This is a genomic window from Streptomyces galbus, assembly GCF_005280195.1.
GTDB classification, from domain to species: domain Bacteria; phylum Actinomycetota; class Actinomycetes; order Streptomycetales; family Streptomycetaceae; genus Streptomyces; species Streptomyces galbus.
This window is the reverse complement of record NZ_SZPR01000012.1, coordinates 330,532-386,328: the sequence shown is the minus strand read 5'-3', so window position 1 is coordinate 386,328 and position 55,797 is coordinate 330,532. Positions and strand designations below refer to the sequence as shown.

Sequence of the window (55,797 nt, the reverse complement as noted above, 5' to 3'; positions counted from 1 at the left end):
CGGCGGCGAGGCCGAGCGCGCCGGCCAGGTCGAAGCGCTGCCCCTTGGCACCGGCCGGCACCTCCGGGACCAGGAACCAGATCAGCACGCCGATGGCGGCCGCGAGTGCGGCCGAGCCCCAGAAGAGCACCCGCCAGTCGGCGTACTGCGCGATCGCGGCGGCGAGCGGCAGGCCGAGGCCGCCGCCGATGCCCATGGAGGCGCTGACCAGGGCGATGGAGGAGCTCAGCTTCTCCGCCGGCACGACGTCGCGCAGCAGGGCGATGCCGAGGGGCACCATGCCCATGCCCATGCCCTGCAGTCCGCGCCCCACGATCATCGGGACCACTCCGGAGGCGAGGGCGCACACCACCGAGCCGGCGACGAGGGGCACGGCGCAGGCGAGCAGCATCCGCCGCTTGCCGACGAGGTCGCCGAGCCGGCCGGAGATCGGCACGCAGACCGCGGCCACCAGCAGGGTGACGGTGATGACCCAGGCCGCGTTCGAGGACGAGGTGTCGAGGATCTGCGGCAGTTCGGCTATCAGCGGGGTGACCAGGGTCTGCATGACCGCGGCCGTGGTGCCGGCCAGCGCGAGCGTGGCGACCACGCCGCCGGTGCGCGCGGTGGGCTGGGGGGCGTCCATGGAGGACTCCTCGACTCTCTGTGGGTGGGACTCGGGGAAGAAGGGATGTGCATCTTACATGTTCCGTGCATCACGCACATGATGTGGCTGATGCACGACCGTGTGCAAGGATGGGAGGCGCACCGCGAAGAGGAGGCCCGCGCATGGAGAGGCCGACGCACGACGTCGAGTACGAGCAGATGCTGCTCAGCCGCCACACCTTCCTCAGCCGGCGCGGGGGACGGCGCCAGGACGGCGTGCTGGAGCGCAGCGCCTACATCCTGCTCAGCCGGATCCGCGTGCAGGGCCCGATGTCGATCGGCGAACTGAGCGACGCCTTCGGCCTGGACGCCTCCACCCTCAACCGGCAGACGGCGGCGGCGACCCGCGCCGGACTGCTGGAGCGCATCGCGGACCCGGAGGGCGGCATGGCCCGCAAGTTCCGCATCACCGCGGAGGGCTCACGCCTGCTGGACGAGGAGCGCGAGGGCATCGTCGAGGTCCTGGACCAGGTGATGGCCGACTGGTCGGACGACGACATCGCCGCGTTCGCCGGCTATCTGCGCCGCTTCAACCACGGCATCGAACGCATCGGCGGCCGCCCCTGGCCGCGCCCCTGACCCCGCGGGACTGTGCGAACTCCTGACCAGGAGCCGCGCCTGGGTTAGCCTCGTGACCCTTCTGCGAGCGAACTGGCGTACGGCGAACATCACTTCGGGAGTTCCGTGTCCGACCGGACCACACCACCGGCCCCCACCGCGCACGAATCGGCGGCACTCCGGCAGACCGGCGCCGCTCCCCTGCGGCCCGGCGACCCGGTGCGGGTCGGCCCCCACGTCCCGCTCGCCCTGCTGGGCAGCGGGGGCATGGGGCGCGTGTACCTGGCGCGCTCCGCCGACGACGGGCCCGGGCTGTTCGCGGTCAAGGTGATCCGCCCCGAGTACGCCGAGGACACCCGCTTCCAGCGGCGCTTCGCCCACGAGGCGGCGGTGCACTCCCGGGTCGGCCCGCCGTACGCGCCGCGGCTGTGCGGCACGGGCCTCGACGACGACCTGCTGTGGATGGCCACCGAGTACCTGCCCGGCGTGGACCTGGCGGCCGTGGTGCGCGAGGACGGCTCGCTGGCGGCCCCCGCCGTCTGGCGGCTGGTGGCGGACCTGGGGCGGGCGCTGCTCGCCCTGTCCGCGGCCGGCGTGGTGCACCGGGACCTCAAGCCGTCCAACGTCCTGCTGTGCCCCGACGGCGCCCACGTCATCGACTTCGGGATCTCCAAGGCCGTCGACGCGAGCGCCGTCACCGGCACCGGCAACCGGGTGGGCACCCCCGCCTACATGTCCCCGGAGTACCTGCGCACGGGGCACTGCGACACCGCCTCCGACGTGTTCTCGCTGGCCGGGTCGCTGGTCTACGCGGCGGCGGGGCGCGGCCCGTTCGGCGACGGGACCGGCGTCGACGTCATGCACCGGGTGGCCTTCGAGGAGCCCGACCCGGACGTGCTCGGCGCGGTCGCCGAGGGCGACCCGGAGCTGGGCGCCCTCCTGACCCGCTGTCTGGCGAAGGATCCCGCCGCCCGGCCCACCCCGCGGGACCTCGTCGGCACCGCCGAGCGGCACGTCCCGGTCGACGGCTGGCCCGAGCCGGTGCACAGCAGGGTGCTGGTGCGGCAGCGGGCCCACGACACCCTGCACCGGCTCCCGGTGGCCCGGGCGGCCCTGCTGTGGCCGCCGGGGGTGCGGGCACGGGCCGGGCTGCACCCGTCGGACGGGAGCGTGCGGGACGGGCGGGCGCCGGACGCGCAGGCGTCGGAGGCGCACGGGCGCGCGCAGGACCGCCGGCCCGCTGGGGCGTACGGACACGCCCAGGGCCGGGCGGGTGCGCACTCCCCCGGCGCACGGCAGCCCGCTCCCGCCCCCGGGCCGGGTGACGACGTCGCTCCCGCGGCGTTACGGGCCCGGCGCCTGCGCCGCAGACAGGCGCTGGCCGTCGGCGCGGGCGTCGCCCTGTCCGCCGTCGCCGCCGGGGTCCTCGTCCTTTCCCGCGAGGACGGTCCGGCGACGGCCCACTCCCCGGGCGCGGTCGCCACGGCGTCCGGGGCCCTGCCGGGCGGGGCCCGCGGCGGTGGCGCGTCCCCGTCGGCGTCCCGGGTCTCCGACGGCGCGTCCGTCGCCGGTGAGCCCGGCGGGCGGGCCGTCTCCGGGTCCGAGCGTCCCGGACGCCCTACCGCGCCGGCCGCTGCGGGCCACGCCACGGACGCCCCGCCGGGTGCGGGCCCGGTGGGGTCCGTCGCGGCGACCCCCGGGGACCCCGGCGGGCCGGCACCCGTCACGAGCGCCCCCGCGCCGGAGCCGGCGGCCCAGCCCTGGAACACCGACTGCACCTACTACCCGGGCAGCGGACGCACCGGACCGGGCGACACCGGCAAGCGGGTGCGGCAGGTGCAGTGCATGCTCACCGCGCGCGGCTACAGCCTCGGCGGCACCGATCCGGACGGCGCGTTCGGCACCGGCACCGAGCAGGCGGTCCGCGCCTTCCAGAGCGACCGGGGCCTTGCGGCGGACGGTGTCGTGGCCCATGGGACGTGGGCGGCGCTGCGCGCCGCCGAATGACCCCCGATCAGGGGCGATAGGCGCACGGGCGCGGGGTACCCGGGGACGCCGAACACGCTCCTGGAGGTGCCATGACGACGGATCCCGTCCACGAGGACGGCCACGACGGCCACGACGGCCACGAGAACCACGAGGGGTACGGCGCCGCCGACGCGGTGCCCCTGGCCGGGTACGCCGTGCTCGCCGGGATCTTCACGGCGGGGATCGGCACGTTCACCGCGGTGGCCCGGCGGCGCGGCGTACGCCTGCCCGACCGGGTGCCGCCGTGGGACGTCGCCCTGCTGGGCACGGCGACGTACAAGATGTCCCGGGTGCTGACCAGGGCCAAGATCACCAGTTTCGTGCGGGCGCCGTTCACCCGCCGGGCGGATCAGGGCGAGGCCGCCGAGGTCATGGACGAGCCGCGCGGCACCGGGGTGCGGCGCGCGGTGGGCGACCTCGTGGCGTGCCCCTTCTGCACCGCCACCTGGGTGATGGGGGCGCTGGTGTGCGGGTACGCCGCCGCGCCGCGCGCCACCCGGCTGGCGAGCGCGGGCCTCGGCGCCCTGACGGTGTCGGACTTCCTGCACTACGCGTGGACCTGGACGCAGCAGTCCACCGAGAGCTGACCGACTGCACCGTGTGACCGTCCGGGAGCGGGGCACTCGACACGCCGCGGCGCGCCCGCCAGGGGCCGCCGCGATCAGCAGGGAGGTGAAAGGGCATGGGACACGGCGGGAACGTCATCGACGAGCTGATGACCGATCATCGCGAGGTCGAGGACCTCTTCGGCAAGATCGAGGCGCTGCCCTCCGGCCACAAGGACCGGAAGGTGTACGCCGACCAGGCCGTCATGGAGCTCGTGCGGCACTCGGTCGCCGAGGAGATGTACCTCTACCCGGCGGTGCGCGAGCACGTGGCGGGCGGCGACGCGCTGGCCGACAAGGAGCTCGAGGACCACGCCGAGGCCGAGCAGCTCATGAAGGACCTGGAGGGCTGCGAGGCGGACGACCCCGACTTCGACCGTCTCATGACCAAGCTCATGGCCGAGATCCGCTCGCACGTGGCCGACGAGGAGGGCAACCTCTTCGTGCGGCTGCGGGCCTCCTGTCCCCCGGAGGCGCTGGACAAGCTGGGCGACAAGGTGCGCCAGGCCAAGAAGGTCGCGCCGACCCGCCCGCACCCGGCCGCGCCGGACCACCCGCCGGCCAACAAGATGCTGGCGCCGGGTGCCGGGCTGGTGGACCGGCTGCGCGACGCCCTCTCGGGCCGCGGGAAGACGGACTGACGCGTCCGCCGCAGTCCGCCGCCGTCAGCCACCGTCCGCCGCCAGGATTCCTACGCCCGGGGGGCGTGGAAGCGGCACCCAGCAGGGCGAGGGCCCCTCACAGGCGGTGAGGGGCCCTCGCGCGTGCCCGGGATGCTCCCTTTCAAACCTGCTTGTGAGCAAGGCCACTCGCTGCTGCAACGGCCGTCTCCACGGCGGACGTTGACGCGTCGCACCGCGCGCGTGCGGCGTGCGTCACGCCGGGGCCGGCCGCCCCGTCTGCCACGATGGTCCGCGCCCTGAACGACTGGGCCGGAACGGCCGTGCAGCGCAGCCGGTGACTCTTCGGTTCCGCCAGTCACCTCCCCGCCTGGCTGTCGAGAACCGGACCGTGTCTGCTGCCCCTCCCCTGACCTCCCCTGCCCCGGACACCGCCGCCCGGCCGGTGCCTCCCGCGTCCCGCTCGCCGTGGCGCTCCCTGCGCCACCGCAGCATGCGCTGGTGGTCCGTCGCGAACTTCGTGTCGAACGCCGGCACCTGGATGCAGCTCACGGTGCAGAACCTGCTGGTCCTGCAGATCACCGGCTCCGCCGCCGCGACCGGCCTGTCGATGTCCGTGCAGGCGGCCCCGGCGCTGTTCGTGAGCCTGCTGGGCGGCACCGCCGTCGACCGCTGGCCCCGCAAGCCGACCGCAGCCGTGAGCCAGGCCCTGCTGGGCGGGGTCGCCCTGCTGACGGCCGTACTGGTGGCCGTGGACCGGCTCGACATGACCTCGCTGCTGGCCCTGGCCGCCGTGACCGGCCTGATCGCCACCGTCGACGGACCTGCCTGTGCCCTGCTCGGCAACGACCTCGTGCCGGTCGAGGACGTCCCCTCCGCCATCGGCGTCGGCGCGCTCGTCCACAGCGCGGGCCGGCTCGTGGGCGCCGCGCTGGCCGGGGTCACGGTCGGCTTCCTCGGCACGGCCGCCGCGTACGGGGCCAACGCCCTGTCGTTCCTGTTCGTGGCCTCCGTCATCCCCTTCCTGCGCCCGGTGCGGGGCGCGGCCGCGTCCCGGCCGACCCCGGTGGCCGGCCGCACCCCGCCGCCGCACCGGGGCGTCCGTGAGGGCCTGGTGTTCTTCGCGCGCCGGCGCCGGCTGGTCGCGCTGGCCGGGATCACCGGGGTCAGCGCCGTCTTCGGGCGCAACTACGGGCTGACGCTCGCCGTGCTGGTCAGCGGGCCGCTGGCGGGCGGCGCCGGGTCGTTCGGCACGGTGTCCACGGTGCTGGCCGCCGGCGGCATCGTCGGGGCGGTGCTCGGCGCGCGGCTGCGCATGCCCTCCGTCCGGCTGGTGGGGTGCCTGGCGGCCGTGGGCGGTCTGCTCCAGGTGGCCGCCGGGCTGTCGCCGTCGCTGACGGTGCTGCTGGTCCTGGTGCTGCCGATGGCCGTCGTGGAGTCCGTCTCGGACACCGCGGGCACGGCCGTCCTGCAGACCGACCCGCCCGCCCGGCTGCGCGGCCGGGTGCTCGGGGTGTGGAGCAGCGTCGGCACGGTCTGGAGCCTGGGCGGACCGCCCGCCCTGGGCCTGCTGATGGAGCTGGCCGGGGCGCGCGGCGCCCTGGTACTGGGCGGCCTGGTCGTCGCCGCCACGATCGGCGCCGGCCACCTGGCCCGCACCCGCCGCACCACCGACGCACCGGTCCTCCTGCCGGCCCTGGACGGCGACGTCACGGGACGCGGGGCGCTGAGCACGGCGGCGTGAGTGCGGCCGGGCGTGGGGGCGTAGGACCCCGCCGCTGACACCCGCCGCACACCCGCCGCTCAGGCGATCAGGGCCTGGCCAGGTGTCAGGCGGTCCAGGAGTTGCCCGTGGTGCAGGTCGGCGACCGGGGCCAGGAGGTCGGGGTGGCGCAGCAGGGCCGCCGCCGCGCGGTCGCCCGCGTCCGGGGCGAGCAGGCGCCGGAACTCCAGCGGCAGGCCGCCCGCGTGGCCGCCGCCGTGCAGGGCGCCGACGGCCTCCTCGGCGAGCTCCGGGTCGGCGAGCAGGCACGCGGCCCAGCTCGCCACGACCTCGTCGACCCAGGTGCGCCAGGCGACGGCGTCCTCGTCGGCGTCGTCGTGCTCTCCGGCACCGGTGATCCAGTCCAGGCGGGCGCAGCCGCCGGGGCCGGCCATGCCGACGAGGGCGGCGTCCATCGCGGTCGGGTAGCGCAGCCAGGCGGCGACGGTCACGGCCTGACGGGCCTGGACCTCGCACAGCGCGGCGGCCAGGGCGCCGCCGGACGCCGGGTAGGCACGGGTGAGCCACTGGGTGGTCGCCGCGATGAGCGGGGAGAGGTCTGCGAGCACGGCCGGCCGTCCGGGGTCGAGCGGGAGAACAGGGAGGTCCGCACACGGTAGCCGCCGCTGCCGGGCCCGGGAACCCGGCTGTGACCGGTGTCCCTCGGTGTCCTCGGCCACACCGCTCCCCCACTGCGCCTCAGGACGAGGCGTGCAGCAGCTCGCACACGACGTTCTCCTGGACGGTCCGCAGCCGTTTCAGCAGGTCCGGCTTCTGGGCCTCGTTGATCTGCGTGGTCGTGCCGAAGGTCAGGGAGCGGCGGCCGTCGGGGGTGGCCGCCATGAGCTGGGTGTAGCCGGGCATGTTGCCGGTGTGGCCGAGCACGACCCCGCAGCGGGTGGTGTAGCGGAAGATGCCGAGGCCGGCGTCGTTGCGCCCCGGCCCGGCGGGCTCGGACGCGCCGGTGACCCAGCGGCGCTGCTCCTCGGCCACCCGGGGGGCGAACAGCCTGCCGCCCGTGTAGCCGCGCACGAAGCGGGTGACGTCGGCGGGTGTGGAGATGATGCCGCCCGAGGCCCAGATGCCGGAGGCGCTCAGCAGTTCGCTGACGTCCTGCGGGGCGGCGGGCGGGTCGACGTCGTACCCGTGCAGGTAGGGCGCGGGGATGCGGTAGTCCTGCGGCAGGCTGGTGTCGTGCAGGCCGAGCGGGCCGTACACCCGCTGGCCCAGCAGCTTCTCGTACGGGGTCCCGGTGGCGGCCTCGGCCATCAGGGCCACGGCGATGTTGTCGGAGTTGGAGTACTGGTACCGCGTGCCGGGCCGGAAGCGCAGGGGCTGGTCGGCGACGTAGTCGAGGAGGCGGCGCGAGTCGAACCGGTGGTGCGGGTCGGCGGTGACGGTCTTCTGGAAGGCGGGGGCGCGGATGTAGTCGGGCAGGCCGCTGGTGTGGTTCAGGAGCTGCCGCACGGTCACGGCCCCCCACGCCTGGGGCAGCTTCGGCAGCCGCTGGCGGAGGGTGTCGTCCAGCCCCAGGTCGCCGCGGGAGACGAGGGACAGCGCGACGGCCCCGCTGAACGCCTTGGCCGCGCTGGCGATGCGCATGTGGTCGTCGGTGCCGGGCGCGCGGTGCGTCCCCGTCTGCGCGACGCCGGACCGCAGCACCCGGGTGCGCCGGTCGTCGCGCAGGACGGCGATCACCCCGGGCGGCCCGCCGGGCGCCCCCACCAGGTCGTCGAGCTGCTGCTGGAGGGTGCGGGCGCGCGCGGAGGACGACGGCGACGGCGGCGCGACGGCCACCGCGGCCGCCGTGGACAGCACGGCCAGGCCGGCCACGACCAGCGCGACGCCGGCCGGCCGGCGGAGAAGAGGGGGACGTGCGGGCATGGGGGCTCTCCCGGGGACGGGGCGGTGACGTCGGGCAGGGCGGCGACCTCGGGGCAGGGCGTGAACGACCAGGTGGCGCGGTGTGCCGCCGTACCGGCGTCCAGCTTCGCCCGGTGCGCCGCGCGCCCGCCGCGCACGCTGCTGCATACGGCCCAACGCGCCCCTCCCCGGGGTCCCGGCAGTCCGTGGCGGGCGGCGGGCGGGGAGTTTGTCACCGGGGCGACGGGCGCCCGGCGACCCCGCCCGGGATGCTGGTAGGGGGAACGCCGGTCTGTTCGGCGGGCCGGCGGTCGTGCACCCGGTGCACCGGATCGGCCCTGTGGAGGAGCACCTCGTGAAACGGCACGTGCGACGGCTCGGGCACGGGTGGCACCGGCTCGGCGTGGGCTCGCTGCTGCGGCAGGGGCGCCGGCTGGAGCTGATGCACCGTGCCATGGGCTTCGCCACGCTCGCGCTGGTCACCCTGGCGCCGCTGCTGATCGTGGTGGCCGCCGCCGACCCGCTGCGCCGTGGCGGTTTCGCACCGTGGCTGGCGGACGGCATGGGGCTGTCCGGCCGCTCCGCGCGGGTCCTGACGGAGATCGTCAGCCCGTCGCGCGAGGTGGTCAGCAGCACCAGCGTCTGGAGCGGTCTGGCGCTCGCCGTGTTCGGCGTGTCCTTCGCGGCGAGCGTGCAGAACGGCTACGAGCGCATCTGGTGCCTCGGTCCGGGCCCGTGGCACCGCATCTGGCGGCAGGCCACCTGGATGTGCGTGCTGACCGCCTACCTCTACCAGGAGGTGCAGACCCGCACCGCCCTGCACGGCACGGCGCGCGTCGCGCTGACCACGGTCACGGGGGTGCTGTTCTTCTGGTGGGGCCAGCGCTTCCTGCTGGGCGGGCAGGTGACCTGGCTGAAGCTGCTGCCGGGCGCGCTCGCCACCATGATCGGCCTCGGCGGCCTGCGGGCCTTCTCGCACTTCGTGTTCGCGCCGTTGATCGTCACCAACGCGATCAGCTACGGCGCGGTGGGCACGGTCCTCATCGTCGAGTCGTGGCTCATCGGGGTGGGTTTCGTGGTGTACGGCGGCGCCCTGGTCGGCAAGTGGTTCGACGACCACCACCGGGACCCGCGGCGCGCGGAGGAGCCGAGCGGCGCGGCCCGCGAGGGGGCTTCCTGAGCGCCGGCCCGATCAGACCGCCGCCGACTCCGCGAGCGCCGTGACCGGGGCGAGCGGGTCCTCGCGGAACAGGGCGCGGCCGCGTTCGCGCCGCAGGTCCCGCTCGGGGCCCGCCGCCAGCACCCGCTCCAGCGCGGACAGCAGCCCGGCCTCGTCGGGGGCGAACTCGGACACCCCGATCCCCGCCATGCGCCGTACGCCCTCCTCGCCGTGGCCGGGCAGCGGGCGGTAGCCGATCACGGGGAGCCCCGCGGCGAGCGCCTGGACGGCGGTCTGGCCGGCCGCGTTGTCGATCAGCGCGTGCACGGCGCCCATCAGGCCGGGCAGGTCGCTCACCCAGCCCAGCGCGAGGGCGCCCGGGACGGCGGTGACGGCGCTGCGCAACGGGTCGTTGTGCCCGCACAGCACGACCGGCAGGTAGCCCGTGCGGGCCAGCAGCCGGGCGGTGGCGGAGGGCCGGGACGCGGCTCCCCAGGCGCCGGCCGACAGCAGGACGGGCGGCCGGCCGGGGAGGTGCCGGGCGAGGGTGCGCCGCCAGTGGGCCGCGCCGGGAGCCGGCGCGAGGAAGCCGGCCGGCACCACCGGGCCGGTCACCCGCACGGGTGCCGTCACGCCCCGGCGCAGCTCCTCGGCCGCCTCCTCGGTGAGGCACAGGTACTGGTCGTTCCCCGGGTGGATCCAGTGCCGGTGGACGGCGAAGTCCAGCACGAACACGGCGCTCGGCACGCGCAGCGCGCCGCGCTCCCGCAGGTGCCCGGTGAGCTGGGCCGCGAGGTGGAACACCGACACCACGACGTCGGCCTCGAACCGGTCCGCCAGCTCCGTCAGGCGGTGGCCGGCCAGCCGGGCGAGCGGCACCCCGCTGGGGCGGCGCCCGGGGCCGCTGCGCAGGAACGTGTCGTAGACCGCGCCGTAGGCCCACGGGAAGTGCCGCACCGAGGCCTGGTAGGAGCCGCGCAGGGCGGAGCCGAGGCCGCAGGGCAGCAGGCGGAGGACGTCGGCCACGAGCGCTTCGTCGCCGTCGGCGCGGGCGCGGCGGGCGAGCTCCTCGGCCACGGCGTCGTGGCCCGCCCCCATGCTCGCGCTGAGCACCAGGATCCGTCGGGGCGCGCCCGGTGCGCAGGGATGCCGGTGGGGCGCGGAGGGAGACGTTCGCACGGGTTCCGGTTCTCCTGCCGTCCGCCACCCAAACGCTACGTTTGCCGGGCGTTTGGCGCATCAGGTCCGGGATACTCCATGCATCCGGGCCGCCCCGTCGGCCCCTCCCGGCATCGTGCCCCGGCCCCCTCGGATGACGCCATGTCTCATGCCATGTCCGGCCCCCGCTCCGAGCCCCTCACCGCGTCCGGCCCCGCGCCCGCCGTGGGGGCCGGCGCGTCCGGGTACCGCGGTACGGCCCTGATCACCGGTGCCTCGTCGGGCATCGGCGCGGCCGTGGTGCGGCGTCTGGCCGCCGACGGCGGCTGGCGGCTCGTGCTCAGCGGGCGGGACGAGACCCGGCTGGCGCGGATCGCCGACCAGGCGTCGGGCACGGCGTTCGCCGCCGACCTGACCCGGCCGGGTGCCGGGGCCCGGCTGACGCGGTGCGCGCTGGAGCGCACGGGCCGGGTGGACCTGCTGGTGGCCGGCGCCGGGATCGGCTGGGCCGGCGGCTTCGGCACGATGCCGGCCGCCGCCCTCGACGAGGTGATCGACGTCGACGTACGGGCCACGCTGCGCCTGGTGCGGGAGGTCGTGCCGCACATGGTCGCGGCGGGCCGGGGACGCGTGGTCCTCATCGGGTCGCTGGCGGGGGTGGTCGCCGTGCGCGACGAGGCCGTGTACTCCGCGGCCAAGGCCGCCCTCGCGGCGTTCGCCGACGCCCTGCGCTACGAACTGGCACCCACCGGCGTGCGCGTCACCCACGTGGTGCCCGGCGTGGTGGACACCCCGTTCTTCGACCGGCGGGGCACCCCCTACCGGCGTGCGCGTCCCCGTCCGGTGCCGCCGGAACGGGTCGCGGACGCCGTGTGGCGGGCGGTCACCCGGGACCGCGACGAGGTCTTCGTGCCCGGCTGGCTGTCCCTGCCGGCCCGGGTGCGCGGCGTGGCACCGGGCCTGTACCGGCGGCTCGCGACCCGCTTCGGATAGGCGAGCGGTGAGCGGCCGTCCCGAGCGGACACGACGGGCTCCCGGGGAGGTGAGCCGGGGGTGAGCGCGGTGACCGTCGTCCTCGCCCTGCTGGCGGCCCTCGCCAACGCCTCGGCGTCCGTGCTGCAGCGGCGGGCCGCGGCCGGTGAACCGGACGGCGGGCGGGGTGCCCGGCAGGCCCTGCGGCTGCTCGCGCACCTGCTGCGGCGGCCGTACTGGCTGGCCGGGGCCGCCCTGCTCGCGGTGTCGACCGCGCTCCAGGCGGCGGCCCTCGCGGTCGGCTCCCTCGCCCTGGTCCAGCCGCTGCTGGCGAGCGAGCTGCTGTTCACCCTGCTGGTCGGCAGCGTGGTCTTCGGCCACGCGCCGGACCGCCGCACCTGGTGCGCGTTCGCGGCGCTCGCCCTGGGCCTGGCACTGTTCCTGGCCGCCGCCGCGCCCTCGGCGGGGCGGGAGACGGCGCTGTCCGGGCGCTGGCTCGTCACCGGGGTGGTGCTGCTCGCCGTCGTGGCCGCGCTGACGGCGGCGGGACCGGCCGTGCGCGGCGCGCCCCGCGCCGGACTGCTGGGGCTGGCCTCGGCGGTGTGCTTCGCGGGGACGGCGGCGCTGATGAAGGAGGTCATGGGCCGCCTGCAGGAGGGCCCCGGCCGACTGCCGGCGCAGTGGCCGCTCTACGCGACGATCGCGCTCGGGGTGGTGGGCTTCCTGCTGCTGCAGGGCGCGTTGCGGTCCGGGACCCTCGCGGTCTCCCAGCCCGCACTGACCCTGGGGGACGCCCTGACCAGCGTCGCGCTGGGGCGGGTGCTGTTCGAGGAGCGCATCGGGCTCGGCGGCCGGGTGCTCCCGGAGGTGATCGGCGTGCTGCTGATCGGCGCGGGCAGCCTGGGTCTGGCGCGGGCGCCGTCGATCAGCGGGGCGTGGGACCGGGCACGGCCGGACGACGGGCCGGGTCACCGGTCGGCCGCGGGGGACTCCGGGACGCAGCGAGGAGCCGTCCGCCCATGAGCCACCGTCCGGGGCACCGCCCGCCGGCGTGGGCGCTCGTGCCGCCGGCGGTGCTCGCCGCGGCCCACATCGTGCCGGCCGCCACCTGGCTGCCGGGACTGCGGCTGCGGTGCTTCCCGTCCCTGGCGGGCACGGGGCGCCCCGGCCACGTGGCGCTGACCTTCGACGACGGGCCCGACCCCGCGTCCACACCGCGCTTCCTCGACGCCCTGGACCGGCTGGACGTCCGGGCGACCTTCTTCGTGCTCGGCGAGCAGGTCGTGCGCCATCCCGAGGTGGTGCGCGAGGCGGTCCGGCGGGGCCACGAGGTGGCCGTGCACGGCTGGTCCCACGACCGGCCCTGGCTGCCGTCCCCGGTCCGCGACCGCCGGGAGGTGGCCCGCGCGGCGGCCGCCGTACGGGAGACCACGGGCCGGTCCCCGCGCTGGTACCGGCCGCCCTACGGCATCCTGACCTCCGGCCGCTGGGCCGCCGCCCGGAGTGCGGGGCTGCGCCCGGTGCTGTGGACGGCCTGGGCCCGGGACTGGACCGCCGAGGCGACCCCCGCGTCGGTCCGCTCGACGGCCACGGCGGGGCTGCGCGGCGGCGGCACCCTGCTGCTGCACGACACCGACCTGGTCTCCGCGCCCGGCTGCTGGCACGCCACCCTCGCGGCCCTGCCGGGGATCGTGGCCGCCTGCCGGGAGGCGGGCCTGGGCGTGGGGCCGCTGGCCGAGCACGCAACGAGCTGACGAGGAGCGACCGGAACGCACCCCCCAGTGGCGTAACCCCCGGTAACGTCTGTCATGCCCCTGCTTTTCCCGCATCCGAGCGCGCCTTCACCCCGGGAGACACGTCCCCATGCGCAGACTCCTCGCCTGTCTGGCGGCGGCCGCGGCCGCCCTCGGCGGGCTCACCCTCGCCGCGCCGTCCGCGGCGGCCGCCGACTCCGGCACCTTCAGCGTCCTCACCTACAACGTGGCCGGCCTGCCCGAGGGCCTCTCCAGCGCGCCCACGCCGCGCGGGCCCAGCACCACGGCCATCGGGCAGCGCGTCGCGCCGTACGACATCGTCCACGTGCAGGAGGACTTCACCTACCACGCCGCCCTGTACGCCGGGGACACCGCGCACCCGTACCGCACCCCGACCAGCGGCGGCGCCGGGATCGGCAGCGGGCTCAACACGCTGGCGAAGATCCCGTACGACGAGGACGACTTCGAGCGGGTCCGCTGGAACTCCTGCCAGTTGGACTCGGGCGACTGCCTGACGCCCAAGGGGTTCACCTTCGCGCGCCACCGCCTCGCGGAGGGCGTGTACGTCGACTTCTACGACGTGCACACCAACGCGGGCACCACTGCCGGGGACCTGGCCTCCCGCGCGGACAACCTCAGCCAGCTCACCGCGTTCATCACGGCCCACTCGGCGGGCAACGCGGTCGTCGTCATGGGCGACACCAACACCCGCTACACCCGCACCGGCGACACCATCGCCGAGTTCGCCGCCGCCAACCGCCTCACCGACGCGTGGGTGGAGCTGGTGCGGGGCGGCACCCCGCCCGCCAAGGGCAGCGACGCCCTGGTGTGCGACCAGAGCGGGCCGACGGTGCCGGACACCTGCGAGGTCGTCGACAAGGTGCTGTACCGCGGCAGCAGGCTGGTCACGCTCACCGCCACGTCCTACGGCAACGAGCACGCCGGGTTCCTGACGGGCGACGGGCTGATGCTCTCCGACCACGACCCGGTCGCCGTCGGCTTCTCCTGGTCGCGCGACCCGGCGTACCGGTCGAGCGACCCGTTCGGCGGGCCGCACGGCGACCACTTCACCGACGTCGACCGCGTGCCGCCGGGCGCCCGCGCGACCACCGTCGCCCTGCGGGCCGGCTCCCGCGTGGACCAGGTGGGCATCACCCTGGACGACGGCACGGTGCTCACCCACGGCGGCAGCGGCGGCACGGCCGCGTCGCTGGCCCTCGGCGGCGACGAGTACCTGACGGGCGCCACCCTGTGCCGGGGCCGGAAGGACGGGCGGACGCGCGTCTTCTCCGTCCGGTTCACGACCAGCCTCGGCCGGACCCTGGCCGGCGGGACCCCCACGTCCGACTGCGTGACCCGCACCGCGCCCGCCGGCTGGCAGATCGCCGGGTTCCACGGCCGGGCGGCCGACGAGGCCGACAAGATCGGTTTCCTCTGCACCCGCCGCTGAGCCGTGCGGGACGCGTGCCCGTGAGGGACGTGTCCCGGACGTGCCGGGCGGCCCCGGTCTGGGAACCGGGGCCGCCTTTCCGCCGGCGAGGACAGGCAGGTCAGGTCCGCTGCCACAGCGCCGGCGTGTTCGGGGGCTCCCAGCCGGGCTGGGCCTGGTGGGTCTGCAGGCAGCGGTAGGTGGCTCCGCCGTACGTCACCGTCGCACCCGCCTGGTAGACGGTGCCCGCCGCCCAGGTGCCGCCCGGGTCACCGGGGTTGCCCGGGTCGCCCGGGTCGCTCGGGCCGGACGTGGTGGTCTTCAGGGTGAGGCCGTAGTTCTGCAGGATGGGGTTGACCGGCTGGAAGTAGGTCGTGCCGCCGCTCGTGCAGTTGCCCGAGCCGCCCGAGGTCACGCCCTGCGCCTGGCTGCCGGAGATGAACGAGCCGCCCGAGTCGCCCGGTTCGGCACACACCGAGGTGCGGGTGACGCCCGCGACGGTGCCCTCCTGGTACGTCACGCTGGAGTTGAGCTGCTGCACCGTCCCGCAGTGCCAGCCGGTCGTGGAGCCGGAGCGGCACACCGAGGAGCCGACCGCGGCCTGCGTGGACCCCGCGACCTGCGCGCTGGAGCCGTTGACGTACGGCGTCGCCGTCCAGTTGGCGTTCGTGGCCACCCACGCCATGTCGTTGCCGGGGAAGACGGACGCCTGGAACGTGCCCTGCGCGACCCGGTTGGAGCCGGTGGTGCTGCTGCCGGCCCGTCCGCAGTGGCCTGCCGTGGCGAACCCCTGCTGGGTGCCGCGGGTCACGGGGAAGCCGATCGAGCAGCGGGTGCTGTTGTCGATGTAGTAGGCGTCGCCGCCGCGCAGGTCGTAGAGCGGGCGCGGCCGTTCGGTGGTCCGGACGACGCGGGTGAGGGAGGTGTCGACGCGGGCCGCGTGGAGCAGGGAGCGGGCGGCCTCCGCGCTGATCGCCTCCACCGTCAGCGTGTTGGTGCGCACGTCGACGTACCACACGGGCGCGGCGGTGGTGCCGTGGCGCGCGGCGGCACGGTCGAGGCGCGCCTTGGCGGCGTCCAGCGCGGCCAGCGAGTGGTCCACGACCACGGCGTCGGCGCCCCGCGCCCGGATGGCGCGCACGTCGCCCGGGTCGGTCGTGGCCACGGTCAGGGTGTCCGACAGTGTGCCGCTCACCCAGGCGCCCGCGTAGTGCGCGCCCACCACGGCGCGCAGCCGGCCCGTGGTGGCGCCCGCCTCGGCCTCGTTGGCCAGCCGGGCCTGTGCCTGCCGCCGGTCCAGGCCGAGGTCCCGCTGGAGCGCGGCGAGGAGACCGGGCGGGGCCGCGTCGGTGCGCAGCGTCTCGGCCGCCGTGGGGGCGGCGGACGAGACCGGCGGCAGGGCGCTCGCGGAGCCGCTGAGCCCGGCCACGAGCAGGGCGCCCGTCGCCGTGGCGGCGGCGCACGCGGCCCTGAACTGTCGATGGAGCATGGGGAGTTCTCCTCGGGTTCGGTGGGGTGGCGCCACCGTAGGAAGGCTCCGCACCGCTCCGTAAGACGTCAGCCGACCCCCTGCCCCCGCGTTATGGAAGCCGCCGGGGAGGGCGGCGGCACCGGCCGGCGGGCGCCGTTCGGTGCGCCCGGCTGCCGCCGCGCCAGCCACTGCGCGTAGCTGTCGCTGCGGGCCGCCGCGCCCGCGTGCGCCTCGCGGGCCTGGGCCAGCACGGTGTCCGCGGTGTCCTGCCCCTGTCCGGCGGGGTGCCGGCCGAGCAGGTGGCGCCACATCAGGGGCGTCCCGGCGAGCGGGCGGATGGCGAGGCCGGGCGTCGGCGGGAACGTGGCCCGGCACAGGCCCACCGCCCGGCCCACCTGCACCAGGTGCACGCAGGACGCGGTGTCCGTCTCGTACATGCGCCGCGGGGTGAAGCCTGCGCGGGCGCAGGCCGCGGTGAAGCAGTCCGCGAAGCAGCCGTCGCCGGGGACGCAGGCCCACTCCTCGTCGGCCAGCGCGGCCAGGTCGACCTCCCGCTCGGCGGCCAGCCGGTGGCCGTCGGCGAGCATGACGAAGACGGGGTCGACGGCGATCTCCTCCCAGACGAGGTGCGGCGGATCGGGCGGCGGGGCGGAGCCGCAGGTGCCGGTGAGCGCGAAGTCCAGGCGCCCCTCGGCCAGCAGTTCCGCCAGTTCCCGCTCCGACCAGGAGGCGCAGGTGGTCACGGTGGTGCCGGGTGCGGCGTCGGCCAGCCGGTCCACCAGCGCCCCCAGCAGCGGTCCGTGGGTGCCGCCGAGGCGCAGCCGCTGCCCGCCCTTGCGGGTGCGGGCGAACCGGGCGGCCTCCCGCTGGAGTTCGCTCACCGCGGGCAGCACGACCCGGGTGCGTTCCAGGACGAGCTCGCCGAGGGCGGTGGTGCGCACGCCGTGCCGGCCGCGCTCGAACAGGGGCCCGCCCAGGGCTCGTTCGATGCGCCTCAACTGCGCGCTGAGGGCGGGCTGGGCGAGGCCGAGCGCGGTGGCCGCCCTGGTCAGGCTGCCCGCGTCGGCGATGGCCCGGATGGTTCTGAGATGCCGCAACTCCAGCTCCATGCAGGGAGCTTGCGTCGCCGCGGGGCGGGGGGCAAGGGGTTGGTGCAGACCAGAGCGGGAACGGATGTGCGCGACCCCGCCGGTGTCCGAGGAGGGAGTGCGTCCGATGCGCAGCACCACGGTCTTACCAGGAACTCCGAGCCTGCCCCCCGAGGTGGGGGACGTGGCGCTGCACCGGCTGGAGGTGGCCGGGCCGGACGCCCCCCCGTTCGCGGTGGGCTCCTTCGAGGAGGTGGGGCCGCTGTCCCGCTGGGACCGGCCGCACCGGCACACGTTCTACGAGCTGGTGCACGTCACCGCCGGTTCGGGCGCCCACGTCGTCGACCTCGCCCGGTGGCCGGTGCGTCCCCCGCAGCTCACCGTGGTCCTGCCGGGGCAGGTGCACCACTGGGAGGGCGGCCGGGGCCCGGAGGGGTCCCTCGCCCTGTTCACCGACGACTTCCTGGTGGACCACCCCGGTGACCGGGAGGTGCTGCGGGAGCTGGGGACGCGCTGCCCGTTCGCCCTGGACGCGGAGCACGACCGGGCCATCGGGTGCCTGTTCGCCGAACTGCTCGCGGAACACCGGCAGCGCGCGGCGGGGCACGAGAGCGCGCTGCGGTCCCTGCTGCACGTGCTCGTCCTGCGCGCCGCCCGCCTCCCCGGCCCCGCCGGACACCTGGCCGGCCACCGCGCAGGGCCGCGCGCCCAGGGCCGTGCGGCCGCCGTCGCCGAGGCGTTCACGGAGCTGGTCGCCGGGTCAGGGGCGGCGGGGTGGAGCGTGCGGCAGTGCGCCGACCGGCTCGGGGTCACACCCGGGTACCTCACGCAGGCGGTGCGGGCCGCCACCGGCCGCCCGCCCGGCCGGCTGCTGATCGAGGCGCGCGTGTACCGGGCCCAACAGCTGCTGGCACACACCCGGTTGTCGGTGCGGCAGGTCGCCGCGCGCACCGGGTTCAGCGACCCGGCCTACTTCGGCCGGTTCTTCCGGCGCGAGACCGGGAGCAGCCCGGGGGCCTTCCGAAAACACCACAGCCGCCACCACCAGTCCCTCGAAGCCCCGTCCGGGCGCGCCTAGTTTCGTTGCCCACCACCCCCCACGAGGAGGACTCATGGACGGAGCAGGCAGGCACGGCGCGGGCCCGGACGACCCCGGTACCGAGCCCGGCACGGGTTCCGCCCGGCTCGTGCGCCGCAAGACGGTGCTGCGTGCGGCGCTGGCCGCCACCGCCGCGATCCCCGTCGCCCTGGCCGGCGGCCCGGCGCTGGCCCGCACGGCGGCGGCGAGCGGGAAGGCCCCGGAGCTCACGCCGTCCTGCGACGACGGCGACCACCCCACCCCGGAGCAGATCGAGGGCCCCTACTTCAAGCCCAACTCCCCGCAGCGCACGAGCCTGCGGGAGCCCGGCATGCCCGGCACCCCGCTGACCGTGAGCGGCTACGTCTTCGGCCGCGCCTGCCTCCCGGTGGCCGGCGTGCTGCTGGACTTCTGGCAGGCCGACGCCAACGGCGCCTACGACAACACGGGGTTCCGGCTGCGCGGGCACCAGTTCACCGACTCCCGCGGCGCCTTCGCGCTGACCACCGTCGTGCCGGGCCTGTATCCCGGCCGCACGCGCCACCTGCACGTCAAGGCGCAGGCGCCCGGCCGTCCGGTCCTGACGACACAGCTCTACTTCCCCGACGAGCCGCGCAACAACACCGACACGATCTTCGACGCGCGGCTGCTGATGACCGTACGCGACGCGGGCGGCGGCCGGGAGGCGGCGTTCGACTTCGTCCTCGACGTCGCCCAGGACCCCGGTCCCGGCCCCGGTCCCTCGCCGTCGCCGAGCGGGACCTGGGCCGTCGGCACGGCCTACCGCGCGGGCGACCGGGTCACCTACGCCGGCCGCGCCTACGTCTGCCTGCAGGCCCACACGGCCCAGCCGGGCTGGGAGCCGCCGGCCGTCCCGGCCCTGTGGCGAGCGGCCTGACGGACCCACCGGGCATCCCCACCGCTCGCGTACCAGGACCATCGCACCGGGGGGCCGTGGGGGGGCGGGCCGCCGTCCGCCCCCCACGAGGCTCGTCCGCCCCCCTACGGGGCTCGCCCGCGCCCCCGGGTCCCGCGCGTCCTCGTTCCCGAGGGGTGCCGCGCGTCCTCGTCGCGCAGCCTCCCCGGACGCACCGCCAGAGGTTACTGTGCGGTAGACGACGTCGTCCCGGAGGTGCCCGCATGACGCCCGACCGTGCCGCAGGGCTGGCCGAGAGCGCCCGTGCGCTCGCCGACGGCGAGGTGTCCTCGCGGGAGCTCGTCGAGCGGACGCTCGCCCGGATCGAGGGCAGCCGGGGCACCCTGAACGCCTTCCGGATCGTGCGCGCCGAGGCCGCCCTCGCCGAAGCCGACGCCGCGGACCGGGAGTTGGCCGCCGGGGGGCGCCGGCCGCTGCTCGGGGTGCCGGTCGCCGTGAAGGACGACATGGACGTGGCCGGCGAGCCCACCGCCTTTGGCTGCGCCGGCACCCACCCGCCGGTTCGGGAAGACGGCGAGGCGGTACGGCGGCTGCGCGCGGCCGGTGCGGTGATCGTCGGCAAGACCAACACCTGCGAGCTCGGCCAGTGGCCGTTCACCGAGGGGCCCGCGTTCGGCGCGACCCGCAACCCGTGGAACCCCGGTCACACCCCCGGCGGCTCCTCCGGCGGATCGGCGGCCGCCGTGGCGGCCGGCCTGGTCCCGGCCGCGCTCGGCTCGGACGGGGCCGGCTCGGTGCGCATCCCGGCCGCCTGGACCCACCTGGTGGGCGTCAAACCGCAGCGCGGCCGCGTCTCCACCTGGCCGCGCGGCGAGGCCTTCCAGGGCATCACGGTCAACGGCACGCTCGCCCGCACGGTCGCCGACGCCGCCCTCCTGCTGGACGCGGCGAGCGGCAACCACCCCCGCGACCCGCACCGGCCGCCCGCGATCGACGCCCGCGCGGCGGCCGGCCGGGACCCGGGCCGGCTGCGCGTGGCCCTCGCGCTCAAGCCGCCGTTCACCGCGGTGCCCGCCCGGCTGAGCCCCGCCGTGCGGGCCCGGGTCGTGGGCCTCGCGGAGCGGCTCGCCGCCCTCGGACACACCGTCGAGGAGGCCGACCCGCCCTACGGCCAGATCGGGCTGGCCTTCGTGCCGCGGGCGACCGCCGGGATCGCGGAGTACGTCGCCGAGGCACCCTTCCCGGCGCTCCTGGACCGGCGCACCCGGGACGCGGCGCGGCTGGGCCGGCTGCTGGGCGGGGCCCCGCTGCGGGCCGCGCGGCGCGCGGAGGCGGTCCTGCACCGCCGTATCGGCCGCTTCTTCACCTCGTACGACGTCATCCTCGCGCCCACCACGGCCACTCCCCCGCCGCGCATCGGCGCGATGGCCGCGCTCGGCGGGTTCGCCACCGACCGGGCGATGATCGCCGCCTGCCCCTACGCCTGGCCGTGGAACGTGCTGGGCTGGCCCGGCGTCAACGTCCCGGCCGGGTTCACCGCGGACGGCCTGCCGGTGGGCGCGCAGGTGCTCGGCCCGGCGCACAGCGAGCCGCTGCTGCTGTCGCTGGCGGCCCAGCTCGAGGCGGACCTGCGCTGGCACGAGCTCTGGCCGGCGCCGACCGCCGCCGACTCCCCTGCCCGGTAGGGGTTTTCGGCCGTACCCTGGGGTCATGGACGACGCGCCGATGGTCGGGCTCATGGGGCGGGTGACCGGGACGGTCGGGCCCGGGCTGGTCGGCGAGGTGATCGTCCGGGTGCGCGGCGGTGCCGAGCACTTCCTCGCCCACCCCGCGCCCGGCACCGGGCGCATCGAACCGGGCACGGTGGTCATGGTCGTGGAGTACCTGCCGCCGCGGACGGTCTACGTCACCGGCGCCTACGACACCTGAGCCTGCCCCCTGGGCTCCTCAGCCGCGGTGTTCCGCGGTCGGCGGCCCACCCACGGCGGGACGCACGCCCCGCCCCATGCCGACGTCAAGGTTGCGACAAGGATCCGCCGGTGTCTTCACCTGCGGCCCGGGCGGGCGCACACTCCCATCGTCCGGTGCCGAGAGGGCACCATCCCAAGGGGGCGTATGCCGATGGTCGTCGGCGTCGTAGCGGGGGTGGCGGTCGCCGCCGTCCTCGCACTGATCGGTGTGTTCAAGATGATGTGGCGCGTCGCGGAGCCGAACGAGGCGCTGATCATCTCCGGTTCGAAACACCGGACCGAGGGCCTCGAGGAAGGCATGGGGTTCCGGATCGTCACGGGGCGCGGCACGCTGGTGCTGCCCGGGGTCCAGGCGGTGCGCAGGCTGTCCCTGGACCTGAACGAGACCGAGCTGCACGTGGACTGCGTGACGCACCAGGGCATCCCGCTGAAGGTGCGCGGCGTGGTCATCTTCAAGGTGGGCGACGACTTCGTGTCGATCGCGAACGCGGCCCGCCGCTTCCTCGACCAGCAGAAGCTGATGGCGGAGCGGGTGCACAACGTCTTCGCCGGTCATCTGCGCTCCATCGTGGGCGGGTTGACGGTCGAGGACATGATCCGCGACCGGGAGAAGCTGACCGGGCAGACCCGGGCCGCGTGCGGCACGGAGATGGAGAAGCTGGGCCTGATCGTCGACTCGCTGCAGATCCACGAGATCGAGGACCCGACGGGGTACATCCAGAACCTGGCCATGCCGCACGCGGCGGCCGTCCAGCGGGACGCGCGCATCGCGCAGGCGGAGGCCAACCGGCTGGCCACGGAGGCCGAGCAGCAGTCGTTCGCGCGGATGGCGGAGGCCACCCGGGACAGCGAGATCCTCCAGGCCGGCTACCAGGCCGAGCGTGACAAGGCCGCCGCCAAGGCCCGCCAGGCCGGTCCGCTCGCCGAGGCGGGCGCCCGCCAGGAGGTCGTCGTGCAGGAGACGCGCGTCGCCGAACTGGAGGCGCACCGGCGCGAGCAGCAGCTCCAGGCGGACGTCCGCAAGCCCGCGGACGCGCAGGCGTACGAGAAGCGCACCCTGGCCGAGGCCGAGCGCGACGCGCGGATCTCGGCGGCGCAGGCCAAGGCCCGCGAGACGGAGCTGGCGGCCGCGGCCGAGGCCACCCGGGTCAAGACGGCCGCGGGCGCCGAGGCGGAGGCGACCCGCACCCGCGGCACCGCCGGGGCCGCCGCGACCCGCGCCACGGGTGAGGCCGAGGCGGCCGCCGCGCAGGCCCGCGGTCTGGCCGAGGCCGAGGCGGTCAAGGCGAGGGGCCTCGCCGAGGCGGAGGCCATCAAGGCCCGCGCCGCCGCCCTGGCCGAGAACCAGGAGGCGGTCGTCGCCCAGCAACTCGCCGAGAACTGGCCGGAGATCGTCCGGGCCGGGGCGTCGGCGTTCGGCAACGTGGACAACATGGTGCTGCTCAACGGCGCCGAGGGCATGTCCGAGCTGTTCGCCAAGGCGCTCACGATGGGCGGCACGGGCCTGGGACTGGCCCGCCAGCTGCTGGCCTCCATGAACCAGGAGGGCTCGCCGGACCGGAACGGGCGGACCACCGCCGGGACTTCGTCGCTCAACGGCCTCGCGTCGCCTCCCCCGGCGCAGAGGGTCCCGGTGGACGAGAAGTAGGGCGGTCGGGGGCGGTCGCGGGGGCACGTTCTACAGTGCCCCCGTGACCGCGTACGAAGATGAGCACGTCCCGGGCCGCTACGGCCCCGCCGCCACCACCGAGGCCGACCCGCGGGAGGTCGGCCGGGTGCGCACCGCGTACGCGCCCGCCCACGACGGCGACCCCGATCCCGGGGAGATCGTGTGGACCTGGGTGCCGTTCGAGGAGAACGACGGGCGGGGCAAGGACCGGCCGGTGCTGGTCGTCGCCCGGGAGGCCGCGGGCACGGTCCTCGCGGTGCAGCTCTCGAGCAAGCGGCACGACGACGACCGGGAGTGGGTGCCGATCGGCAGCGGGCCCTGGGACCGCTCGGGCCGGGACTCGTGGGTGGCCGTGGACCGCGTGCTGCGCCTGCACGAGGCGGGCATGCGCCGGGAGGCGTGCGCCCTGGACCGCGGCCGCTTCGACCTGGTCCGGCGGCGCCTGCAGGAGCGCTACGGCTGGAGCTGAGCCTCCGGGAAGACCTGTTCGAACGCCCGGCGCACTCCGGCATCCGGGGTGCGGTCCAGCACGCCGAACACCACGTGCGCGAAGGTCCCGGCGAACCGCCCGCCCGGCCCGAGCAGCGCCCGGAAGGCCCCCGCCACCTGCGCGGGGTCGTTGCGGAACACCCCGCAGCCCCAGGCGCCGAGCACCAGCCGCCGGTAGCCGTGCGCGGCGGCCGTCTCCAGCACCCGCTCGGCGCGGACGGCCAGGGCGCCGGGAAGGTCCCCCGCCCGCTCCGGGGCCGTGCGCAGCACCACGCCCGCGTTGGGCGCGGCCGCGGTCAGGAAACCCGCCTTGTACGGCTCCTCCAGCAGCCGGCCGCGGTCGTCGCGGAAGACCGGCACGGCCGGCGCGTGCACGACCCGGTCCGAGTAGAACGGGTCGCGGTGGGCACGGTGGTGGGCGTAGAACTCCGGGACCCGCAGCAGGCACGTGTACAGCGCCGAGGCCCGGCACAGCGCCTCCTCCTGCGCCTGGGCCCCGTTCAGGTACCCCCCGCCCGGGTTGCGGGCGGAGGCGAAGTCCAGCACCGCGACCGGCCGGTCGGCGAGCCGGCGGGCGGCGGCGAGGCTGCTCTCACCGGTGACCTCGACGACCGTCGCGGTGGGCGCGGTCCGCGGCACGGGCACCGGCCGGGGCCCGAGGACCTCCGTACCGCGCCGGGCCGCCTCGATCTCCGCCCGCAGGGTCACCTCGCGCCCGTCGGGCAGGCGGTAGGCGCCCGCCGCCACGATCCGCTCGGTCTCCTGAGCGAGGTTGCGGAGCCGGGCGCTCATGGCATCACCCCCGTGCACGCCATGAGCGCCCCGGCCGTCCGTTCCCCCGTCGTGCTCATGAACGCATCGTGAGCGATGCTGGTCCTGCCGCGCAACGCGGTTTTTCCGGGCCCCGCACCGAACGGGCGACGGACACCGGCGAAGGGGACGAGTCCGGAACGTGCGGTTGTGCACCCTTGTGCGAACGGGCGCGAGGGGTTTGGGTGGGACGAGTGTGCCGCGCCCCGACCGGGGCCGGCGGCATGTCGCGACCACAGGAGGATGCTGACATGTCCGACGCGTCGACTGACTCGGCGGGCGACTGTACGGAGCACCGCACAGTCCTCACCGAGGCCGATGTGGAGGCCCTCATCCGGGGCATCTGTTTCAAGACCGGCCCGCCCCGCACCGTCGGGGTGGAGCTGGAATGGCTGGTCCACGAGCTGCGCGACCCGCGGCTCCCCGTCACACCTGAACGACTCGCGGCGGCCTACGCCGCACTGCGCACGGTGCCCCTGGAGTCCGCGCTCACCGTCGAGCCCGGTGGCCAGCTCGAGCTCAGCTCGCCGCCCGCCGCCTCCCTCACCGCCTGCGTGGAGACCGTCTCGGCCGATCTGGCCGCCGTCCGGTCCGTGCTTCGCGGCCAGGGCCTCGCCCTCGCCGGACTTGGCACCGATCCCTGGCACCCGCCCCGCCGCTTCCTGCACGAACCGCGCTACGACGCGATGGAGACCCACCTCGACCGCGCCGGGCCGGCGGGCCGCGCCATGATGTGCAGCTCGGCCTCGGTGCAGGTGTGCCTGGACGCCGGGCACGAGGAGCCCGGCCCGCTGGGGCACGGGCGGCGCTGGTGGCTGGCGCACACCCTGGGCGCGGTCCTGGTGGCGGCCTTCGCGAACTCCCCGGTGCTGGACAACCGGCCCACCGGCTGGCGCTCCACGCGGCAGTTGCTGTGGACCGCCATCGGCGCGGGCCGGGCGGGCGCCCCGCCCCTGGCCGAGGAGCCCCGCACCGCCTGGGCACGGCACGTCCTGGACGCGCCGGTGATGTGCCGGCGCCGGGACTCCGGCCCGTGGGACGTGCCCGACGGGCTGACGTTCCGGGAGTGGACCCGCACCGGGGCCCCCACCCGGGAGGACCTCGACTACCACGTCTCGACGCTGTTCCCGCCGGTCAGGCCGCGCGGCCACCTGGAACTGCGCATGATCGACGCGCAGCCCGGCGAGGACGGCTGGATCGTGCCGCTGGCGGTGACGACCGCCCTGTTCGAGGACCCGGAGGCCGCCGAGACCGCCTACCGGGCGGCCAAGCCGCTCGCCGAGCGGGCCCTGCCCGGGCCCGCCCCGCACAACCCGCTGTGGCTGGACGCGGCCCGCGCGGGACTGTCCGACCCCGAGCTGCGCGAGGCGGCCGAGGTGTGCTTCACGGCGGCCCTGGAGGCCCTCCCCCGGATCGGCGCCGGACCGGCGCTCACCGACGCCGTGGCGGCGTTCCGGGAGCGCTACGTCCTGGCCGGCCGCACGCCCGCCGACGACCTCCTCGACCGCCTGAGCGGCATGGACGGCCACCCGGCTCCGGACGGTCACCCCCACGGTCACTCCCACGGGAAGGACATCCCCTCATGACGGAACCCGCCTTCGACGCCGAGATCCTGCGCGAGCGGGCTCTGACCACCCTCGTCACGGCCCGTGAGCGCACCACGCTGCTCACGAGCTGCGTCGAGGAGCCCGACCTGACCGCACAGATCTCGCCGCTGATGTCGCCGCTGGTGTGGGACCTCGCCCACATCGGCAACCAGGAGGAGCTGTGGCTGCTGCGCGCGGTCGCGGGCCGGGAGGCGATGCGGCCGGAGATCGACGGCCTCTACGACGCCTTCGAGCATCCGCGCGCCGAGCGCCCCTCCCTGCCGCTGCTGTCGCCGAAGGAGGCCCGGGCGTACGCCGCCGAGGTGCGCGGCCGGGTCCTGGACGTGCTGACGTCGGCCGACTTCCACGGCGCCCGGCTCACCGAGGCGGGCTTCGCGTTCGGGATGGTCGCGCAGCACGAACAGCAGCACGACGAGACCATGCTGATCACCCATCAGCTCCGGCGCGGCCCGCAGGCCCTGACCGCGCCCGACCCCGACCCGGCGCCGCTGTTCACCGGCCCGGCCGAAGTCCTCGTGCCGGGCGGTCCGTTCACCATGGGCACCTCCGCCGAGCCGTGGGCGCTGGACAACGAGCGGCCCGCGCACCGGGTCGACGTGCCGGCGTTCCACATCGACACCACGCCGGTGACCAACGGCGCCTACCAGGCGTTCATCGAGGACGGCGGCTACGACGACGAGCGCTGGTGGACGCCGGAGGGCTGGGCGCACGTGCGGCGCGCCTCCCTCACCGCGCCGCTGTTCTGGCACCGCGACGGCGGACAGTGGCTGCGCCGCCGCTTCGGCGTCACCGAGGTCGTGCCGCCGGACGAGCCGGTGCTGCACGTGTGCTGGTACGAGGCCGACGCCTACGCCCGCTGGGCCGGGCGCCGGCTGCCCACCGAGGCGGAGTGGGAGAAGGCGGCCCGCTTCGACCCGGCCACCGGCGGCTCGATGCGCTACCCGTGGGGCGACGCCGACCCGGCGCCGGAGCACGCCAACCTCGGGCAGCGGCACCTGCGCCCGGCCCCGGCGGGCAGCTACCCGGCCGGTGAGTCGCCGCTCGGCGTACGGCAGTTGATCGGCGACGTGTGGGAGTGGACGGCGAGCGACTTCCTGCCCTACCCCGGGTTCCGGGCGTTCCCGTACAAGGAGTACTCGGAGGTGTTCTTCGGCCCGGAGTACAAGGTGCTGCGCGGCGGTTCGTTCGCCGTGGACCCGGTGGCCTGCCGGGGCACGTTCCGCAACTGGGACTACCCGGTGCGGCGGCAGATCTTCTCCGGCTTCCGCACCGCCCGCTCGGGGGCCGTCTGATGTGCCGTCACGTGGCGTACGTGGGGGGCGAGGAGCCGCTCGGCCGGCTCCTCGTCGAGCCCCCGCACGGCCTGTACCGGCAGTCCTGGGCGCCCCGCCGGCAGCGGCACGGCACGGTGAACGCCGACGGCTTCGGCGTCGGCTGGTACGCCGGGGACGACCCGGTGCCGGCCCGCTACCGGCGGGCCGGGCCGATCTGGGCCGACCTGTCCTTCGCGGACCTGGCCCGGGTGGTGCGCACCCGGGCGCTGCTGGCCGCCGTGCGCGACGCGACGCTGTCCGGGGCGGACGCGGAGGCCGCGGCGGCGCCGTTCGCCGCGGGCCGGTGGCTGTTCAGCCACAACGGCGCCGTCCCCGGCTGGCCCGGCTCCCTGGCGCCCCTCGCGGGCACGCTGACGGCGGCCGACCTGCTGTCGCTGGAGGCCCGCAACGACTCGGCGTTCGTCTGGGCGCTGGTCCTGGCACGGCTGCGGGCCGGGGACGACGCCGGGCGGGCGCTGGCCGACACGGTCGCCGAGGTCGCCGGAGCGGCCCCGGCGGCCCGGCTGAACCTGCTGCTCACCGACGGCGACACCATCACGGCGACCGCCTGGGGCGACACCCTGTGGTACCTCGCCGGGCCCGGCCGCGGGACGGTCGTGGCCTCCGAGCCGTACGACGACGACCCCGCCTGGCGGGAGGTCGCCGACCGCACGCTGCTCACCGCGAGCCGTACCGAGGTGCTGCTCACCCCCCTCAAGGACCCCGGCACCGGGAACCCCGGGGGCGCCCCGGGCCCGGCCGACGACGCGACACCCGCACCGACCGAGGAGCACTGGACGTGAGTCCGTTCCGCATCACCCGCACCCTGCCCGAGGACGCCACGGACGCGGCGCTGCGCGCCGACGTGCTGCACGGCCTCACCACCACACCCAAGACGCTGCCGCCGAAATGGTTCTACGACGCGCACGGCAGCGCCCTGTTCGAGCTGATCACCGACCTGCCCGAGTACTACCCGACGCGCGCCGAGCGGGAGATCCTCGACGCCCGGGCCACCGAGATCGCCGCCGCGTCCGGCGCCCGCACCCTGGTCGAACTGGGCTCCGGGTCCTCCGAGAAGACCCGGCTGCTCCTCGACGCCCTCACCGGCCTGCGCGCGTACGTCCCGGTCGACGTCAGCGAGAGCGCGCTGACCGGCGCCGGGCAGGCCCTGGCCGCCGAGCGGCCCCGGCTGGAGGTGCACGCCCTGATCGCCGACTTCACGCAGCCGTTGGAGCTGCCGGACACGCCGGGTCCCCGGCTACTGGCGTTCCTCGGCGGCACGATCGGCAACCTGCTGCCGGCCGAGCGGGCGCGGTTCCTCGCCTCGGTGCGCGCACTGCTCGCACCCGGCGACGCCCTGCTGCTCGGCACGGACCTGGTCAAGGACGAGCAGGTCCTGGTGCGGGCCTACGACGACGCGGCCGGGGTGACGGCCGCGTTCAACAAGAACGTCCTGGCCGTCGTCGACCGGGAACTGGGCGCCGACTTCGACCCCGACGCCTTCGACCACGTGGCCCTGTGGGACGCGGACCAGGAGTGGATCGAGATGCGGCTGCGGTCGCGCACCGCGCAGACCGTGAAGGTGCCGGCCCTCGGTCTGGCCGTGGACTTCGCGGCGGGCGAGGACCTGCGCACCGAGGTCTCGGCGAAGTTCCGCCAGGAGGGTGTGCGTGCGGAACTGGCCGAGGCGGGGCTGGAGCTGGCCCACTGGTGGACGGACGCGGAGGGCCGCTTCGCGCTGTCGCTGAGCACGGTGCGCTGACCGGGGACCGGCGCCCCGGCCCGGGCGGCGGACGCGGACCGGGGGCCGCGCACCGACCGGCCCGGGTCAGCCGGCGTCGACCGTCAGCGCCTCCGTGATCCGCGCGGAGGCGCGCCGGGCCTCGGTCGCCGGGTCGGAGCCGGTGAGCACCTTCGTCATGTAGGCCTTGATCGGGTTGTCCGCCTCGACGGCGGCCCACTCGGGTGTGCTGGGGGTCGCCCGGCCCTGCGCGGCCCCGGCCGCCATGGCCGCGACCCCCTCCTCACCGGCCACCGCCGGGGCCAGCTTCGCCTTGTTGGGCACGTAGTTCATGGTGCGGGCCAGGTCCGTGTCCCAGCGGGCGCCGGTGAGCGCGGCGACCACGGCGATCGCGCCCTCGCGCCGGTCGGTCGAGCGCGGGACGACCAGGTCCGAGCCGCCGGTGAAGACGGCACCGGGCTTGCCCGCGGTGCGGCCGGGCACGGGGAAGAACCCCAACTTGCCCTTCAGGGCAGGGTTGCTGTCCAGGATCGCCCGGGCGAGGCCGGGCACGGCGACGATCTGGGCGGCCTTGCCGGACGCGAACACCCCTGCCTGCGGCGGGTGTTCCTCGTCGGCGCCGGCGGGACCGTCGCCGAGGGCGTGCAGCCGCCGGTAGAAGTCCATGCCGCGCAGGGCGGCGGGTCTCTCCAGGGCGCCCGACCAGCGGCCGCCCTCCTCGGTGGCCAGTTCGCCGCCCTCGTCCCAGATGAACCCGGCGAGGGTGTACCAGTCCTGTCCCGCGAGGTAGATGCCCTGCGTGCCGTCGCCGTCCAGCCGTTCGGTGACGTGGAGCCACTCGGCGCGGGTGCGGGGCGGGGCGGTGATGCCGGCCCGGGCGAAGAGGTCCTTGCGGTAGATGACCACGCGGTTGGCCGCGTACCAGGGGATCCCGTACTGGTGGTAGCGCAGTTGGCCGGGCTCGGCGAGGCCGGGCAGCCAGTCCTTGCCGCCCCAGTCGCGGGCCGACTCCAGCGTCAGGTCGAGCAGCCGGCCGCCGTCGACGTACTGCGGGACCTGGGTGTTGCCGACCTCGATGACGTCCGGGGGGTCGGGGTGGTTGCTCTCCTCGTCGCCCGGCTCGTCGCCCGCCAGGACCTTCTGCACCTTGTCGCCGATGCCGGTCCACTCCTGGATGCGGATGTCCAGGCGGAGGTCGGGGTGGTCGTGCTCGAAGTCCTCGGTGAAGCGCTCCAGGAACTCCTGGGAGGCGCTGTCCTTCATCAACCACACGGTGACCGTGTGCCGTTCGGACCCTCCGGGGAGCAGGCCGCAGCCGCTCAGGAGGGATGCGGACACGCACAGGAGGGCGAGGAGGCGTCGTCGTCTCACGAGGGTCCTTGTTCTGCCTGGTGGACAGGGGCGAGGGGCCCGACGTGGGGGACCGAGCACAGCGCTCGAACGGGTGCCACGGATTTTGGTATGGACCAATGCGGAGGTCAAGGGTTACCCGGGGTCCCGCCCCGACGCCTCGCGCCGCGCCGCAGCTTGCGGCACGGTGGAGTGACGCGTGCCACACCCCGGGACGCGGCCGCCTCCCGAGAGGAACCGTCATGACGAACCACACCTACCGGGTCACCGAGATCGTCGGCACGTCCCCGGACGGCGTCGACCAGGCCATCCGCAACGGCATCACCCGCGCCTCGCAGACGCTGCGCAACCTGGACTGGTTCGAGGTGACCCAGGTGCGCGGCCAGCTCGAGGACGGCGACGTCGCGCACTGGCAGGTGGGCCTGAAGGTGGGCTTCCGCCTGGAGGAGGGCGACAGCGCCGGCGAGTGACGGGGCCGGGGACCTCCGGGGCGCTCGCCGGCCCCACGGGCCCGGGCCCGCGCCGGGCCCGGGTCCGGCTCCGGGCTCAGGTCCGGCCCTCGCCCTCCTGCGCCTGGCGCAGCGCGCCCGACGGGGTCGCCCAGGTGGCCCGTACGACGGTGAAGCCCGCGTGCTCGGCGTCGTCGCACACCTGCGGGTCGTCGTCCACCAGGACGCGGACCTCGCGGGCGCGGGCCAGCCTGCGCAGGATGTCCAGCTTGGTGCGGCGCGCGGGCCGGCGGTCGCCGTCGCGCCGCATGTACACCCGCCCCTCGGGACAGCCGTGCGCGGCGAGCCATTCCAGGGTGTCCCGGCGGCAGCGCTCGGGCCGCCCGGTGAGGTAGACGACCTCGCAGGCCGCGGCGCTCTCCACGGCCAGCGCGATGCCCTCGGCCAGCGGCGGGTCGTGCGGGGCGGCGGCGAAGAAGGCGTCCCAGTCCCGCGGCCGCCGCTCCAGGAAGCGCTGGCGGTGCGCGGTGTCGGCGAGTGTGTTGTCCAGGTCGAAGACGGCGAGCGGCCGCCGCGCACTGTCGGTCACGCGGCCAGCCTAGGCGGGCCCTCTGACAGTCGCCCCCGCGCCGGGCCCGTCGGAATGCCGGGGGCCGGAGGGCGTTGAACCCTGTGTGAACTCGTCGAACCCGTTGACCGCGCGCGCCCGCTTCTCCGTCCTCGACCGCTCCCGCATCCGTGCGGGGCGCCCGCCGGGCGAGGCGCTGCGGGACACCGTGCGGCTGGCGCGGGAGGCGGAGGCGCTCGGGTACCACCGGTTCTGGGTGTCCGAGCACCACGGGGTGCCCGGTGTGGCCGGGTCCGCCCCTACGGTGCTGGCGGCGGCCGTGGCGGGCGCCACCGACCGCATCCGGGTCGGCACGGGCGGGGTGATGCTGCCCAACCACCGCCCGCTGGTGGTCGCCGAGCAGTTCGGCGTGCTGGAGTCGCTGTTCCCGGGCCGGATCGACATGGGGCTCGGCCGCTCCGTCGGGTTCACGGACGGCGTGCGCCGGGCCCTCGGGCGCGACAAGGAGGACGCCGGGGACTTCGCCGCCCAGATCGAGGAGCTGCTCGGCTGGTTCCGGGGCACCTCCCCCACCGGTGTGCACGCGCGGCCGCCGGAGGGGCTCAGCGTGCCGCCGTTCGTTCTGGCGATGGGCGAGGGCGCGGACATCGCCGCCCGCCTCGGCCTGCCCCTGGTCATCGGCGACCTGCGCGGCCGGGACCGGATGCGCAGCGGGATCGACCGGTACCGGGACGCCTTCCGCCCCTCCGCGTACGCGCAGCAGCCGTACGTCGTCGTCTCCGGCACGGTCGCGGTCGCCCCCACTCCCGAGGCGGCCCGGCGGCTGCTGGTCCCGGAGGCGTGGTCGATGGCGTACTCCCGCACGCACGGCACGTTCCCGCCGCTGCCGCCGGCCGAGGAGGTCGAGCGGCGGCCGATGACCGACAAGGAGCGCGGCCTGTACGAGTCGGGCCTGACCGGGCACATCGCGGGCACGCCCGAGCAGGTCGCCGGGGAGCTGGAGACCTTGCTGAAGGAGACGGACGCCGACGAGGTGCTGGTCACGACCAGCACCCACGACCGCGAGGCGCTGGTGGAGTCCTACCGGCTGCTGGCCGCCGTGGTGCACTGAGCCGGCGCGCCCCGGGCCGTCCGGGCCGGGCGGCCGTGCGGGGCGCGCGGGGCGTGCGCGGCCGCCCGCGCGTCGTCGCCCCGCGCGGCCGTCTCGGCCGCCGCCGCGAGGTCCCGGCGGGTGCCGTGCGGCGCGAGCGGCGGCCGTACGTCCACGTCGGCGACCAGGCCGCGGGCCGTGGCGACCCGCCACAGCGAGGTGAGCAGCGAGTCGTCGCCGATGAACGCGGGGGCGGTGCTGGCCGCTCCGCCCCCGGTGCGGTAGCGGATGCGCACCGGCTGCACCGGGACCCCGGCGTCCAGCGCGGCCTGGAACGCGGCGCGGCGGAATCGGCCCTGGGCGCGTCCGCACCAGGTGCTGCCCTCGGGGAACACCGCCACGGCCTGTCCGCGGCGCAGCACGTCGGCGAGGTGGGCGACGGTGCCGGGCAGCGCGCGCAGCCGGTCCCGGTCGATGAACAGCACCCCGCCGCGCGCGACGATCCGGCCCGCCACCGGCCAGGTCCGGATCTCCTGCTTGGCGACCATCCGGGCCGGGCGAACGGCCGCGAGGAGCGGGACGTCCAGCCAGGAGATGTGGTTGGCGACCAGCAGCAGTCCGCCGTCGGGCGGGGCCGCCCCGGTGATGCGCACCCGTACGCCGGCGGCGCGCACGACCGTACGGCACCACCCGCGCACCCACCGGGCGGGCAGGTGTGCGCCGAGCGGGGTCAGGGCGATGCCGGCGAGCAGCAGCAGGAGGACGGCGGTGAGCCGGGCCGCGGCGCGGGGCACGGTCGTGGCCCGCGAGGTCGCGTCGATGCACGCCCGCGGGGTGCAGGGCGCGCCGGGCAGCCAGACGCTCATCAGGCCGCGGCGGGGACGAGCGAGAGGAAGTGCCGCAGGTAGCGCGGGTTGACCCGGCGCATCGACAGCAGCACGTACAGGTCGGCCACCCCGAAGTCCGGGTCGTGGGCGGGTTCGCCGCACACCCAGGCGCCGAGGCGCAGGTAGCCGCGCAGCAGGGCGGGCAGCTCGGTGCGCGCGGCCGGCGCGGGCCGCGCGCCCGGCGTCCAGGGCAGCAGCGGGCGGACCCGGAACTCCTCGGGCGCGAGGTGCTTGTCGCGCACCCGGTCCCAGGTGCCGGCCGCGAGCCGGCCGCCGTCGGCCAGCGGGACCGAGCAGCAGCCGGCCAGCCACTCGTGGCCGCCGTCGGCCATGTAGCGGGCGATGCCGGCCCAGATCAGGCCGATCACGGCGCCGTCGCGGTGGTCGGGGTGCACGCACGAGCGGCCCACCTCCACCATCCCGGGGCGGATCGCGTGCAGCGGCGAGAGGTCGAACTCGCCCTCGGAGTACAGCCGTCCGGCGATCGCGGCGCGCTCCGGCGGGAGCAGCCGGTAGGTACCGACGACCTGCCCGGTCAGCGTGTCGCGGACGAGCAGGTGGTCGCAGTACGCGTCGAAGGGGTCGACGTCGTGACCGGGCTGCGGGCTGGTCAGCAGGGCGCCCATCTCCCCGGCGAACACGTCGTGCCGCAGGCGCTGCGCGGCCCGCACGTCCTCCTCGTCGCGGGCCAGGCCGACGGTGTAGCGGGCGGGGGCCGTGCTCTGCGGGGGTCGGTCGAGGGTGGGAACGCCGGTCATGGCTCTCTCCTGGTCACGGTCCGTCGGCGGCGAGCGCTGCCGCCGGTCCTGTTCTTCCGACGGCGGTTGGCGTGTACGTGACCGTTGCCAGGAGCGTGGGTGTGGGGTTGTTGAACAGCCCGGGGAACCCAGACGGGGCCGGGGATGAGCACCACTCCCGGCCCCGCCCGTCCGCCCTGTGCGGCGAACGTTCTCAGTGGGTTTCCCCCAGGTCGTGTCCGCAAAGTCGCGTCGTCCGCCCGGACGCCGCGGGGCAGGCGGGACTTTGCGGACACGGCCTAGCGCTTGGCGACCTTGCGGGTCGCGCGCAGCCATTCCTTGTTCATGCTGGTGATGGAGGTCAGCGGGATGCCCTTGGGGCAGGCGGTGGCGCACTCCCCCGCGAGGGTGCAGCCGCCGAAGCCCTCCTCGTCCATCTGCGCCACCATGTCCAGCACCCGGGTCTCACGCTCGGGCGCGCCCTGCGGCAGCACGTTGAGGTGGTTGACCTTCGCGGAGGTGAACAGCATCGCCGCCCCGTTGGGGCAGGCCGCGACACACGCGCCGCAGCCGATGCATTCGGCGTGCTCGAAGGCGAGGTCGGCGTCCGGCTTGGGCACGGGCGTGGCGTGCGCCTCCGGCGCGGACCCGGTCGGCGCGGTGATGTACCCGCCGGCCTGGATGATCCGGTCGAACGCCGACCGGTCCACCACGAGGTCCTTGATCACCGGGAAGGCGGACGCCCGCCAGGGCTCGATGTCGAGGGTGTCGCCGTCCCGGAAGGAGCGCATGTGGAGCTGGCAGGTGGTGGTGCGCTCGGGGCCGTGCGCGTCGCCGTTGATCACCAGGGAGCAGGCACCGCAGATGCCCTCCCGGCAGTCGTGGTCGAAGGCCACCGGGTCCTCGCCCTTGAGGATGAGCTCCTCGTTGAGCGTGTCGAGCATCTCCAGGAAGGACATGTCGGGCGAGACGCCGTCCACCTCGTACGTGGACATGGCGCCGTCGGCGTCGGCGTTCTTCTGGCGCCAGACGCGCAGGGTGAGCTTCATGCGTAGCTCCGCTGGGTGGGGTGGACGTACTCGAAGACGAGGTCTTCCTTGTGCAGGACGGGGGCCTGCCCGGTGCCGGTGAACTCCCAGGCCGCGGCGTAGGAGAACTCCTCGTCCCGGCGGGCGGCCTCGCCGTCGGGCGTCTGCGACTCCTCGCGGAAGTGGCCGCCGCAGGACTCGGCGCGGTGCAGTGCGTCGAGGCACATCAGCTCGGCGAGCTCGAGGTAGTCGACGATCCGGTTGGCCTTCTCCAGCGACTGGTTGAACTCCTCGCCGGTGCCCGGGACCTTGATGCGCCGCCAGAACTCCGCACGGATCTGCGGGATGCGCTCCAGCGCCTTGCGCAGCCCCGCCTCCGTGCGGGCCATGCCGCAGAACTCCCACATCAGCTCGCCGACCTCGCGGTGGAAGCTGTCGGGCGTGCGGTCGCCGTCGACCGACAGCAGGAGGTGCAGCCGGTCCTCCGTCTCCGCCAACGCCTCCTGTACGACGGGGTGTTCGTCGTCCACGGGGTCCAGGCGGGGGTTGCGGGCGAGGTAGTCGTTGAGGGTGGCCGGCAGCACGAAGTAGCCGTCGGCCAGGCCCTGCATCAGCGCGGACGCGCCGAGCCGGTTGGCGCCGTGGTCGGAGAAGTTGGCCTCACCGATCGCGAACAGGCCGGGGACCGTGGTCTGCAGGTCGTAGTCGACCCACAGGCCGCCCATCGTGTAGTGCACGGCCGGGTAGATCCGCATCGGCACCCGGTACGGATCCTCGTCGGTGATCCGCTGGTACATGTCGAAGAGGTTGCCGTACTTGGCCTCGACGGCCGCCCGGCCCATGCGCCGGATCGCGTCCGCGAAGTCCAGGTAGACGCCCTGGCCTCCGGGGCCCACGCCCCTGCCCTCGTCGCAGACGTTCTTCGCGGCGCGGGAGGCGATGTCCCGGGGGACGAGGTTGCCGAAGGACGGGTAGATGCGTTCCAGGTAGTAGTCGCGCTCGTCCTCGGGGATCTCGTGCGGCGGCCGGGTGTCGCCCTTGGCCCGGGGCACCCAGATCCGGCCGTCGTTGCGCAGCGACTCGCTCATCAGCGTCAGCTTCGACTGGTGGTCGCCGGTGCGCGGGATGCAGGTGGGGTGGATCTGGGTGAAGCAGGGGTTGGCGAAGTACGCGCCGCGCCGGTGCGCCCGCCAGACGGCCGTGGCGTTGGAGTTCATGGCGTTCGTCGACAGGTGGAAGACGTTGCCGTAGCCGCCGCTGGCGAGGACCACCGCGTCCGCGAAGTACGTCGAGACCGCCCCCGTGACCAGGTCCCGGGCGACGATGCCGCGGGCCCGCCCGTCGACGACGATCAGGTCGAGCATCTCGGTGCGCGGGTGCAGCTCCACGCCGCCGGCGGCGATCTGCCGCGACAGGGCCTGGTAGGCGCCGAGCAGGAGCTGCTGGCCCGTCTGGCCGCGGGCGTAGAAGGTGCGGGAGACCTGGACGCCGCCGAAGGAGCGGGTGTCGAGCAGGCCGCCGTACTCGCGGGCGAACGGCACGCCCTGGGCCACGCACTGGTCGATGATCTCCACCGAGATCTGCGCCAGGCGGTGCACGTTGGACTCGCGGGCCCGGAAGTCGCCGCCCTTGACGGTGTCGTAGAACAGGCGGTGGACCGAGTCGCCGTCGTTGCGGTAGTTCTTCGCCGCGTTGATGCCCCCTTGCGCGGCGATGGAGTGGGCGCGGCGCGGGGAGTCCTGGTAGCAGAACTGGACGACGTGGTAGCCCTGTTCCGCCAGGGTGGCGCCGGCGGAGCCGCCCGCGAGACCGGTGCCGACGACGATCACCGTGTGCTTGCGGCGGTTGGCGGGGTTGACCAGCTTCGCCTCGAAGCGGCGCTTGTCCCAGCGCTCGTGGACGGGGCCGGAGGGTGCCTTGGTGTCGCAGACCGGAGCGCCGGTCGGGTAGGTCACGTAGTCGGTCATGTCAGCTCACCACTCCGGTCATGACGCCCACGGGGACGGCGACGAAGCCGGCCGTGAGCAGCAGCGCGAGGACGTCGGCGACGGCCCTGAGGGCCCGGTTGCGGGTGCGGCTGCCGGCGCCGAGGGTCTGGGCGGCACTGAAGAAGCCGTGCCGGACGTGCAGGCCGAGGGCGAGCATCGCGACGAGGTAGACGACGTTGCCGTACCAGGTGGAGAAGGTGTCCACGACGTTCTGGTACGGGTGGCCCTCCTGGAAGCCGCCGGAGTGCACGGTGCCGGTGGTCAGGTCGAGGAGGTGCCAGACGATGAACAGCCCGAGGATGACCCCGCCCCAGCGCATGGTGCGCGTGGCGTAGCTCGCCCGGGCCTTCTTGTGGACGTACTTGCTCGGGCGGGCGCGCAGGTCGCGGCGGCTGAGCTGGTAGGCGGACACGGCGTGGGCGACGACCGCGGCGACGAGCACGACGCGGATCAGCCAGAGCGTCCACTCGTAGTGCATGAACGGCTCGCCGAGCGTGCGCAGCCAGTGCGCGTAGTGGTCGAACTCGCCGGGGCCGAAGAAGATCTTCAAGTTCCCGATCATGTGGACGACCAGGTACAGCAGCATGACGATGCCGCTGACGGCCATCACCGCCTTCTTGCCGACGGAGGAGTCCCACACGGTGCGCGCCAGGGAGGGCCGGCGGTCCGTCCGCGTTGCCAGTGCCATGGCACAGACGCTAGGCGGCCCACCCCTCATCGGTCCAAGACATGGTGCGGCTTGATTCCATAGGACCCGGCTATCACGGCCGTATGCTGGCGCCATGCAGTTCCAGCAGCTCCAGTACTTCGTCGCCGTCGCCGAGACCCGGCACTTCACCCGGGCCGCCGAGCTGGTGCACGTGGCCCAGCCGTCGCTGTCGCAGCAGATCAGGGCGCTGGAGCGGGACCTGGGCGCCGACCTGTTCGTGCGGGCCCGCGGCAACATCGCGCTCACCGACGCGGGCGAGGCGCTGCTGCCGCTGGCCCGGCGGATCCTCGCGGACGCCGAGACGGCCCGTTACGAGGTGCAGGAACTGGTGCAGTTGCGCGGCGGCCGGGTGCGGCTGGGGGCGACGCCGAGCCTGTGCACCGGCCTGCTGCCGGACGTGCTGCGGGCCTTCCACGACCGTTATCCGGGCGTCCGGCTGCTGATCGAGGAGAGCGGCTCGCACGACCTGATCCGGGAACTGGCCCGGGGCGCGCTGGACCTGGCGCTGGTGGTGCTGCCGCTGCCCACGCCGGCCCCCGCGCTGACCACCGTCGAGCTGCTCCGGGAGGACCTGGTGGTGGTGTCCTCGCCGGACGCGCCCCGGCCCGGCGGCGGGAAGCGCACGGTGGACGTCGCCGACCTGGAGGGCGAGCGCCTCGTGATGTTCCGGCACGGCTACGACCTGCGGGAATTGACCGTCGCGGCGTGCCGCTCCGCCGGTTTCGAGCCGACCTTCGCGGTCGAGGGCGGCGAGATGGACGCCGTGCTGGGCTTCGTCCGCGCGGGGCTCGGGGTGGCCGTGGTCCCGCGCATGGTGGCGGCCCGGTCGGGCCGGGGCCTGAGGGTCACCCCACTGGCCCGGCCCGGACTGCACCGCACGATCGCGCTGGCCCACCGCAGCGACGTCGCTCCCCCGCGGGCCGCGCGCGAGCTGCAGCGGATGCTGCTGGAGCGGTGACCCCCGTCCGCGCGGCGCCCCGGCCGGCGGCGCCGGGCCGCGCCGGGCGGTCAGCCCGTGGCGTCCACCAGGGCGAGCTGGTGCAGGCGCTCGGGCGGGCCCGGACGGGCGTAGTACCAGCCCTGGGCCGTGTCGCAGCCCAGTATCCGGAGCTGCTCGGCCTGCGCGCCGGTCTCCACGCCCTCCACGGTGACCGCGAGGTCCAGGCTGTGGGCCAGGGAGACGATGCCCTCGACGATCTTCAGGTCGACCGGGTCGGCCGGGAACTGCTGCATGCTCTGGGTGAACGAGCGGTCCAGCTTGAGCACGCTCACCGGCAGCCGGCGCAGGTTCGCCAGGTTCGAGTAGCCGGTGCCGAAGTCGTCCAGGGCGATGTCGACGCCCATCTCGGCCAGCCGGCGCAGCGGCTTGAGCAGGTCGTCGTCCGCGCCGATCAGCGCCGACTCGGTCACCTCCAGGCACAGCACCTGCGGCTCGACGCCCGCCCGCTCCAGGATGTCCACCGTGTCCTGCACCAGGCCGGGGTGGGTGAGCTGGCAGGGCGAGAGGTTCACGTTGATCCGCAGCGGCCCGTCGCCGTGGCGTTCGCGCCAGGCGCGCGCCTGGCGCACCGACTGCTCCAGCACCCAGCGGCCCAACGGCACGATGAGCCCGGTGTCCTCGGCGAGCGGGATGAACCGGTCGGGGCCGAGGACACCGTGCTGCGGGTGCAGCCAGCGCACCAGCGCCTCCGCGCCGCGCACGCTGCCGTCACCGAGGTGGACCAGCGGCTGGTACTCGATGAAGAACTCGCCGCGCTCCAGGGCCGCCGGCAGCGCCGTGGTCAGGCCGTGCCGGGTGATCGCGCGGGCGTCGGCCTCCGGGTCGGCCAGCTCGAAGCGGTTGCCGCCCGCCGACTTGGCCCGGTACATCGTGATGTCGGCGCTGCGCAACACCTCCGCCGCGCTGCGCTCGCCCGCCGCGCCCTCGACGATGCCGATGCTGCCGCGCACGGTCAGCTCCCGGCCCTCGATGCGGACCGGGGCGAGCAGGGCGTTCATGATGCGCGCGGCCAGCTCGTCGACCTCGTGGCGGGCGTTCGGACCGGTGGTCAGCGCGACGAACTCGTCACCGCCGAGGCGCGCCACCATCTCGCCGGGCGCGGTGGCGCAGGACTGCAGCCGGTCGGCGACCTCGACGAGCAGCCGGTCGCCGGCCGCGTGGCCGAGGCTGTCGTTGATGGTCTTGAAGCCGTCCAGGTCGAGGTAGCACAGTCCGAAGCGCTGGCCCTCGCCCGCCGCCAGGACCTTTTCCAGCCGCTCGAAGAACAGGGTGCGGTTGGGCAGTCCGGTGAGCGCGTCGTGGGTGGCCTCGTAGCGCAGCCGCAGGTTCAGCAGCCGCCGCTCGGTGGTGTCCTCCATCAGGGCGAGCTGGTACTGCGGCCGGCCGTCGGCGTCGCGCAGCAGGGACACCGTGAGGTTGGTCCACAGGACCGTGCCGTCCGGCCGGTAGAACGCCTTCTCCACGTGGTAGTGCTCGCGTTCGCCGCGCACCAGCTCGTCGTAGAGCTTCCAGACCTGGGGGGCGTCCTCGGCGTGCGTCCAGTCCTTGACGTTGCGGGCGCGGAAGGCACCCTCGCCGCCGCCGAACATGCGCTGCAGGGCGCCGTTGACCTGGAGGACGTTGCCGTCGAGGTCCGCGATGCCGATGCCTATGGCGGCGCCCTCGAACACCGCGCGGAAGCGGGCCTCACTGGTGTGCAGCGCCTGCGCGACCACCCCCTGGGCCTGCAACGCCGCCTGGGCGATGGCCTCCTGCTCGGCGAGCGTGCGCTCGCGCAGCGCCTGCGCGAACCCGGCGGCCATGGCGTGCTGGAGCCGGGAGGACCGCAGTCGCAGCTCCTCCTGGGGCCCGTCCTCGCCGCAGTACAGCACCAGGTACGCCTCGACGCAGTCCAGCGCGCGGCTGAGAGCCTCGGGGTCGGTGCAGTGCGCCCCGACGAGGGCGGCACCGACGGCGCGGCCCTCGTCGGCGTCGAACGCCCGCGCCAGCAGCGCCAGCCGCAGCCGCCGTGCCAGCGGCAGCAGCAGTTCCTCGAACTCCGGCCGGGTCAGCGACGTGGAGGTGACCGGGAAGACCGCCCGGCTCCAGATCGTCGCGAACCGCCGCAGTCTGTCCTCCGGCCCGTCCGGCTCCGCGCTCACGCCGCGGTCCCCACGCCGGCGAACCCGGAGAAGGCATAGGGGTCCTCGTCCTCCGGTGCCGTCTCCGGCCGCCACCGCGGCATCGGCACCAGTCCCGGTTCCACCATGTCGTACCCCTCGAAGAACCGCGCGATGTCCTCGCGCGAGCGCATGATCAGCGGGTTGCGGATGTCCTCGTACACGTCCACCGCGCCCTCGGCCCGCTCCGGCGGCAGCGGGATCCCCTCGTACGAGGCGTGCGTGAGGATCAGCATGCTGCCCGGCGCGCAGGCGTCGCGCAGCTCCGCCACCGCCGCGTACGGGTCGTCGTCGTCCTCCACGAAGTGCAGTATGGCAACGAGCAGCAGGGCGACCGGCCGCTCCGGGTCGATCAGCCGCTGCACCTGGGGACTGGCGAGGATCTCCTGCGGCTTGAGCAGGTCGGCCGCGACGACGTCGGCGTGCTCGTTGCCCTCCAGCACGGCCTGGCTGTGCGCGACCGCCACCGGGTCGTGGTCGACGTAGACGACCCGGGCGCCCGGACTGGCCTCCTGGGCGACCTCGTGGACGTTGCCGAACGTGGGGATGCCCGAACCGATGTCGAGGAACTGGGTGATGCCCTCGGCCGCGGCGTACCGCACGGCCCGCCGGGTGAACGCCCGGTTCGCCTGCATGATCTTGGGCAGTCCCGGCATGAACTCCATGGCCCTGCGCGCCGCTTGGCGGTCCACCTCGAAGTTGTGGCAGCCGCCGAGGAAGAAGTCGTAGATGCGCGAGACGCTGGGCACCGAGATGTCGATGCTCCGCGGGGCCCAGGCGGGACGCTCCATCTATCTCTCCAAGGCGTAGGCGATCCGGTGTTCGAGCAGAGGCTACTGATCGCCCGCCAAAGGAGCGAGTGGAACCGGAAATTGACCGTCCGTTCCCGGTCACTGCCTGCGGCACGTGCCGTGCCGCGGGCGCCGACCGGTGTCTACGAAACGTACCGGAGGCACTCCGGAGCGTTCCGGTTCCCGAAGGAGCGGCGGCCGGTCCCCGTACAGAAGGTGAAGCGTCGGCGACGCCCCGTCCCGCGGGGAGCCGGCCGGGGAACGCGGAAGTCCGCCCCCTCCGTGCGGTGCAGAGGGGGCGGACGGGGCCGGGCGCGTGAGCAGGGGCGGATCAGCCCTGGGGAGGCGTCCGTTACTGCTTCGGCGCGCCGACCGGCTTGCCGTCGGGGGCGACGGCGTACCAGGTGCCGCCGACTCCCTGGCCGTTGATGTCCCCGGGGGCCTTGTCACCGGAGAAGGTGTAGACGGGCCAGCAGTTGACGGTCTGCTGCTTCACCCCGTCGGGGCGGCTGAAGCTCATCAGGCCCTTCTTCTGCACGCCCTTGACGTCGTCACCGACCGGCGCCACGGCCGGCCACTTCTCCAGGCAGGCGCCGGTGCAGGCCGACACGGGCTTGGGCCACGCCTTGTCCTTCAGGAAGCGGTACACCGTCCTGCCGTTGCGGTCGACGATGATCTCGCCGAGGTTGGGGTCCTTGCGCACCGACAGCCCGGGCAGCGCGCTGACCTTGGCCTTCTTGCCGTCGGGGGCCAGCGCGAACCACTTGTTGCCCACGCCCTGGCCGCTGGTGTCACCGGCCGTGGTGTCCTTGGCGTAGTAGTAGGCCGGCCAGCCGCCGACCGTGAGCTGCTTGGTGCCGTCGGAGCGGGTGACCTCGCCCAGCAGCGACTTGTCGATGCCGTCGCCGGCGGTCACGCCGTCGGCGGGCACGGGCGGCCAGGCGGTCGCGCAGTCGCCGTCGCAGTTGGACTTCGGCGGCTCGGCGGTGTCCTGGTCGAACCGGTACAGCGTCTTGCCGTTGCCGTCGGTCAGGATCTTGCCCAGCTCGACGTCGGCGGAGACGGCCAGCTCACCGGCGGTGCCGCCCTGGGCACTGGCTCCCGCCGCGGCGCCGGGGCTGGCGCTCGCGTCGACCCCGCCGTAGCCGCTGCCGGCGCCGAGGCCACCGGTGGCGGCCGGGGCGGTGGCGCCCACGTTCTGGCTGCCCGCCGAGCTGCCGGCGCTTTCCTGACCGCACGCCGTCGTCAGCGCCAGCACAGCCGCGGCGCTCGCCACGAGAGAGGCGCTCCGCCAGGAGGTCTTCATCGTCAACTCCCTGATCCTCGCAAGGGTGTTGCAGCGCCCTGCTGCGCCGCCGCACGGCATGGGGTACGCACGGGGCGGGGGGTCGTGTTCAACCGGGCACGAAAAACTTTCCGCCGCCGGTAGGTCCGGGGCGCCGAGGAGTGCGCACGGGGGCATGGGGGGCGCTCCCTGCCGGGTCGCCGGCCGCTGCGCCGCAGGGTGGCGGAGACTGTTCGTACGGGTGTGCGCGTGATCGCCCGGGCGGCGCCGGACGGATCAAACCGACGCCCGCGAATATCCTTCGTTCGGGCCAATTCGGGTCGCCCGCGGGCCCGTACGCGGGCGCGGGGCCCGATGATCTGCCTCGTGCATGGACCCGAAACGACCCGATCCGCCCCCGGACCGACCCGCCGCGTGCTCGCCGCCCGGACGGCCGCGGTGGCGACGGCGGCCTGGATCCTCGCGGGCGTGCCGGCCGGGACGGCGTCGGCAGACGCCTGCGCCTGGGCGTCGACGGGCCCGGGCGGCATCGAGGCGGTGGCGATCGCGGGCGGCCACCACCACTGGCCCGACCCGCCGTGCCCGGTGCCCACCCCGACACCCACACCGCCCCCGTCGAAGCCGCCGAAGCCCAGCCCGACGCCCCCGAAGCCCACGCCCAAGCCACCCCCGCCGAAACCCACCCCCACACCCACCCCCGCACCCAAGCCCCCGCCCCCGAAGCCCCGGCCGCCGAGGCCGGCCCCGCCCGCCCCCGCGCCGCCCGCGGCCCGGCCGGCGCCCGTACCGGTGCCGGCACCGAAGCCCAGGCCGACACCGAAGCCGACGCCTCCGCCCAGGCCGGCTCCCCCGCCGAGCCCCTCCGCGACCCCCGTGCACTTCCCGGCGTACCACGCGGCACCGCCCCGGCACATCCGGCACCACGGCCCGTCGCCGGTCACCTACGTCCTGCTCATCACCGCGCCCGCCATCGTCGCCGTCGCCGCACTCCGGCCCCGCTAGCGCACCACTGGAGGTACCTCTTGCCGGAATGGCTTGTTCTCACCCTCGCGATGCTCGCCGCCTGCGCGGTGGTCGTCGTCATCACCCTCCTGCGCCACCGCACGGCGCGGGTGGACGAGGATCCCTCCGAGACTCCCGACGTCATCGAGTACATGACGATGTGGATCGGCGTCGTCTACGCCATCGTGCTGGGCCTGGCCATCGCGGGCGTGTGGGAGGCGCGCGGCGCCGCCGAGGACCACGTCCAGGCGGAGGCCCAGGCCCTGCACGAGGTGTCGGAACGGGCCCGGGTGTACCCGGCCGACGTCCGTGACCGCATTCGGGAGGATGTCAACGCCTATGTCGGACAGGTCGTCACCGTCGAGTGGAAGCGGATGGCCGACCACGGCGAACTGACCCCGCGCGGCGACCGGCTGCTGGAGCGCCTGCGCGCCGACGTCACCGACTACCAGCCCCGCAACGACTTCGAGGCGCAGGCCTACCAGCCGCTCGTGGACCAGGTGGCCACGGTCGACCAGGCACGCGCCGCCCGCGCCAACTCCACGGACCCGACCATGCCGGGCGTGGTGTGGTTCGGGCTGATCACCGGCGCGGTGATCACCATCGGCATGATCTTCGCCCTGCAGATCCGCCGTACGCCCCGTGAGCTGATCCTCGCCGGGCTGTTCTCCGCGCTCATCGCGTTCCTGCTGTTCCTCATCTGGGACTTCGACGCGCCCTACAGCCGGGGCATCGCGGCGTCCGCGGAGCCGTTCCTGCAACTGTTCCCGCACGCCAAGGGCTGAGCGCCGAGGGCTGAGCGGGGGCGGCGCCCGGAAAGAGACCGACTGCCCTCCGGACGGACTTCGGCCCGGGCTCCCTGTCAGGGTGCCCGGGCCGAAGTCCTCCGTGCGCGCCTGGAGGTGACGCAGCGCGTGGGCCGTGCGGACGGCCCTGGGTCAGGCGCGCCGCTCTGCGCGGCGGCGCATCCAGAACACCCCGCCGCCGACCAGGGCCGCCGCGACGAGCCCGCCGCCGATGGCCATGTCGGTGGGCGTCGCCCCGGTGGTGCTGCCGCCGCCGAGACCGCCGTGCACCCCGCCGATCACGGTGAAGGCGGCGGGGCGGGTGAGCGAGCCCGTGCCGATGCAGGTCACGGTGATGTCGTAGGGACCCGGGCGGGCGTTGCTGTTGACCGTGGCGGTGCCCTTGGCGGTGTGGTGGGCGCCGTTGATCGGGGTCAGCGTGGTCGTGGGGAAGGCGGCGGACGTCATGGTGCCGCCCCGGGGGCAGTTGTCGACGGTGACCGTCAACTGCCCGCCGCGCGCGATGACGCTGGGCAGGACGACGATGTTGCTCGGGGAGAGGTTGCTCTGCCCGCCGCCCATGCCGCCACCAGGCCCGCCGCCCATGCCACCACCAGGCCCGCCGCCCATACCACCGCCAGGGCCACCACCCATGCCACCGCCAGGGCCGCCGCCCATACCACCGCCCGGAACACCGCCTGTGCCACCGCCCGGAACACCACTCATGCCACCGCCCGGGCCACCCCCCATGCCGTCGGCGACGGCGACGGGGGCGGCGAGCCCGAGGACGGCGACCGCGACGGCCGAGGCGGCCAGGGAACGAGTGTTGCGCATGTGATCCTCCGCGGGAGGCACCCCGGGGCCCGTCCCCGGTCTGTCGGCGAGGAAGCACCTCCCGGACCGACCCTCGGGCGCCGCGCACTGGCCCGCATGTCGGCGCTGGTCCGTCCCGGTGAGGCAACACGCCGAACGACCACCTGACCGTCGGACATCGCCGCAGGTCACGAACCGTCAGAAACTTTCTCCATGCGGCAACTCGGATGGCGCACCGCCCCCTCGTGCGGGCCACCCGTTCGCCGTCGTGCCGTCGCCGCCCGCCGACACTGCGCTTAGCGTGCTGGTATGCGCACGGAGGACGGGGCGACGGCCGCGTCGAAAGGGGATGGCGAATGCCCGGTTACGAGCTGTCCGCACCGGCGGAAGAGGAGGAGCGCCCGAGGAAGCGCGCCCCCTGGGGCGTGATAGCGCTCGTCCTGCTGACCGGCCTCGCCCTCATCCGCAACGGTTCGGGAGAGTTCGACGCCGGCCCCCCGCAGCCCGCCCCGGCGGCCGCCGCGGACAGCCGCACCGCCCCGGACGCCGCCTTCGGGCACGCCCCGGCCGCCCTGCCGTTCTCGCTGGTCGACCGGATCCGCATCCCCGCGATCCGGGTGGACGCGCCGGTCATGCCGGTCGGTCTGGACGCCGACGGCTGGGTCGGCGCGCCACCGCCCGAGGACCCCAACCTCGCGGGCTGGTTCACCGGTGCCGTCTCGCCCGGCGAGAAGGGGACGGCGGTGGTCGTGGGCCACGTCGACAACACCCAGGGGCCCGCCGTGTTCTACGGTCTCGGCGCCCTGAAGAAGGGCCATCGCGTCGAGGTCGTCCGCCAGGACGGCAGGACGGCCGTCTTCGAGATCTACGGCGTCGAGGTCTTCGCGAAGAACGACTTCCCCGGCGACCGTGTCTACGCCTCCAAGGGCGAACCGGAGTTGCGGGTCATCACCTGCGGCGGCGGCTTCAGCAAGGCGCACGGGTACGACGGGAACGTGGTCGTCTTCGCGCGTCTGGCCGAGGTCCGCTGAGCGGACCCCGGCCAGGGGGCGGGGAAGGGCCCTGGCGGCCTGACCTCAAGCGTCGGTCAGAGCAGCCGCGGTCAGGGTGAGGTGCTGGACCAGGACCGCGGCTGCGGTGCCGGCGTCACGGGCCAGTACCGCCTCCTCCAGCCTGCGGTGTTCCGCGGCGCCGTCCCGGCCGGGGTTGCGGTGCGCCGACCAGCGGCGGGCCAGCTCGCTCGCGGTCCACAACCGGTCGAAGGTCTCCAGCAGCGCACGGTTGCCGCACCCCTCCAACAGCGTGCGGTGGAAGGCCCTGTGCGCCTCGGCCCACGCGTCGGTGTAGTACTCGCCCTCTTCCGGCGCGTACGCCGGGGTGCGGGCGAGCCGGTGGTGGGCGGCGCGTACGCGGGCCTCCCAGTCGATGTCGCCGCGCTCGACGGACATGCGCAACACGACGGGTTCGATGGTCCGGCGGGCTTCCGTGATCTCCTGCCAGCGGCGGTCGGAGAAGGACGGGACGGCGAAGCCGCGGTTCGGCAGCCGGTCGGCGAGCCCCTCGCCGACCACCCTCACGAGCGCCTCGCGCACGACGGCCAGGCTCACGCCCTGCTCCCTGGCGAGGTCCTGCGGTTTGAGGGCAGCGCCGGGGGCGTGGTCCCCGCGCATGATCGCGTCCCGCAGGTGTGCGTAGACCTGCTCGGAGAGCATCTGCTTCCCCGGCGGGGTCGAGGAGGAGTGCGCCGTCTGCGTCATGGACCCACTCTAGACGATTCTCGAATAATCGATTATCACTGTTACAGTCGATTTCTGAGCGAAAGCCTCCGCGTCCGCCGCCGCCGGAACACCCGCCTGACAGCTCCGCCCGACACCTGGAGACGCCACCGCCATGCACCTCGACGCCCTTTCCGACTCCGCTCGCACCGGCGACGCCCCGATGAGCCTGGACGCCGTCCGCCAGGTCAGCCGCGCCGTCAGCGCCGCCCACCAGTTCATCTACTTCGCTCCCGAGTCCGCCGAGGAGGCGGCCGGGCTCGGCGTGACCGACCGCGGGGCGGCGTATCTCGCCTTCCGGTCCGCCGCGATGGGTGCCGTCCCGTGGCAGGTCACACTCGCGGCCTTCTACAACTTCAGCCCGCGGGCGGTGCGGGCCATGGCGGGCGTATGGGACGCCGCGCCGCCCGAGCGGTGGCAGGCCGCCCGCTTCCTCGCCGCCGGACGGGCGATGCGACGCGTCGACGTACAGCTCACGGAAGGCCACTTGGCCGAGGCGCGCTCGCTGATCGACCCGGTCGTCGCCGGTGCCGACTACGCCGGCAAGGTGCTGGCCGCCGCGAACGCCTCGGTGGTGCTTCCCCCTGATCCCCTCGTCGCACTCTGGCAGCAGATCACGGTGGTGCGCGAGTGGCGAGGCGACGCCCACCTCGTCGTACTCGCCGACAACGGCCTCGGGCCGTGCGACTGCCTCGTTCTGCACACCGCGACGGGCCGCCTCCCCACCGCACTCGCGCGCGCGACCCGCCAGTGGGACGACGAGGAGTGGGACGCGGCCACGGCACGCCTCGTCGCCCGTGGCTGGCTCGACTCCGACGGCGTGGTCACCGACGCCGGCAGCGCGGCACGCGAGCGCATCGAAGTGGAGACGGACAGGCACTGCGCCGCGCTGTGGGCGCCGATCGGCAGCGCAGGTGCCCGCCGCTTCGCGTCGCTCATCGTCCCGATCACCGACGCGTTCACCGCGGCCGACGACGCACATCGACCGACGATCAATTGATCCGAAGGGAACGACCTAGGCGTACTGCCGGTGCGGCACGGTGATGTGGTAGCCGGAGTCCAGCAGGCGCGGCAGGTAGCGCCTCAGCGCCCGGACGCTCTGGGAGCGGTCGCCCCCGGCGTCGTGCGAGAGCACCACGACGCCGGGGGCGGCGCCGCGCTCGACCGCTCTGACGATGGCGCCGGTGCCCGGGGTGGTCCAGTCGAGGGTGTCGACGGTCCAGGCCAGCGGGTCCATGCCCATGTCGGCGCCGAGTTGGAAGGCGGTGCGGTTCCAGGCGCCGTAGGGGGCGCGGAACCACTCGGGCCGCTCGCCGTAGGCGTCCTCGATGACGTCGGAGGTGCGCTCCATCTCCGAACGGATCGCGCTGCGGCCGAGCGTGGTCAGCAGCGGGTGGGACCAGGTGTGGTTGCCGACGACGTGGCCCTCGTCGGCCATCCGCGCCAGCAGGTCCCGGTTGTAGGACGCCATCTCCCCGCACACGAAGAACATGGCGCGCACGTCGTACTCGGCGAGCGTGTCGAGGATGCCCGGGGTCCAGCGGGGGTCGGGGCCGTCGTCGAAGGTCAGCACCATGGTCCGGCCGGGGCCGTCGACGCGGAGCAGGGGCTCGTGGCGCAGCCGGGTGCGGTGCGGAGCGGCGTGCGGCGGGCCGTACCCGGCGAGGGGCTGCAGGCGGTAGGAGGAGGGCTTCAGTGGGAGGCGGTGGGCCGGGGCGCCCGCGGCCGGGGCGGCGGGGGCGGGCGATCCGCCGGTGGGGCGGGCGAGCAGACCGGCGGTCCCGGCCGCCGCGCCCAGCGCGCCGGCTCCGACGAACAACAGGCGGCGCCGCGTGAACAACTGATCCTTCTTCATGTCTCATCAGTCGCCCGGTGACGCCCCGCCGCACCCCCACGACACCTCAGCAGCGGCACGATTCCACCCGCCCGGCGCACCTGCGGTCGCGGCGGCCCGCGTCCGGGGCGAAGCTCCACGTCGGCCGTGCGCGCGGGGGCGGTCAGCGCCGGCGGACGAGCGGGAACGGCAGGGTCTCACGGATCGTCAGGCCGGTGAGGAACATGACCAGCCGGTCGACGCCGATGCCGAGGCCGCCGGTCGGGGGCATCGCGTAGTCGAGCGCGTCGAGGAAGTCCTCGTCGAGTTCCATCGCCTCGGGGTCTCCCCCGGCGGCGAGCAGCGACTGGGCGGTGAGCCGGCGGCGCTGCTCGACGGGGTCGGTCAGCTCCGAGTAGGCGGTGCCCAGTTCGGTGCCGAAGGCCACCAGGTCCCAGCGCTCGGCGAGCCGGGGATCGGTGCGGTGCTGCCGGGTCAGCGGGGAGACGTCGGTGGGGAAGTCCTTGTAGAAGGTGGGAAGCACGGTGCGTTCCTCGACGAGCCGCTCGTACATCTCCAGGACGACGTCGCCGCGTCCGTCGTCGGCGGTGTACGGCACGCCCGCGCGGTCGCACAGCAGGTGCAGCCGGGCGAGCGGGGTGTCGGCGTCGATCTCCTCGCCCAGGGCCTCGGAGATGGCCCCGTGGACGGTCCGTACCGGCCAGGTCCCGGAGATGTCGTACTCCTGGCCGCCCTTGCGGACCAGCGGCGTGCCGTGGGCGGCGGTGGCGGCGCCCTGGATCAGTTCGCGGGCGAGGTCGAGCATGACGTCGTAGTCGGCGTGGGCCTGGTAGGCCTCCAGCATCGTGAACTCGGGGTTGTGCTTGTAGGAGACGCCCTCGTTGCGGAAGGTGCGGCCCATCTCGAAGACCTTCTCCAGGCCGCCCACGCACAGCCGCTTCAGGTACAGCTCCGGGGCGATGCGCAGGTAGAGGTCGAGGTCGTAGGCGTTGATGTGGGTGGTGAAGGGGCGGGCGTTGGCGCCGCCGTGGATCTGCTGGAGCATCGGCGTCTCGACCTCGAGGTAACCGCGGTCCAGCAGGCCCTGGCGAAGGGCCTGTACGGCGGTGGAGCGGACGCGCACGGTGTCGCGGGCGGCCGGGCTGGAGACGAGGTCGAGGTGGCGCAGGCGGACCCGGGCCTCGGGGTCGGTCAGGCCGCGGCGCTTGTCGGGCAGCGGGCGCAGGCACTTGCCGGTGAGCTGCCAGGACTCCACGAACACGGTCGGCTCGCCCGTGTCGCTGAGCCCGGCCGTGCCGGTGGCGGTGATGTGGTCGCCGAGGTCGGTGTCGGCGGTGAACCGGCGCAGCGCCTCGGGCGAGGTGCCGCGGGTCAGGGCGAGCTGGTGGTCGCCGGACCAGTCGCGCAGGGTGACGAACACGATCCCGCCGAAGTCCCGTACGCGCAGGACGCGTCCGGCGACGGTGACCCGTTCGCCGGGCGGGACCGCGGCGAGGGCGTGGGTCGGGCGGGGGGCGTCGACGGGGTAGGGGTCGGTGCCCCGGGCGCGCAGCCGTTCCAGGGTGCGGTGCCGGACGCGGACCTGTTCGGGCAGTCCCGCGTCCGGCGTCCGCGACCCGGCCCCGTCCGCTCCGTCCGGGTCGGGCGCGGCCGCCGGGGCCGGCAGCCCCTCGGTGGTCGCCGGCCGGTGCGCCCCGGGGTGCCGCCGGCCCCAGAGGGTGCGCAGGGACGGTACGGACACGAAGCCCTCGGCGATGCCCGAGGCGAGGCCGACCCGGGCGAGGGCGGCGGCGTCGCCGTAGCACAGGAAGCGCGGGAACCACTCGGGGCGGTACTTGGCGTTGGAGCGGTACAGCGCCTCCAGTTGCCACCACCGGGACAGGAACAGCAGCAGCCGGCGCCACAGCCGCAGCACCGGTCCGGCGCCGATGCGCGCGCCCTCCTCGAAGACGGAGCGGAAGACGGCGAAGTTGAGGGAGATCCGGCGCACGCCCAGCCTGGGCGCGGCGGCGCACAGGTCGGCGACCATGAACTCCATGACGCCGTTGGGCGCGGCGCGGTCCCGGCGCATGAGGTCCAGGGAGATGCCGTCGCCGCCCCAGGGCACGAAGGACAGCAGGGCGAGGAGTCGGCCGTCGGCGTCCAGGGCCTCCACGAGCAGGCAGTCTCCGTCGGCGGGGTCGCCGAGCCGGTCCAGGGCCATGGAGAAGCCGCGTTCGGTCTCGGTGTCGCGCCAGGCGTCGGCGCGCTCGACGACCTCCTCCATCTCCTGGTCGGTGAGGGTGGCGTGGCGGCGCACCCGGCAGGTCGCGCCGGTGCGGCGGACCCGGTGGACGGCCTGGCGGGTGACGCGCATCTCGCGCCCGGACAGGTCGAAGGAGGCGACGTGCAGGATCGCCTCGTCGCCCAGTTCGAGGGCGCCGAGCCCGGCGCGCGCGTACGCCCGTGCGCCGTCCTCGGAGGCGCCCATCACCGCCGGGACCCAGGCGTGCCGGCGGGCGACGTCCAGCCAGGCGGCGATGGCGTGCGGCCAGGCCTCGCGGTCGCCGACGGGGTCGCCGCTGGCCAGGCAGACGCCCACCTCGACGCGGTAGGTGACGGCGGCCTTGGCGCTGGGTGAGAAGACGACGGCCTTGTCGCGCCGGGTGGCGAAGTAGCCGAGGGAGTCCTGCGCGCCGTAGGCCTTCAGCAGGGCGCGGATGCGGGTCTCCTCGTCGCCGTGCAGGGCGGCTTCCATGCGCTGGGAGCGGAACAGGGTGGCGGCGGCGTTCAGCAGGGCCAGGGCGCCGAACAGGCCGAGGAAGAAGTACAGGGGGCGGGGCGGGCGTCCGTCGAAGGAGCGCGCGGAGACCAGGCCGCCGAGGACGCGGTTGGCGGCCCAGGGCAGCCGCTGCGCGGACGGCAGGGTGCCGGGGAACAGCTCGACCAGGCCCCAGCCGGCCAGGATGGCGAGGGCGAGCCCGGCCAGCAGCACGAGGAGGGCGCGCCGGACGGCGCCGTGCCGGGAGGCGGCGTAGAACTCGGCGCGGGCGACGACGAGGACGACGAGGGCGAGCGTGCAGACCACCAGCGACGGGACCGACTCCGCGTACAGGCCGACGGCGACGCCGAGGACGTCGGTCAGCACCAACAGGCCGAGGTAGACGACCACCAGCCACCAGGCGACCTTCTTGCGGGCGGCGAGGGCGCCGGCGAGCAGCACGAGGAAGACGGCGTAGGCGAGGTTGGCGCTGACCGGGACGATCAGCAGGTCGAGGAAGCGGACGACGGGCCGCAGCAGGACGCGCAGGGGCGGGATCACGGCCAGCAGGACGCAGAGCGCGGCCAGGGCGCCGAAGAACGCGGCGTAGCCCTGCGGGACGTGGCCGAGCAGCCGGCGGGCGCGGGGCGGCGGTCCGGCGCCCGGGACGTCGCGGGCCTCGCGCCCGGCCCGGGCGGCGTCGGGGGTGGCGCTCATGTTCCGACTCTAGGAAGGGGAGGGCCGGTTCGCCCGTCGAGAGGTCCGGGATAGCCTCGGACCGTGACGGAACAGCACTCCAGCCAGCCCGCGCAGGGTTTCGAGCGGGGCACGGACGGCCCCAAGGTCATCCTCGTCGGCGTCGACGGGTCGGACACCTCGATGCGGGCCGCGGCCTACGCCGGGGGGCTGGCCCGTCGGCAGAACGCGCTCCTCGCCGTGGTGTACGTGCAGCCGGTGATGGCGGCCGGGGCCGCGCTCGGGGCGCCGGTCGCCGACGCCACCGACGGGATCGCCGAGGACCTGGTGGCCCAGATCCGGGACTCCGCCGAGCGGGTCAAGGGGATATTCGACGTGCGCTGGGAGTTCCACACGTTCCGCGGCGACCCGTACAACGGCCTGGTGAAGGCCGCGGAGGAGCTGAGGGCGGACGCGGTGATCGTGGGCGCGTCCGAGCAGGCCGGGCACCGGTTCATCGGCTCGGTGGCGGTACGGCTGGTGAAGGCGGGGCGCTGGCCGGTGACCGTGGTGCCGTGACGCCGGCGCCCTGGCCCGGCGGACCGGGACACCGGTGCCGTGGCATGCATGCCGTGACGCCGGTGCCGTGGCATGCGTTGCGGCGCGACACCGGCGCCCCAGCCCGGCGGACCGGAGGCGTCGGCCCCGCCCTCCGGGTTCTGCGGACCGTGGCGGGCGCGGCGCCGCCGGTGCGCGCCGCCGTGCCCGGTGCCGGGCCGGCTACTTCCCCATCACCAGCCCGTCCGCGGCCGCCCCGCGGCTGAGGACGACGTCGCGGATGCGGTCGCGCACGCCGCGCAGTTCGGCGCCCTGGGCGAGCGCGCGGTCGAGGTCGACGACGCGCCCGGCGTCGACGTCGAACATCTGGGGCACGAACTCGGCCTTCACCACCTCCCAGCGGCCTCCGGGCCGGGCGGGCGGGGCGAAGGTGAAGCGGGCCACGGTGGACTGGTTGCCGCGTGGGTCGGTGGCGCCCCGGTCGTCGGTCGTCCCGCCGGAGACCTGGTCGCCCAGGCCGTAGACCACCCAGGTGCCGTTGACCTTCTCGTACGCCTGCGGGACGTGGGCGTGGGTGCCGAGGACCAGGTCGATGTCGGGCCGGCCGCCGGAGCGGGACGCGGTGAGGGCACGGGCGAGGGCGAGTTGCCGCTCGTCGGGCGCGTCCTGCCACTCGGTGCCCCCGTGCACGGAGACCACGACGACGTCGGCTCCGGCCTTCCGGGCGGCCCGGGCGTCGGCGACGATCCGGTTCTCGTCGGCGAGGGCGACGGTCCAGGGTGCCCCGGGCGGCTGGGGGTGGCCGTCGGTGCCGAGGGTGTAGGCCAGGTGGGCGACCTGCGCGGGACCGGCGCGCAGCAGGGTGACGGCGTTGGCCTCGGCCTCGGTGCGGGCGGTGCCCGCGTGGCGCACACCGGCGGCGTCGAGCGCGTCGAGGGTGCGGCGCACTCCCGCGGCGCCGTCGTCGAGGCTGTGGTCGGAGGCGGTGGAGCAGCCGTCGTAGCCGGTGGCCGCGAGGGCGCGGGCGATCTCGGGCGGGGACGCGAAGCCGGGGTCGCCGTCTGCCGCCCGGACCGGCTCGAGCTGGCACAGGGCCACGTCGGCGCGGGAGACGACCGGTTGCGCGGCGGCCCACAGGGGGCGGAAGTCGTAGCCGCTGCCGCCGGCGTCGAAACGGGCGCGGTCGAGGATCGAGGTGTGCGGCAGGACATCACCGGAGGCGACGAGGGTGAAGCCGCGGGCGGCGGCGGGGGCGGGACGTCCGGGCTCGACCACGGGCGCCCGGTCCTGGGCCCGGCAGGCGGCGCCCGCCGCGAGGACGGCCGTCAGGGCCAGGGCCACCTGTCGTCTGCGCGCGATCACCACATCACCCCATCACGGATGGATTGTCATATTTACGCACCCCTCTCTCCTAACGCATGCGCGTCCACGAACGGCCCCGGCACTCCCTGCACACCCCCACGATGCGCGCGATCGGCGTAGCGACGGGCGGGGGCGCGGAACGCCCGCCGCGGGGCGCGCCGGTGGCGGTGCGCGCCGCAGGCGACCGTTCGTCGTGCCGTTCGTCGACGCTTTCGACCGTCCGTCGCAGAGGCGTGCGCACGGCCTGTCACCTGCGGGCGCCCTGCGGTGCCATACGCGCATGACCGCCGCGACGACCCTGACGCACCGCCCGACGACGACCGCCGAGCACGAGCTCGCCGCGCTGCAGCGTGAGCACGGCCGGCCGCTGTTCGCGCTGCTGCTGAGGCTGTGCGACGGCGACCGGCAGCGCGCCGAGGACCTGGTCCAGGAGACCCTGGTACGGGCCTGGCAGCACCCCGAGGCGCTGCGCGCCGACGCCTTCGACTCCGCACGCCCCTGGCTGATGACCGTCGCCCGGCGGCTCGCCATCGACGCGCGGCGGGCCCGCCGTGCGCGCCCCGCCGAGGTCGGGGACGCGGTGCTGGAGAACGCGCCGGTGTGCGCCGACCACGCCGAGCGGGCCGCCGCGGCCCTCGATGTGCGCGAGGCTGTGAAGACCCTCACGCCCGAACACCGTGAAGTCCTGGTGCTGGTGTACTTCCAGGGGGCGAGTGTGGCGGAGGCCGCCGCAACCCTGGGCATTCCGCCCGGTACCGTGAAGTCCCGCGCGTACTACGCGCTGCGCGCCCTGCGCCGGGTGCTTCCGGGATACGCGGCCGACCTGCGCTGAAACCAGCGGCCGAGTCAAACCTCCGTAAAGCGCCTTGCCGCCGACCCCGGTTGAGTAATCGGCTGTCCTCATCCGTGTTCCGGATGGGGGCCCCGGCACCGGGCGACGCGCACGCACCGGAGGAAGGCAGGAAGGGATGCAGCACAGAGGTCATCAGAGCACGGAAGGCGCCGACGGCGGTGAACTCGCCGTCCCCATGGCCTGGTTGTACGCCGAGTACATCGCCGACGAACTGCTGCGGACCGGCGATCTCATGCCACCGACGTCCTTCGAGTTCCGCGCCGGGCGTGACGCGCTGGCGCTGACCATCTTCCTGTCCGACGCGGACGGCGAGCTGTCGGGGATCCGGGTGGTGACCCAGCTCGAGACCTGGTTGTCGCTGACCGCCTACGACCAGCCGTGGCAGGGCTGGGTGCGCGAGCGGATGGCCCAACTCGCCCGCGCGGAGGCCGAGTCCGGCCGCCCCTCGGTGGACCTGGAGCTGGCCGCCGCGGCCTGGCGCTGGCTGGAGGAGACCGAGCTGCTCGCCCCCGACCTGGACGCCGTGCCCGGCGGCGGCGCGCTGCCCGACGAGGACGAGGGACCGAAGGTCTGGACGCCCGCCTGGCAACTCGGTCTGCCCCTCGGTCACCTCGCGATTCATCTTTTCTAGAACCGCACCAATCCGCGGGGCCGGCCGCTCCGAATGTCTCGGGTGATTCTCCGTGCGTCTTG

General features: G+C 75.0%; 52 protein-coding genes (1 of these 52 only partly in view). 30 read left to right on the top strand and 22 right to left on the bottom strand.

What is annotated here, in order from left to right:
- Positions 1–625: the 5' end (the start) of an MFS transporter gene (locus E4U92_RS14710; protein ID WP_137300822.1), read on the bottom strand. It extends 833 nt beyond the left edge of the window; the window shows 625 of its 1,458 coding nt (coding positions 1–625); the start codon lies at positions 623–625; its stop codon lies beyond the left edge, outside the window.
- A 143-nt stretch (positions 626–768) separates the two neighbouring features.
- Here E4U92_RS14710 and E4U92_RS14705 point away from each other — a divergent pair, with 143 nt between their 5' ends.
- The 5 genes from E4U92_RS14705 to E4U92_RS14685 all read left to right on the top strand — a co-directional run bounded on the left by E4U92_RS14705 (position 769) and on the right by E4U92_RS14685 (position 6,200).
- Positions 769–1,224: a MarR family winged helix-turn-helix transcriptional regulator gene (locus E4U92_RS14705; protein ID WP_137300821.1), complete on the top strand. Its 456-nt coding sequence runs from the start codon at positions 769–771 to the stop codon at positions 1,222–1,224.
- A gap of 105 nt (positions 1,225–1,329) precedes the next feature.
- Positions 1,330–3,210 carry a serine/threonine-protein kinase gene (locus tag E4U92_RS14700; RefSeq protein WP_229862043.1) on the top strand — a complete coding sequence of 627 codons (1,881 nt, stop codon included), beginning with the start codon at positions 1,330–1,332 and terminating at the stop codon, positions 3,208–3,210.
- Between the two features lie 71 nt (positions 3,211–3,281).
- On the top strand, positions 3,282–3,818 hold the full coding sequence (locus tag E4U92_RS14695) for a DUF1360 domain-containing protein (protein ID WP_137300820.1): 537 nt from the start codon (positions 3,282–3,284) through the stop codon (positions 3,816–3,818).
- A gap of 95 nt (positions 3,819–3,913) precedes the next feature.
- Positions 3,914–4,477, top strand: coding sequence for a hemerythrin domain-containing protein (locus tag E4U92_RS14690; RefSeq protein ID WP_137300819.1), 564 nt, complete (start codon positions 3,914–3,916; stop codon positions 4,475–4,477).
- A gap of 472 nt (positions 4,478–4,949) precedes the next feature.
- Complete coding sequence (locus E4U92_RS14685; protein WP_168725133.1) at positions 4,950–6,200, top strand: MFS transporter; 1,251 nt, start codon at positions 4,950–4,952, stop codon at positions 6,198–6,200.
- A gap of 59 nt (positions 6,201–6,259) precedes the next feature.
- On the opposite strand, the gene E4U92_RS14680 is transcribed toward E4U92_RS14685, so the two are convergent.
- Entirely contained in the window at positions 6,260–6,787 is a 528-nt protein-coding gene (locus tag E4U92_RS14680; protein ID WP_137300817.1) for a hypothetical protein, read from the bottom strand.
- Positions 6,788–6,917: 130 nt separating this feature from the next.
- A complete protein-coding gene (locus tag E4U92_RS14675) occupies positions 6,918–8,102 on the bottom strand; it encodes a serine hydrolase domain-containing protein (RefSeq protein ID WP_137300816.1) in 1,185 nt (394 codons plus the stop codon).
- 334 nt (positions 8,103–8,436) lie between these two features.
- Here E4U92_RS14675 and E4U92_RS14670 point away from each other — a divergent pair, with 334 nt between their 5' ends.
- Positions 8,437–9,261 carry a ribonuclease BN gene (locus tag E4U92_RS14670; RefSeq protein ID WP_174863858.1) on the top strand — a complete coding sequence of 275 codons (825 nt, stop codon included), beginning with the start codon at positions 8,437–8,439 and terminating at the stop codon, positions 9,259–9,261.
- 12 nt (positions 9,262–9,273) lie between these two features.
- On the opposite strand, the gene E4U92_RS14665 is transcribed toward E4U92_RS14670, so the two are convergent.
- Positions 9,274–10,353, bottom strand: a complete 1,080-nt coding sequence (locus E4U92_RS14665; protein WP_422070796.1) for an MGDG synthase family glycosyltransferase — start codon at positions 10,351–10,353, stop codon at positions 9,274–9,276.
- A gap of 207 nt (positions 10,354–10,560) precedes the next feature.
- Here E4U92_RS14665 and E4U92_RS14660 point away from each other — a divergent pair, with 207 nt between their 5' ends.
- The 4 genes from E4U92_RS14660 to E4U92_RS14645 all read left to right on the top strand — a co-directional run bounded on the left by E4U92_RS14660 (position 10,561) and on the right by E4U92_RS14645 (position 14,574).
- On the top strand, positions 10,561–11,391 hold the full coding sequence (locus E4U92_RS14660) for an SDR family NAD(P)-dependent oxidoreductase (RefSeq protein WP_137300815.1): 831 nt from the start codon (positions 10,561–10,563) through the stop codon (positions 11,389–11,391).
- Between the two features lie 60 nt (positions 11,392–11,451).
- Positions 11,452–12,393, top strand: a complete 942-nt coding sequence (locus E4U92_RS14655) for a DMT family transporter (protein ID WP_137300814.1) — start codon at positions 11,452–11,454, stop codon at positions 12,391–12,393.
- A complete protein-coding gene (locus E4U92_RS14650; protein WP_137300813.1) occupies positions 12,390–13,124 on the top strand; it encodes a polysaccharide deacetylase family protein in 735 nt (244 codons plus the stop codon). Before E4U92_RS14655 ends, E4U92_RS14650 begins: the two co-directional genes overlap by 4 nt.
- Before the next feature lie 109 nt (positions 13,125–13,233).
- Entirely contained in the window at positions 13,234–14,574 is a 1,341-nt protein-coding gene (locus tag E4U92_RS14645) for a jacalin-like lectin (RefSeq protein WP_137300812.1), read from the top strand.
- Positions 14,575–14,674: 100 nt separating this feature from the next.
- Here E4U92_RS14645 and E4U92_RS14640 read toward each other — a convergent pair whose 3' ends face one another.
- Together E4U92_RS14640 and E4U92_RS14635 are read right to left on the bottom strand one after the other, a co-directional pair.
- Positions 14,675–16,042, bottom strand: coding sequence for a carbohydrate-binding protein (locus E4U92_RS14640; RefSeq protein ID WP_137300811.1), 1,368 nt, complete (start codon positions 16,040–16,042; stop codon positions 14,675–14,677).
- 68 nt (positions 16,043–16,110) lie between these two features.
- The gene (locus tag E4U92_RS14635; protein ID WP_137300810.1) at positions 16,111–17,133 is read right to left on the bottom strand and encodes a LysR family transcriptional regulator; all 1,023 of its coding nucleotides are present in this window, start codon (positions 17,131–17,133) and stop codon (positions 16,111–16,113) included.
- Between the two features lie 106 nt (positions 17,134–17,239).
- Between E4U92_RS14635 and E4U92_RS14630 the strand changes: the two genes are divergently transcribed.
- From E4U92_RS14630 to E4U92_RS14605, 6 genes are all read left to right on the top strand, one after another.
- Entirely contained in the window at positions 17,240–18,190 is a 951-nt protein-coding gene (locus E4U92_RS14630) for a helix-turn-helix domain-containing protein (protein ID WP_137300809.1), read from the top strand.
- 34 nt (positions 18,191–18,224) lie between these two features.
- Positions 18,225–19,088 carry a dioxygenase family protein gene (locus tag E4U92_RS14625; RefSeq protein ID WP_137300808.1) on the top strand — a complete coding sequence of 288 codons (864 nt, stop codon included), beginning with the start codon at positions 18,225–18,227 and terminating at the stop codon, positions 19,086–19,088.
- A gap of 242 nt (positions 19,089–19,330) precedes the next feature.
- On the top strand, positions 19,331–20,752 hold the full coding sequence (locus E4U92_RS14620; RefSeq protein ID WP_137300807.1) for an amidase: 1,422 nt from the start codon (positions 19,331–19,333) through the stop codon (positions 20,750–20,752).
- A gap of 25 nt (positions 20,753–20,777) precedes the next feature.
- Entirely contained in the window at positions 20,778–20,996 is a 219-nt protein-coding gene (locus E4U92_RS14615; protein ID WP_174863856.1) for a hypothetical protein, read from the top strand.
- A gap of 186 nt (positions 20,997–21,182) precedes the next feature.
- The gene (locus E4U92_RS14610) at positions 21,183–22,685 is read left to right on the top strand and encodes a flotillin family protein (protein ID WP_137300806.1); all 1,503 of its coding nucleotides are present in this window, start codon (positions 21,183–21,185) and stop codon (positions 22,683–22,685) included.
- 43 nt (positions 22,686–22,728) lie between these two features.
- Complete coding sequence (locus E4U92_RS14605) at positions 22,729–23,175, top strand: type II toxin-antitoxin system PemK/MazF family toxin (protein WP_137300805.1); 447 nt, start codon at positions 22,729–22,731, stop codon at positions 23,173–23,175.
- Here E4U92_RS14605 and E4U92_RS14600 read toward each other — a convergent pair.
- Positions 23,160–23,987 carry a TIGR02452 family protein gene (locus tag E4U92_RS14600; RefSeq protein WP_137300804.1) on the bottom strand — a complete coding sequence of 276 codons (828 nt, stop codon included), beginning with the start codon at positions 23,985–23,987 and terminating at the stop codon, positions 23,160–23,162. The genes E4U92_RS14605 and E4U92_RS14600 overlap by 16 nt on opposite strands.
- A 269-nt stretch (positions 23,988–24,256) precedes the next feature.
- On the opposite strand from E4U92_RS14600, the gene egtA reads away from it, so the two are divergent.
- From egtA to egtD, 4 genes are read left to right on the top strand one after another with little or no spacing between them, the layout of a single operon-like run.
- Positions 24,257–25,591: an ergothioneine biosynthesis glutamate--cysteine ligase EgtA gene (gene egtA, locus E4U92_RS14595; RefSeq protein ID WP_137300803.1), complete on the top strand. Its 1,335-nt coding sequence runs from the start codon at positions 24,257–24,259 to the stop codon at positions 25,589–25,591.
- Complete coding sequence (gene egtB, locus E4U92_RS14590; RefSeq protein ID WP_137300802.1) at positions 25,588–26,904, top strand: ergothioneine biosynthesis protein EgtB; 1,317 nt, start codon at positions 25,588–25,590, stop codon at positions 26,902–26,904. Before egtA ends, egtB begins: the two co-directional genes overlap by 4 nt.
- The gene (gene egtC / locus E4U92_RS14585) at positions 26,904–27,728 is read left to right on the top strand and encodes an ergothioneine biosynthesis protein EgtC (protein ID WP_137300801.1); all 825 of its coding nucleotides are present in this window, start codon (positions 26,904–26,906) and stop codon (positions 27,726–27,728) included. The genes egtB and egtC overlap by 1 nt, the downstream gene beginning before the upstream one ends.
- Positions 27,725–28,687: an L-histidine N(alpha)-methyltransferase gene (egtD, locus tag E4U92_RS14580; protein ID WP_137300800.1), complete on the top strand. Its 963-nt coding sequence runs from the start codon at positions 27,725–27,727 to the stop codon at positions 28,685–28,687. The genes egtC and egtD overlap by 4 nt, the downstream gene beginning before the upstream one ends.
- A gap of 66 nt (positions 28,688–28,753) precedes the next feature.
- Here the strand turns inward: egtD and E4U92_RS14575 are convergent, their stop codons facing one another.
- Complete coding sequence (locus E4U92_RS14575; RefSeq protein WP_137300799.1) at positions 28,754–30,037, bottom strand: extracellular solute-binding protein; 1,284 nt, start codon at positions 30,035–30,037, stop codon at positions 28,754–28,756.
- 221 nt (positions 30,038–30,258) lie between these two features.
- Between E4U92_RS14575 and E4U92_RS14570 the strand changes: the two genes are divergently transcribed.
- The gene (locus E4U92_RS14570) at positions 30,259–30,486 is read left to right on the top strand and encodes a dodecin (protein WP_137300798.1); all 228 of its coding nucleotides are present in this window, start codon (positions 30,259–30,261) and stop codon (positions 30,484–30,486) included.
- 76 nt (positions 30,487–30,562) lie between these two features.
- Here E4U92_RS14570 and E4U92_RS14565 read toward each other — a convergent pair whose 3' ends face one another.
- Positions 30,563–31,054 carry a phosphatase domain-containing protein gene (locus tag E4U92_RS14565; protein ID WP_137300797.1) on the bottom strand — a complete coding sequence of 164 codons (492 nt, stop codon included), beginning with the start codon at positions 31,052–31,054 and terminating at the stop codon, positions 30,563–30,565.
- An 85-nt stretch (positions 31,055–31,139) separates the two neighbouring features.
- On the opposite strand from E4U92_RS14565, the gene E4U92_RS14560 reads away from it, so the two are divergent.
- The gene (locus tag E4U92_RS14560; protein ID WP_168725118.1) at positions 31,140–32,144 is read left to right on the top strand and encodes an LLM class flavin-dependent oxidoreductase; all 1,005 of its coding nucleotides are present in this window, start codon (positions 31,140–31,142) and stop codon (positions 32,142–32,144) included.
- On the opposite strand, the gene E4U92_RS14555 is transcribed toward E4U92_RS14560, so the two are convergent.
- The 5 genes from E4U92_RS14555 to E4U92_RS14535 all read right to left on the bottom strand — a co-directional run bounded on the left by E4U92_RS14555 (position 32,114) and on the right by E4U92_RS14535 (position 37,415).
- On the bottom strand, positions 32,114–32,989 hold the full coding sequence (locus E4U92_RS14555) for a lysophospholipid acyltransferase family protein (protein ID WP_137300796.1): 876 nt from the start codon (positions 32,987–32,989) through the stop codon (positions 32,114–32,116). The two genes, E4U92_RS14560 and E4U92_RS14555, sit on opposite strands and share 31 nt — an antisense overlap.
- A complete protein-coding gene (locus E4U92_RS14550) occupies positions 32,989–33,768 on the bottom strand; it encodes a GNAT family N-acetyltransferase (RefSeq protein ID WP_137300795.1) in 780 nt (259 codons plus the stop codon). The genes E4U92_RS14555 and E4U92_RS14550 overlap by 1 nt, the downstream gene beginning before the upstream one ends.
- Before the next feature lie 278 nt (positions 33,769–34,046).
- The gene (locus tag E4U92_RS14545; protein WP_137300794.1) at positions 34,047–34,796 is read right to left on the bottom strand and encodes a succinate dehydrogenase/fumarate reductase iron-sulfur subunit; all 750 of its coding nucleotides are present in this window, start codon (positions 34,794–34,796) and stop codon (positions 34,047–34,049) included.
- Positions 34,793–36,742 (bottom strand): fumarate reductase/succinate dehydrogenase flavoprotein subunit, encoded by a 1,950-nt coding sequence (locus E4U92_RS14540; RefSeq protein ID WP_137300793.1) that lies wholly within the window; start codon positions 36,740–36,742, stop codon positions 34,793–34,795. Before E4U92_RS14540 ends, E4U92_RS14545 begins: the two co-directional genes overlap by 4 nt.
- A 1-nt stretch (position 36,743) precedes the next feature.
- Entirely contained in the window at positions 36,744–37,415 is a 672-nt protein-coding gene (locus E4U92_RS14535) for a succinate dehydrogenase (protein ID WP_168725131.1), read from the bottom strand.
- Between the two features lie 130 nt (positions 37,416–37,545).
- On the opposite strand from E4U92_RS14535, the gene E4U92_RS14530 reads away from it, so the two are divergent.
- Entirely contained in the window at positions 37,546–38,430 is an 885-nt protein-coding gene (locus E4U92_RS14530) for a LysR family transcriptional regulator (protein ID WP_137300791.1), read from the top strand.
- A gap of 50 nt (positions 38,431–38,480) precedes the next feature.
- Here the strand turns inward: E4U92_RS14530 and E4U92_RS14525 are convergent, their stop codons facing one another.
- The 3 genes from E4U92_RS14525 to E4U92_RS14515 form a co-directional block, all read right to left on the bottom strand.
- Positions 38,481–40,613, bottom strand: coding sequence for a putative bifunctional diguanylate cyclase/phosphodiesterase (locus E4U92_RS14525; RefSeq protein WP_137300790.1), 2,133 nt, complete (start codon positions 40,611–40,613; stop codon positions 38,481–38,483).
- Positions 40,610–41,422, bottom strand: a complete 813-nt coding sequence (locus E4U92_RS14520; RefSeq protein ID WP_137300789.1) for an SAM-dependent methyltransferase — start codon at positions 41,420–41,422, stop codon at positions 40,610–40,612. The genes E4U92_RS14525 and E4U92_RS14520 overlap by 4 nt, the downstream gene beginning before the upstream one ends.
- 352 nt (positions 41,423–41,774) lie before the next feature.
- Positions 41,775–42,728, bottom strand: coding sequence for an SCO0930 family lipoprotein (locus E4U92_RS14515; RefSeq protein ID WP_137300788.1), 954 nt, complete (start codon positions 42,726–42,728; stop codon positions 41,775–41,777).
- An 852-nt stretch (positions 42,729–43,580) separates the two neighbouring features.
- Between E4U92_RS14515 and E4U92_RS37030 the strand changes: the two genes are divergently transcribed.
- Together E4U92_RS37030 and E4U92_RS14500 are read left to right on the top strand one after the other, a co-directional pair.
- On the top strand, positions 43,581–43,709 hold the full coding sequence (locus tag E4U92_RS37030) for a hypothetical protein (protein WP_277754752.1): 129 nt from the start codon (positions 43,581–43,583) through the stop codon (positions 43,707–43,709).
- Between the two features lie 20 nt (positions 43,710–43,729).
- Positions 43,730–44,494, top strand: coding sequence for a bestrophin-like domain (locus tag E4U92_RS14500; RefSeq protein WP_137300787.1), 765 nt, complete (start codon positions 43,730–43,732; stop codon positions 44,492–44,494).
- Between the two features lie 153 nt (positions 44,495–44,647).
- Here the strand turns inward: E4U92_RS14500 and E4U92_RS14495 are convergent, their stop codons facing one another.
- Positions 44,648–45,100 (bottom strand): hypothetical protein, encoded by a 453-nt coding sequence (locus E4U92_RS14495; protein WP_229862038.1) that lies wholly within the window; start codon positions 45,098–45,100, stop codon positions 44,648–44,650.
- A gap of 563 nt (positions 45,101–45,663) precedes the next feature.
- Here E4U92_RS14495 and E4U92_RS14490 point away from each other — a divergent pair.
- Entirely contained in the window at positions 45,664–46,338 is a 675-nt protein-coding gene (locus tag E4U92_RS14490) for a class F sortase (protein ID WP_137300785.1), read from the top strand.
- A gap of 45 nt (positions 46,339–46,383) precedes the next feature.
- Here the strand turns inward: E4U92_RS14490 and E4U92_RS14485 are convergent, their stop codons facing one another.
- Complete coding sequence (locus tag E4U92_RS14485; protein WP_137300784.1) at positions 46,384–47,064, bottom strand: GntR family transcriptional regulator; 681 nt, start codon at positions 47,062–47,064, stop codon at positions 46,384–46,386.
- Between the two features lie 133 nt (positions 47,065–47,197).
- Here E4U92_RS14485 and E4U92_RS14480 point away from each other — a divergent pair, with 133 nt between their 5' ends.
- Positions 47,198–48,082 (top strand): SCO6745 family protein, encoded by an 885-nt coding sequence (locus E4U92_RS14480; protein WP_137300783.1) that lies wholly within the window; start codon positions 47,198–47,200, stop codon positions 48,080–48,082.
- Positions 48,083–48,097: 15 nt separating this feature from the next.
- Here the strand turns inward: E4U92_RS14480 and E4U92_RS14475 are convergent, their stop codons facing one another.
- Positions 48,098–48,937: a polysaccharide deacetylase family protein gene (locus tag E4U92_RS14475; RefSeq protein WP_137300782.1), complete on the bottom strand. Its 840-nt coding sequence runs from the start codon at positions 48,935–48,937 to the stop codon at positions 48,098–48,100.
- A gap of 142 nt (positions 48,938–49,079) precedes the next feature.
- Positions 49,080–52,373 carry a bifunctional lysylphosphatidylglycerol synthetase/lysine--tRNA ligase LysX gene (gene lysX / locus E4U92_RS14470; protein ID WP_137300781.1) on the bottom strand — a complete coding sequence of 1,098 codons (3,294 nt, stop codon included), beginning with the start codon at positions 52,371–52,373 and terminating at the stop codon, positions 49,080–49,082.
- A gap of 63 nt (positions 52,374–52,436) precedes the next feature.
- Here lysX and E4U92_RS14465 point away from each other — a divergent pair, with 63 nt between their 5' ends.
- Entirely contained in the window at positions 52,437–52,910 is a 474-nt protein-coding gene (locus E4U92_RS14465) for a universal stress protein (RefSeq protein WP_137300780.1), read from the top strand.
- A 201-nt stretch (positions 52,911–53,111) separates the two neighbouring features.
- Here E4U92_RS14465 and E4U92_RS14460 read toward each other — a convergent pair whose 3' ends face one another.
- Positions 53,112–54,251, bottom strand: coding sequence for a CapA family protein (locus E4U92_RS14460; RefSeq protein ID WP_137300779.1), 1,140 nt, complete (start codon positions 54,249–54,251; stop codon positions 53,112–53,114).
- Between the two features lie 280 nt (positions 54,252–54,531).
- Here E4U92_RS14460 and E4U92_RS14455 point away from each other — a divergent pair, with 280 nt between their 5' ends.
- Positions 54,532–55,083 carry a sigma-70 family RNA polymerase sigma factor gene (locus E4U92_RS14455; protein ID WP_137300778.1) on the top strand — a complete coding sequence of 184 codons (552 nt, stop codon included), beginning with the start codon at positions 54,532–54,534 and terminating at the stop codon, positions 55,081–55,083.
- A gap of 136 nt (positions 55,084–55,219) precedes the next feature.
- Positions 55,220–55,735 carry a hypothetical protein gene (locus E4U92_RS14450; RefSeq protein ID WP_137300777.1) on the top strand — a complete coding sequence of 172 codons (516 nt, stop codon included), beginning with the start codon at positions 55,220–55,222 and terminating at the stop codon, positions 55,733–55,735.
- Positions 55,736–55,797 lie beyond the last annotated feature (62 nt).

Excerpts from the sequence above, each read along its gene's own strand:
- E4U92_RS14705 (WP_137300821.1), top strand. The coding sequence starts at position 769 with ATGGAGAGGCCGACGCACGACGTCGAGTACGAGCAGATGCTGCTCAGC.
- E4U92_RS14695 (WP_137300820.1), top strand. The coding sequence starts at position 3,282 with ATGACGACGGATCCCGTCCACGAGGACGGCCACGACGGCCACGACGGC.
- E4U92_RS14690 (WP_137300819.1), top strand. The coding sequence starts at position 3,914 with ATGGGACACGGCGGGAACGTCATCGACGAGCTGATGACCGATCATCGC.
- E4U92_RS14685 (WP_168725133.1), top strand. The coding sequence starts at position 4,950 with ATGCGCTGGTGGTCCGTCGCGAACTTCGTGTCGAACGCCGGCACCTGG.
- E4U92_RS14675 (WP_137300816.1), bottom strand. The coding sequence starts at position 8,102 with ATGCCCGCACGTCCCCCTCTTCTCCGCCGGCCGGCCGGCGTCGCGCTG.
- E4U92_RS14660 (WP_137300815.1), top strand. The coding sequence starts at position 10,561 with ATGTCTCATGCCATGTCCGGCCCCCGCTCCGAGCCCCTCACCGCGTCC.
- E4U92_RS14650 (WP_137300813.1), top strand. The coding sequence starts at position 12,390 with ATGAGCCACCGTCCGGGGCACCGCCCGCCGGCGTGGGCGCTCGTGCCG.
- E4U92_RS14645 (WP_137300812.1), top strand. The coding sequence starts at position 13,234 with ATGCGCAGACTCCTCGCCTGTCTGGCGGCGGCCGCGGCCGCCCTCGGC.
- E4U92_RS14640 (WP_137300811.1), bottom strand. The coding sequence starts at position 16,042 with ATGCTCCATCGACAGTTCAGGGCCGCGTGCGCCGCCGCCACGGCGACG.
- E4U92_RS14635 (WP_137300810.1), bottom strand. The coding sequence starts at position 17,133 with ATGGAGCTGGAGTTGCGGCATCTCAGAACCATCCGGGCCATCGCCGAC.
- E4U92_RS14630 (WP_137300809.1), top strand. The coding sequence starts at position 17,240 with ATGCGCAGCACCACGGTCTTACCAGGAACTCCGAGCCTGCCCCCCGAG.
- E4U92_RS14625 (WP_137300808.1), top strand. The coding sequence starts at position 18,225 with ATGGACGGAGCAGGCAGGCACGGCGCGGGCCCGGACGACCCCGGTACC.
- E4U92_RS14620 (WP_137300807.1), top strand. The coding sequence starts at position 19,331 with ATGACGCCCGACCGTGCCGCAGGGCTGGCCGAGAGCGCCCGTGCGCTC.
- E4U92_RS14615 (WP_174863856.1), top strand. The coding sequence starts at position 20,778 with ATGGACGACGCGCCGATGGTCGGGCTCATGGGGCGGGTGACCGGGACG.
- E4U92_RS14610 (WP_137300806.1), top strand. The coding sequence starts at position 21,183 with ATGCCGATGGTCGTCGGCGTCGTAGCGGGGGTGGCGGTCGCCGCCGTC.
- E4U92_RS14600 (WP_137300804.1), bottom strand. The coding sequence starts at position 23,987 with ATGAGCGCCCGGCTCCGCAACCTCGCTCAGGAGACCGAGCGGATCGTG.
- egtA (WP_137300803.1), top strand. The coding sequence starts at position 24,257 with ATGTCCGACGCGTCGACTGACTCGGCGGGCGACTGTACGGAGCACCGC.
- egtB (WP_137300802.1), top strand. The coding sequence starts at position 25,588 with ATGACGGAACCCGCCTTCGACGCCGAGATCCTGCGCGAGCGGGCTCTG.
- egtC (WP_137300801.1), top strand. The coding sequence starts at position 26,904 with ATGTGCCGTCACGTGGCGTACGTGGGGGGCGAGGAGCCGCTCGGCCGG.
- E4U92_RS14570 (WP_137300798.1), top strand. The coding sequence starts at position 30,259 with ATGACGAACCACACCTACCGGGTCACCGAGATCGTCGGCACGTCCCCG.
- E4U92_RS14555 (WP_137300796.1), bottom strand. The coding sequence starts at position 32,989 with ATGAGCGTCTGGCTGCCCGGCGCGCCCTGCACCCCGCGGGCGTGCATC.
- E4U92_RS14550 (WP_137300795.1), bottom strand. The coding sequence starts at position 33,768 with ATGACCGGCGTTCCCACCCTCGACCGACCCCCGCAGAGCACGGCCCCC.
- E4U92_RS14545 (WP_137300794.1), bottom strand. The coding sequence starts at position 34,796 with ATGAAGCTCACCCTGCGCGTCTGGCGCCAGAAGAACGCCGACGCCGAC.
- E4U92_RS14540 (WP_137300793.1), bottom strand. The coding sequence starts at position 36,742 with ATGACCGACTACGTGACCTACCCGACCGGCGCTCCGGTCTGCGACACC.
- E4U92_RS14530 (WP_137300791.1), top strand. The coding sequence starts at position 37,546 with ATGCAGTTCCAGCAGCTCCAGTACTTCGTCGCCGTCGCCGAGACCCGG.
- E4U92_RS14520 (WP_137300789.1), bottom strand. The coding sequence starts at position 41,422 with ATGGAGCGTCCCGCCTGGGCCCCGCGGAGCATCGACATCTCGGTGCCC.
- E4U92_RS14515 (WP_137300788.1), bottom strand. The coding sequence starts at position 42,728 with ATGAAGACCTCCTGGCGGAGCGCCTCTCTCGTGGCGAGCGCCGCGGCT.
- E4U92_RS14495 (WP_229862038.1), bottom strand. The coding sequence starts at position 45,100 with ATGGGCGGCGGGCCTGGTGGCGGCATGGGCGGCGGGCAGAGCAACCTC.
- E4U92_RS14490 (WP_137300785.1), top strand. The coding sequence starts at position 45,664 with ATGCCCGGTTACGAGCTGTCCGCACCGGCGGAAGAGGAGGAGCGCCCG.
- E4U92_RS14485 (WP_137300784.1), bottom strand. The coding sequence starts at position 47,064 with ATGACGCAGACGGCGCACTCCTCCTCGACCCCGCCGGGGAAGCAGATG.
- E4U92_RS14480 (WP_137300783.1), top strand. The coding sequence starts at position 47,198 with ATGCACCTCGACGCCCTTTCCGACTCCGCTCGCACCGGCGACGCCCCG.
- E4U92_RS14475 (WP_137300782.1), bottom strand. The coding sequence starts at position 48,937 with ATGAAGAAGGATCAGTTGTTCACGCGGCGCCGCCTGTTGTTCGTCGGA.
- lysX (WP_137300781.1), bottom strand. The coding sequence starts at position 52,373 with ATGAGCGCCACCCCCGACGCCGCCCGGGCCGGGCGCGAGGCCCGCGAC.
- E4U92_RS14455 (WP_137300778.1), top strand. The coding sequence starts at position 54,532 with ATGACCGCCGCGACGACCCTGACGCACCGCCCGACGACGACCGCCGAG.
- E4U92_RS14450 (WP_137300777.1), top strand. The coding sequence starts at position 55,220 with ATGCAGCACAGAGGTCATCAGAGCACGGAAGGCGCCGACGGCGGTGAA.